Here is a 57671-nt window from a genome sequence, read left to right as displayed (position 1 = left end):
ACGCGGGAGCTCTATTGACGCTTCTGGATAAAGCGGTTCAGGAATGGCAGAGTGAAGAACGAGAGCATGAAGCTCGAAGTGCCCAAAGCAAAATGATTGAACGTCTAAGTCCGGTTATTCTTCGCGAACATGTAGCTAATTTGGCTAGAGATGTACAAGAAACTGGGGAAGTGCTGCAGTCTTATGCACGAGACAATGATCTGTATACCAGTTCCATCAATTATGGAACCGCAGCTGTACAAATCGTACCTTTTCTGTTGTTGACGGAGTCCTTTACCGATGTACAGAAAAATCGGTTTGTTCAGCAGGCCGCGGAAGTCATGCAAATGGCAATTGGCGACATTCAGAAGCGGACGGTAGGCTATGTGGGGGAGGGACGCTTTATTGTCCTGTTTTCTTCGGAAGATCGAAGTGAACATACGGTTACAACCCAAATCAATCAAGCCACGAGCTCCCTAGCTCATTCTCTCGAGAAATTCCTTAACTTAAAATGTGTCTATGCCATAGGACCGCTATGCGGAAATTTGCGGTTGGTTGGCTCCAGCTATACCAAAGCAAACCAGGATATAAACGTCATGTTCGATCAAGGATTGAACGCATCCATCCTGAAAGATTCTCTTTTAATGGAAGAACAGAAGCAATTGCTGCTTTTTCTGGAGCGGTTTGATGGGGAAAGAATAAATCAAATCATTTCAACCATTTTTGATGCACTGCGTAGTCAGCCAGTCTACGCAATGACAGTGCAAATCATTGTAAGCGAAATGCTTCATCTTGTTGAAAGGGCATGGAAGCGGCATTTTCCTCATTCATCCTTAGAAGATAACGGGCTCATCCCCTCGAGGAATGAGCTTGGGCGAATGGGAAGCGTTGCTGAGCTGGAGAGATGGTTGTTAAATTACTATGCACGAATTGTTGAGGCCATTAAGAAAGAGCATGCAGGAGGATCCTATTCGCGTCATATTTCGAAAGCCATACAGTTTATCGCCGATAACTATGCCTCCAACATTTCCTTGGACATTACGGCGAGTGCCCTTAATCTGAATCCTTCCTATTTAAGCAGATTGTTCAAAGAGGAAACGGGTATGACCTTCACAGAGTATTTGAACCGGGTTCGTATTAAAACGAGCTGCATGCTTATGGAATCCGGCACCTATGCGTTGAAACAGATTAGCAGTGAGGTTGGATTTTTGAGTTATACGTACTTTTTTAAAGTGTTTAAAAGCATAACAGGAATGACACCTCAGGCGTACATGGATCATCTGAAACCGTCAAAAAAGTAGAATGGAAAGTCATAAATGTTGAATCATCCCAAAGCATTAATTAACTATACTTAGATCAACCCTTAGAAAACGCTTTCTTTTAAGGGTGAAAACAACGTGATCGGAGGAACGAAAGAATGAAAAGAAATTGGGGGACGGTACTGCTTTCAACTTTAGTAGTATCCAGTATGGCACTTAGCGCCTGCAGCTCGGATACCCCGAGTAAAGAGAAAGAGGGCACAACCAAAGTAGATGATGTGAAAACTGTGTCTTCAGCGGGATTTCCCATTGTGAAAGAGCCGATTAAGCTGAAAATGTTCACAAGAATTGCGCCAACCAATGGACCATTTAAGGATATGCCGGTGTTCAAGGACTTTGAAAAAATGAGCAATGTTCAAGTGGAATTTATCGAGGCACCAACGGATGGCTTTCCTGAGAAAAAGAATCTGTTGTTTGCATCGAATGAGCTTCCTGATGCCATGTATCGCTCAGGTCTTACACAATTAGAGGCAATTAAATACGGTGCTGGCGGTCAATTAATTCCACTCGAGAAGCTGATTGATTCTTACGCTCCAAACCTTAAGAAGTTAATGGAAACGTATCCAGAGATTCGTTCCGCCATAACAACACCTGAAGGCCATATTTATGCCATCCCGGGGATTGTGACCGTCAACTCCGCCAGAACCGATAAAAGATGGATGAATCAAGCATGGCTGAAGAAACTGAATCTGAAGGAACCTGAGACTACGGATGAACTGTACGAGGTGCTGAAAGCTTTCCGGGAAAAAGATCCTAACGGCAACGGCAAACAAGACGAGCTTCCGATGACTGCACGCAACGACAAATTGTCTGTCGTAACGCAAATGGCCGGATCTTTTGGATTGGATCTTCAGTTTGGTTATAACATTAACTTGGACAATGACAAGGTTAATATTTGGATGGGTAGTGATCGGAATAAGGAATTGTTGATGTATTTAAACAAGCTGTATTCGGAGAAGCTGCTGGATCAAGAGCTGTTTACACAAAAGGAAGCTCAATATCTGGCCAAGCAAGGGTCCGGAAATACCGGTTTCTTCTTTGATCAGACGAACAATCCGATGCTGGATACGAAAGTTGCAAATCAATATATGGGTATAGCCCCGGTCAAGGGACCGCATGGCGACAGAATGCAGAGTAATGCAGCTCCGGTACCGAGAGATTTTGGAGCTTTTGCCATCACCCCGGTTAACAAGTATCCGGAAGCGACGATGCGTTGGATCGATTATTTCTACAGCGACGAAGGATCCACCTTGCTTCGATTTGGTCGTAAAGGCGAGAATTATGAATTGCGAGAGGGGATTCCTTATTATACAGATGCCTTCTTGGCGACCGGCAATCAATCCAAAATCACCCCATATGCCGGAGGCGGGGCGCCGCATCTGATCAGCGAGAAGGTAGCGTCTTATATCAATCCGCTACAGGTTCAAGAAGCTCAAAAGAAGCTGGACCCGTTCATGCCGAAAGTTAAGTTCGCACCACCTATGTTCGACGAACAAACGGCTCAAAAAATCAATATGCTGCGGAACGATATTGATAAATATTACGAGGAGCAGAGCACCAAGTTTATTGTAGGCGCGCTTAACTTCGATAAATGGGGCGAGTTCCAGGCCACTTTGAAGAAAATGAAAATTGATGAGCTGCAGCAGCTATACCAAGCCACTTATGATAACCTCAAAAAACAAAACTAAGCACCGCATACCGGCTGGAGGGCTACAGATGAAGAGTGTGGTAAATACTGTGGGCGTTGCGTCTCGATCCCGATCGAGGCGCTCCAGTCTTTATAAATCGATCGTAAGTCGATACGATCTCTACCTGATGCTGCTCATTCCTATCGTATGGTACCTTGTGTTCCATTATGGGCCATTGTATGGTTTGCAAATCGCATTTAAAAACTTCAGTCCGGCCAAGGGAATCAGCGGCAGCGCGTGGGTGGGGCTAGACCATTTCCAACGATTCATAGGATCCTATTATTTCTGGAGGCTGCTTTGGAACACCATTTCGATTAACTTGTTCTCTTTATTGTTTGCTTTTCCAATTCCTATCCTCCTGGCCTTACTCATTACGGAAATCCGTAACAAAACATTCAGCAAAATTGTGCAAAATATTACGTATACCCCTCATTTTATCTCCATCGTCGTCATGGTAGGGATGCTGATGCTGTTTTTATCTCCACGCGGAGGTCCTGTGAATTCGATTATTGAGGCATTTGGCGGAGCGCCGGTTCGATTTCTCGAATCAGCGGCCTGGTTTAAGTCGATCTTTATCGGTTCCAACATATGGCAAAATATGGGTTGGCAATCGATTATTTATATAGCAGCCCTGGCCGGAGTCAATCCGCAGCTGTATGAAGCGGCCAAAATGGACGGCGCGAGCCGGTTGCGGCGTATTTGGCACGTATCCATTCCAGGCATTCTGCCGGTCATCGTCATTTTGCTTATTCTCGATGTCGGACATTTCATGAATGTCGGTTTTGAGAAAATTTTGCTTATGCAAAATAATTTGAATTTGGAATCCAGCGATGTCATTTCTACATTTGTCTACTCGGAAGGTATTTTAAAAGGGGAATACAGCTATACAGCTGCCATTGGCTTGTTTAACTCCATCATTAACCTGGCGCTGCTATTACTCGTGAATCGCTTTGCCCGTAAAAAGGCGGAGACAAGTTTATGGTGAGGAGGGGATAAGCGATGCAGGAGCAAACGCTCATGAAAAGGAAGTCGGATGAAAAAATATTCGATGCCGTGGTTAACGCATTGGCTATCCTTATCGTCGTAGTGGTACTGTACCCGCTAATATTTATCGTTAGTGCCTCCTTCAGTGACCCTGCGCTGGTGCTGAATGGGGAAGTGATTTTGCTGCCTAAACAGATCACTTTAGAGGCCTATCGGAATGTCTTTCAAAACGATCAAATATGGACCGGATACGGCAATACCATTCTGTATACGGCAGTAGGTACGGTCATTAATTTGGTCATGACAACATTAGCGGCCTATCCGCTGTCGAGACCTGACCTGCCAGGGCGGGGAATCATAATGTTTTTTGTTACGCTTACGATGTTTTTCAGCGGGGGTCTCATTCCGTCTTATCTCCTCGTGAAAAATTTAGGCATGGTGGATACGATGTGGGCGCTAGTCATTCCCGGCGCTATCGCCACTTATAATCTGATTGTGATGAGAACCTATTTTCAATCAAACATTCCTTGGGAGATTCAGGAAGCGGCCCATATCGACGGGTGTTCGAACTGGAAGCTATTGACACATGTGATATTGCCGCTATCCAAGCCGATCTTGGCCGTTATGATCCTTTTTTATGCAGTCGGACACTGGAACTCATTCTTCAATGCCTTGATCTACATTCGCAGCAAGGAGATGTACCCGTTACAGCTTGTGCTGCGTGAAGTGCTGATGATCAGTCAGGCGGATGCGGTGGACAGCAACGCAGGGTTGGAATCTAAAATACTGCTGGCTGAGAGTATCAAATATGTAGTTATTATTATTTCAAGCTTGCCTGTACTGCTGATGTATCCTTTTGTACAGAAGCATTTTGTGAAGGGCGTTATGATTGGTTCATTAAAAGGATAATGAATGGAAGGAAGCGTTGTGTTCATGCAAGCAAGAGCTAAGATTCGGGTGAATACGAATCAAGTCAGTAAGGACAGAATTAATCCTTACATATTCGGACATTTTGTGGAAGATATCCGTGATCATATGGATGCGATGTTGGCCTATCCGCTTGCGGATATGGATTTTGAAAGTGCAGACGTGACATGCAGAGGGCTTTCTGGACGGTGGCGTCCTTATACGAATGGGAAGAGTACTCTTTATACGCTCGAACCCGCTGCTGCGCATCATTCCGGACATAGTCAGCAGGTACGAATCTATAGCGACGATGAGGCTTATGCAGGTCTAAGCCAAGCAATTGCTGTAAAACAGGACCCGGATGGCTATTATTTGGCTCTGTATGCACGGGCTTCTATCGAAATCAAGTATGTTGTAGCAGAGATTGTAGATAGGAAAAGTGAAGAAGTGCTTGGTTCAACGCGAATCGATGTGGTAAGCCATAATTGGAAGCACTATGAATCGCGACTGACGGTCAGTCGGTCTTGTGAGCATGCGGAGTTCCGATTATATGTACCTATGGAGCATGAACGCTGGCTGGATCATGTATCCACGGGGATGCTTTGGTTAGATCATATTTCGCTGCTTCCTTCTGACAGTGTAGGCAATGTTCGCAAGGAAGTTATGGATATGACCAGGGACTTAAACGCCGGCATGATGCGGCTTGCCGGGAATTATATTAGTGCCTATCATTGGCAGCAAGCGATTGGCCCTGTGTATGAGCGCCCCAGTGTTATCAATGAAGCATGGGGGGGCTGGACGAATAAGTATTTTGGAACGGATGAGTTTATTAGGTTTTGCCGTGAACTGAATGTGGAGCCCCTTATTTGTGTAAACGATGGTTCGGGAACACCGGAAGAAGCGGCTGAGTGGGTTGAATATTGTAATGGCGATGCCGATACACCAATGGGAAAACTGCGGGCTGCTAACGGGTACGCCGAGCCATATGGCGTGAAGTACTGGGAGATCGGCAACGAAGTTTGGGGAGCATGGCAGGTCGGGCATTGCAGCGCTGAGCAATTCGCAGAACGCTACACGCAATTTGCTCAATCTATGAAAGCAAAAGATCCAGGGATTAGGCTGCTCGCTTGCGGGAATGAGAAAATGGATTGGAACAAAACCTTGCTGGAACGAGCTGCTGAGCAGATCGATTACTTAACCTTGCATTTGTATCACGGATACAACCGTTTTGGGATGAATGCTCATACACCGAAAGAAGAGCGTTATAAGGCCATCCTCTCTTATCCGGAATGGACGAGGGAAGCTGTAAGGCAATTAAGGGAGATGTTCGGATCATCCGCCCGTTATGGTCACCTGAAATTGGCGATCACCGAATACAATACGATGTATTATCCGAATACCATCCGCAAGGGTCTTCCGAATGAACACACCTTAGAAGCAGCGGCTGCAAATGCAGCGAATTTGAATGAATATATTCGAAATAGCGATTTGATTGAAATAGGCAGCTTCTCCGACCTCGTCAACGGCTGGCTTGGCGGATGTATCCGAGTAGGGGATTTCTATGCCGATCAGTTTCGCGGTAAGTCCGCTGGCAGAAGTGAGAATTCCTTAACTGTGTATGGCACTCCAAGCTATTATGTCATGAAAATGTATGCTAACCGAGACTTAGGCTATGTGGTAGAGAGCCATACTGATTGCGGCAGCTTTCAAGTGAGTAGCCTTGCGCCCGCTGCGCTCCAACTTGATAACCTGCCGAATTTGGACGTCGTGGCTTGTACGAATGTTCGTGGCGATACACTGACGATCTTTATGGTGAATCGAAGTCTTGAAGATATGCTAATTGACGTGCAGCTGGACGGATTTGCCGAATCAGGCACAGCCCGTCTGTTGGAAGTAACAGCGGATGATTACGAATGTTTCAATAGTGTGAATCATCCGGATGCGGTGGTCTGCGGAGCTCATGAATTATCAGTAATGAAATCTCAAGTGACCTGTCAGCTGAGGGCGTCATCCGTCTATGTATTAGAAATCATTCGGTAACGGGAGTAAAGGTCTCACTGCTAACGGTAACAGGAATAGGAGCTGATGATAAATGAAAAAATGGTTGACGGGACTTCTTGCTTTTGTCTTGATCATGTCTTTTCCGGCATCAGGATTCGCTTACAGCAATCCGCAAATCGTATCGGACTCATGGCGTTGGGATAATGGGGATTTTTATGGGGAAGGCGATCCGTTCATCTTGAAATTTAACGGAGTCTACTATCTGTACACCAGTACGGTGGACGATAAGCCAGGTGTGAAGGTTTGGTCGTCGGAAGACCTGGTGCATTGGGAATATCGCGGTCTGTGCGCTACGGAACCGGTTACGAAAGGGGCATATGCCCCGGAGGTTGTTTACTGGAACGGCGATTTTTACATGTATACGGCTCTGCTTCGGGATGACGGTACCACGCAGCGAGGTCATCGCGTGCTGAAGAGCTCCAGCCCTACAGGTCCTTTCACGGCCCAAACGGGCAACAAGGTAAATGGCATTGACGGAGACGTATTCATTGACGATGACGGACAATGGTACTTCTACAGCACGGGCAACGGAAATATCGATGTTCGTCCGATGTCCGATCCGTATACATTCGGTGAGAAATTGAATACCGGAGCCGTGATGAATGGTTGGACCGAGGGTCCGACGGTCATCAAACGCAATGGTAAATACTATATGACATATACCGGAAACCATGTGTGGAGCGATGCTTACAGGGTGGATTACGCGAGCAGCTCGAGTCCGGTTGCGGGCTTTGTGCCGGCCGCATCCCAGAACCCGGTTCTTCTCGATGCGGAAGGAGATCATGTCGGGCTTGGGCATAACTCCATCGTTCGCGGTCCCGATCTGGATTCCGATTATATGGTCTACCACAGCCATGCCAACCCGGGGCGAAATCTGAACTTGGACCGGGTCGTGTGGAACGGGGACAAGATGCTCGTGCTGGGTCCTACGACATCCGAGCAGCCCGACCCGGCAATGCCTGAGTTCAGCGACCGATTCCAAAGAAATGGATTGGGCTATGATTGGAAGGTTGTAGGCGGAGGGAATTGGGGTATCCGGGACGGCAGCACGTTGTATCAAGATGCCATGGGTGAACCCGAACAATCTCGTATGCTTATATCCCAGAAAGCGACGGATGACAATTTCACGGCGGAATTCAACCTGAAGCAAGTAGAACAGGGGAACAGCACGAACCCGCAGATGGGTGCAGTTTTCTCCTACAAGAATGAGAAAAATTATGGTGTTGCCGTACTTAACAGTAAACAAAATCGTCTGGAAACGGTGTTCCGCGTAGATGGCAAGGATTCAGAGAGGGTAACTAGCTCCCTTCCGGATGGCTATGATTATACGAAATGGCACCAGATCCGAGTGGAGAAGGAGGGCTCCGACTATCGCATCTATGTAGACGGTATGTTGAAGCAAACCCGTTCCATCGAGCGGCTTGACAAGGGCAAGATTGGTTATACGACTACGGATGCGCATGCAGACTTCGGATATGTCGCGTTTAGCAATAAAGTAGGCGGTAACAGCGCCAACGCCGCTTATAAACCGATTCCCGGTGAGATCCAGGCAATCCATTTCAACCCGAAAGGTAATGGCAAGCCTAATGGTAATTCCGATCATATCAGTATCTCTGAAGCTACATATGGCGGTCATTATGTCGCATCGTTTAATAAGGGGAATTTACAATATAACGTAAATGTATCCGAAGCGGGAACTTATGATGTTGTGATCAGGTACGCCGCAGCAGCCGATGCGCGAGTGAAGCTTGAACTCGATGAATCGACCGTATTGACGGACACGGTACAGCTCCCCTCGACAGGTGGTGCGGATCAATGGAATAATCAGATCATACGGGATGTCAAGCTTCCGCAAGGGCTGCATAAACTCAAAGTGATAGCAGACGGTGGAACATTCGATTTTGCCTCACTGAAGTTGGGCCGTTCCACTGCAACGACAGCCGTAAACGATGATTTCAACGACGGCAACGATTTCGATTGGACGAAATTTGAACAAGGCTGGCGGGTAGATACCGGGGATGCACCTCCGTTTGATCTTCCCAAGCCGGTCCCGGGCATCATAGAAGCTCCTTTCTACAATACGGGCGGTGAAGGAATAGGATATCATGATAACACCCCTGAAAACATCGGCGGTGCCTATCGAGGTGATTCCGTCGATATCCGTACGAACAATAATTTCAACAGTCTTAACGTCGGTTGGAATCAGGCCGGCGAATGGCTTAAATACAACATCGATGTGAAACACGCGGGAATGTATAAGATCGAAGTAACGGCAGCAACCACGTTCAACGGTAATCAAGCGCGTATTTGGCTGGATGATCATACGGATTTGACCGGTGCGATTAATATACCGAATACCGGGGGCTGGAACAATTGGCAGACAACGGTGTCCGAAGGCGTCTATTTGCCGGAGGGCCGGCATGCGATTACCTTCGAAACGCTTAAAGGCGAGTATGACTTCGCAAGGCTGAAGTTCGTTTCCTTCGACGTACCCAAATCTCTTCCGGGCGTTGTAGAAGCCATTCATTATAACACAGGTGGCGAGGGTGTCGGTTACCATGACAATACGTCAACGAATATCGGCGGCCAATATCGCAAAGATGCGGTTGACATTCGTGTCAATCCGAAAGGTGGCTGGAACGTCGGTTGGAACCAGACCGGCGAGTGGTTGAAGTATAACGTGGGCGTTGCCAAGCCCGCTGCCTATGACGTCAGTGTCCGGATAGCAACGGGGCTTGACGGCGGGAAAATCCGGTTGTGGCTGGATGATACGACCGATTTAACTGGTGTCGTGGATATTCCCAATACCGGAGGATGGAATAACTGGAGAAACGTCAAGCTTGGAGACGTAAAGCTTCCGGAAGGCGACCATACCATCAAGGTTGAAATCGTTCAGGGCGAATATGATTTGGCTAGTCTCTCGTTTAATACGTTAAATGAATCCCAGAAGCTTCCCGGGACCGTTCATGCCGTGGATTACATGAATGGAGGGGAAGGGGTCGCGTACCATGACAACACGCCAGAAAACATTGGTCGTCTATACCGTACCGATGCTGTCGATATCCGTATGCTCCCGGAAGGGTTCACGACGGGTTGGAACCAGACCGGCGAATGGATGAAATACAATGTGGATGTCGCCGAATCAGGTCCGTACAAGCTGGATTTGCGAGTAGCTACGGCTATGGATGGCAGCCAAGTCAGATTTTGGCTTGATGACACAACCGACCTAACAGGAATCATTAATGTTCCGAATACCGGCAATTTTCAAGAGTGGATGACGGTAAAGAAAGAAGGAGTGACCCTTCCCGCAGGCAAACACACCATTAAGGTGGAAATTGTAACCGGCGAGTTCGACTTTTACAGCTTCCGTTTCCACAATGACCCGATCGTTCCTAAACAAGGCATATACAAATCTGTGCCGAAAGGGTATCCGAAATCGGTTATCGGCGATAGCAGCTGGTCGGACTATATCGTGAAGACGGATATCAAGTTGGGCGAAAATACGCAAGCGGGAGGTAACGCAGGCATCATTTTCCGTGTAAACAATCCCGCTGACGGAACGTTATTAGGGCAGAACAGAAACGATTTCCTTCAGGGTTACATCGCATACCTAGCCACAGACGGCGTGCATCTGGGTAAATTCAATTATAACTTCCAGTACTTGACTGGAACGGCGCTAGCAGGTACGGCTGGGAATTGGCAGCATATGAAGGTAGTGGCGAGCGGCACTAGGATCAAGGTGTATGTTGGGGACATGGAAAAACCCCTTATTGATTACACGGATCAAAGCGGGACGGCTTTCACGCATGGTAAAATAGGGGTTAGAAGCTTCAACAGTGAAAGCTTAATCGATAACTTCATAGTGACGCCGAATCCGGCCGAATAAACAGCAAAATCACCCTCTTCTGTGGCCTATCTGGCATAGGAGAAGGTGATTTGTTTAGTATAGAATGTTTATAATGAAAGATATGAATAGTTAAAGGAGCTGAAGTTTGTGAAAAGACCCAACATTTTGCTTATTACCAGCGACCAGCAGCATTGGAATACTATAGGAGCGTTTAACGAGGAAATCCATACCCCTAATCTGGATCGATTGGTTAGGGAAGGGACGACATTTACGAGAGCATACTGTCCGAATCCGACCTGTACTCCGACCCGGTCGTCGATCATTACCGGCATGTATCCGAGTCAGCACGGGGCGTGGACTCTCGGCACCAAGCTGCTGGAAGATCGGCATACCGTAGGGGAGGATTTCAACAAAAACGGTTATCAAACAGCTTTGATCGGTAAGGCTCACTTTCAACCCTTGCGCGGTACAGATGAGTATCCTTCGCTTGAAGCATACCCGCTACTTCAGGATTTGGATATCTGGAGAAAATTTACGGGGCCTTTCTATGGCTTTGACCATGTGGAGTTAGCCCGAAATCATACAAATGAAGCGCATGTAGGCCAGCATTATGCCATTTGGATGGAGGAGAAGGGCTGCAAGAATTGGCGTGATTATTTTCTCCCCCCAACCGGCACAATGGATAAAAGCATTATGCACAAATGGCCGATACCGGAAGAGTTTCACTACAATACTTGGATCGCAGAACGGTCAAATGCTCTGCTCGAGCAGTACAAGGAGAATAATGAGCCGTTTTTCCTATGGTCGAGCTTCTTCGATCCGCATCCGGATTATCTCGTGCCTGAGCCTTGGGATACGATGTATGATCCGGATCAGCTCACGATACCGGCGATCACTCTAGGAGAGCATGACCGGAATCCGCCGCACTTCCGGATGACACAGGAGGAGAATCCTGACTTCTCCGCATGGCGCGAAACCGGCCAAGGGATTCACGGCTACCAATCTCATTCTCTACAATCCCCGGACGAACGTAAAAAACTGGTTGCGACTTACTACGGAATGATCAGCTGTATGGACAAATATATCGGCAAAATTCTCAATAAGCTGGATGAGCTTGGTCTTGCAGACAACACGATTGTCGTGTTTACGACGGATCATGGGCACTTCTTTGGTCAGCATGGGCTGCAGTACAAAGGCGGCTTTCACTATGAAGATTTGATCAAGCTACCCTTTATTGTCCGTTATCCCGCCCACGTCCCGGAAGGCCGTGTTTCCCCGGCGATTCAATCGCTTGTCGACCTTGCGCCCACCTTCCTGTCTCTTTCCGGTATTCCGATTCCTCCAGTAATGACAGGGGTGGATCAAAGCGGTGTCTGGTTCGGTACACAACCGGAAGCCAGAAATCATACCATTTGCGAGTTCCGGCACGAGCCAACAACCATTCATCAGAAGACGTATGTCGATGAACGGTATAAAATCACTGTTTACTATAATCAAACATACGGTGAAATTTTCGACCTTCAAGAAGATCCTGGAGAGCTTAATAACCTTTGGGATGAGCCGCAGTACGCTGCACTTAAATCCGAATTGCTTTTGAAATACGCTTGGGCGGAGTTGGGAAAAGAATCGATGCCCATGCCACGTATTTGGCACGCATAAATAGAAAGTGAGGCACAGGGTATGTCAGAACATCCAGGAACAGCACCGGTGAATTCGTTTGAGCCGAACGGATACGGGCTGTATAATGTATCTGGCAACGTGTGGGAATGGAGCGCGGATTGGTTCAGCCCGACATATCATCTGAATAGCTCTAAAGTTAACCCGCTCGGTCCGCCATCTGGTGATAACCGAGTGCTTCGCGGGGGATCTTATCTTTGTCATAAGTCTTACTTTAATCGCTACCGGGTAGCGGCAAGAAGCAAAAATACGCCGGATAGTTCTACAGGAAACATCGGTTTCCGCTGCGTGAAATAAAAAAAGCCAGTCAGCACGTTATTCCAGTGTTCTGACTGGTTTTTGCTTATTTGGAACGAATAGTAAAAATAAATGTTTTATATATCTCGAATATGCTTACATGGACGTATACCACCATTTGTTATATGATATATGTATTCATACAAAAAATCGGGAGTGAATGAGATGCTAGAGTTAAATATAGAAAATCCAGATGAGCTTGTCCTTGTAGCCCATGCATTATCCACTGATTTAAGGGTCAAAATCATCCAACTGTTAAATACAAAGAAGTTGAATATAAATGAAATTGCTGACGCACTTCAGGTTCCTGTATCCACCGCAGCTTCCAATGTGAAGATATTAGAAAAGGCACGGCTCATTGAAACTGAGCTGCTGCCGGCGACACGCGGAGCTATGAAAGTATGTACGCGAACTTACCATGACATTCATATCATATTAAATTCACAATTCTATCATCTTCGGCCGGATAAAAACTGCTATGAGATCGAAATGCCTATCGGATACTTTACAAATTGCCAGGTATCGCCTACTTGTGGGATGGCCAATACGGAGAAAATGATTATTCAGGAAGATTCGCCTGCCGGATTCTTTCATCCCGATCGCTTTTCTGCACAAATCATCTGGTTTCGTAAAGGATTCGTTGACTACCGGTTTCCGTTGGAACTTCCGAAAGGTGCCAAAATTCAATCCGTCCAGTTCAGTCTTGAAATCTGCTCAGAAGCTCCAAATTATGATAACAACTGGCCATCTGATATTTCGTTTTGGGTGAATGGGGCCGATGTGGGAACTTGGACCTCGCCTGGCGATTTCGGAGGGCGAAAAGGGAAGTTAAATCCAGGATGGTGGCCAGAATCTGCTACCCAGTTTGGATTGCTAAAAACGTTGAGTGTGGATGGTACCATGACCGCAATTGATAACGTTCAAGTGTCTTCGGTCAATTTGCATCAATTAGTGCTTGGAAATAATAGCTTCATCGATTTAAGATTAGGCGTGAAAGATGATGCGACACATAAGGGCGGTATTAACTTATTCGGCAACAAATTTGGGGATTATGAACAAGGGATCGTCATGAAAGTGTTCTATACGTTTTAAAGGATGGGAAATGAGGTCATACAAACAATAATGTTGTGTTGACCTTTCTTTATGTACAAATAAATTGTAATAATGCAATTAAAACATCCTTTATATACAATAATATTAAAATAAACGTTGACACAATGCGATGTAAGCGGTATTATTTTCTTATAAGGTACATAAAAATGGTTATAATACAAAATTATTGTTTTGTATCTTTCAAATTAAAAAAAAGGGAGCGATTAAATTGAAAACAAAAAAAGTATTATCGTCAATGCTAGGCGCCACAATGTTAGTATCCCTAATGGCAGGTTGCTCAAGTAACAGCGGTGGTTCAAGCACAACTCCAGCCAGCACTGAAAAAGCAGCAGAGACGGCGAAAACGGATAATACCGGGGGCAAGAAAACAGAGCTTGTATTCTGGACGCTGTTTGCTGGCGGCGATGGCGAATACATGGATCAGATCATTAGTTCTTTTAATAAATCGCAGGATAATATTTCAATCAAGAACGTCAAGTTGGAGTGGGCAGAATATTACACGAAGCTCGTGACAGGTGTGTCTGGCGGTAAAGGTCCGGATATTGGGATTTCCCATACATCCAAATTACCTGAGCTAATTAAGGCGGGGGTTGTATCTGAGTTAGATACGACTGGTAAGGCCATTAATCTCAACTGGGATAACTACAACAGCAATATTTTGAGTTCCGCTACTGTAAATGGAAAGCATTATGCGGTTCCGATCGATACGCATCCATTCATCATGTACTACAATAAGAAGCATTTGCAAACAGCTGGATTGCTGGGCGCTGATGGCAAACCTACACTTGAGACAGGTGCTGATGGCTTCGTCAAATTCTTAACAACGCTGAAAGATAAGCTTCCTAAAGATGTAACGCCATTCGCTTTTTCTAATAATGCGGATGATCCATACCGATTGTGGTGGGCGCTCTATTCCCAACAAGGCGGAAATGACGTTATTTCGGATGACGGCAAAACACCTGCGATTGATACGGATAAGGCAATTAAAGCTGCAAACTATATTAAGGACTTATATTATACAAGTAAAGTAATTAAACCGCAGGATCCTGATTTTTACAAAACGTTCCAAAGCGGCAAGGGCGCCATTATGATGACAGGCGTGTGGGCTACAGGAACTTGGGAAACGACCAAAGATCTTGATTTCGGTGCTATGCCAATTCCTAATATCTTCGGAAATACGAAAACGTGGGGAGATTCCCACACCATCATCTTGCCAGTAACCGCGAAGGAAGATCCTAAGAAGCGCGAAGCAGCATTGACGTTTGCCAACTATGTTGCTGAAAAAGGCGGCCAAGTTTGGGCGAAAGCAGGTCACATTCCTGCTAACAAAACTGTTTTCGATACAGCAGAATACAAAGCTCTGAAATACCGCAGTGACTACGCAAGTGTAGCAGCTGATGTGGTATTCCCTAAGGTATCAGACAAAACATGGCCTAAGAATGATGTTTTGAAAAAATATCTGGATGAAATTTGGTTGAATAAAACCCCTACGGATGCTGTGTTTAAGAAGATTGATGGTGAGTTAAAGACATTGCTCTCTAAATAAATGCCATTAAACCGGATAACAAGCTTGGAGTATCATACTTCAAGCTTGTTACTTTCAAGAAAGAGAGGTGTGATACTGCATGAGTACAAATGGAGTTGATTTGAATAAAACATCGGTCACCGTCCGTTCACAAACGAAAGCAAGGCAGTGGCGGCTGGACATCCTGGCTTTTCTATTTCTTCTGCCTTTTCTGGCCGTATACGTCGTGTTTACGATATTCCCGATGATCAAAGGACTGCAGATGAGTCTGTACGACTGGACGCTAATTAAGAAGATGGATTTTGTTGGCCTTAATAATTATATCGCTATGGTAAAGGATGCAAATTTTTGGCGTGCGCTCTGGAACTCAACGTACTTTGTTATCTTATCTACGCCTAGCATGCTTATATTTGCTCTACTGCTCGCGGTCATTGCCAATCAAAAAACGAGACTTCAGAAATTTTTCCGCAGCGTCTTTTTCTTGCCGAGTGTTCTATCTGTCTCTGTCGTTTCGTATGTAGGTCTGTTTGTTATACAGCCTTACACAGGCTTTCTGAATAATTTACTTAAATTAGTCGGTATTCTTTCGGTAGATCAAGAGATATTTTGGTTGACGGAATCATCCCTGGCCTGGATTGCCATTACAGCGATTACACTTTGGTGGACGGTTGGGGTTAACATGATTCTGTATTTATCGGCTATGCAGGATATTCCAGATGATATTTATGAAGCTGGGAGACTCGATGGCGCTTCGGAGAGACAAATGTTTTTTCGAATTACGCTTCCACTGCTAGGTCCCATTACAAAAACGATATTACTGCTTCAAATTATTGCTTCCTATAAAGTGTTTTTGCAAATTTACATTATTACACGCGGTGGACCGGGTACAGATACACGGCCAATTATTCAGTATATTTACGAGGAAGGCATCAAAAACAACCATATGGGTTATGCAGCTACCATGTCGTATGCGCTATTTGCCATACTCCTTGTCTTGTCGTTGATCCAATTGAAAATGAGTGCGAAGAAGGAGGCGGTCTAAGATGCGGGCTCTTCGCCTATCCTTATCTGTGCTTCTTGCTCTACTTTTTCTTGTTCCCATCTCATGGATGCTGATTGTTTCTATTAAAGATGAAGGTATGAAGATTACAGGTGTGCTGGATTGGTATAAACCGCCTTACACCTTTGAGACATACGGGTATATTTTTCAAGAAACGTCTCTGGTAAGGTGGATGTTCAACTCTCTTGTGGTTGCTATTGCCGTTACAGCGCTAACGCTGTTAATTTCTTCACTGAGCGCATTCGCCTTGTCCAAAATCAAGTTCCGTTATCAAAAGTTCATGTTCGTCTTGATTTTGGCTGGTCTTTTGATCCCAGGCGAAGCGATTCTCATTCCGCTTTATCAGGTTGTGAAAGAACTGGGGATGTTAGATTCTTATCAAGGATTAATTTTACCGGCGGTGGCCTCTCCATTTGCAGTTGTTGTTCTGAAAAGCTTTTTTGATGCAGTTCCCAATGAGCTGCTTGAAAGCGCTGAGATGGATGGGGGAAGCAAGTTAAGGGTTTACGCCAGTATCGTGATGCCGCTTGCTAAACCAGCCTTGGCTTCCATTGTAATTCTTACGTTTATTGCCCAATGGAACAACTTCCTATGGCCGTTCATCGCGATTACTTCAGAAGAACTGTTTACTCTACCGATGGGGATTCCTACCCTGATGTCCCAGTACTCGGAAGATTATGTAAGACCTATGGCCATTAACTCGGTAGCATCTATTCCTGTCATGGTCGCATTCTTGTTCTTCGAGCGGCAAATTGTAAAAGGTCTGAGTTTCTCGGGTATAAAGGGGTAATCCATGAATAAAGAAAGAGATTACAGCATCGACATCTTTAAAGGGTTATTGGTCATCGGGATGGTGTACTGTCATATCATGCAATTTTTCAGCAATCCCATGGTCTTTACGGGAGCACAACGAGTGATCGATGTTGTTAATATTGTCACGTTTACAGGTTTCGTATTTAGTTTCGGATACGTTGGCCAACTAGCCTATTACAATAAACCGTTCAAAGCAGTATACGGAAGAATGCTGTCAACCGCGTTGAAAACGCTGATTGCTTTTTATATTTCAGGTACTTATTATCGCTTGTTTTTAGATCGAAAGCCCCTATCATGGAGCACAATCAAGCCTATTCTGATTCTTCAAGATATTCCTGGTTGGTCGGAGTTTCTGATTTCTTTTTCACTTATCATGTTGGTCGGGTTGGTATTATTTAAGCCATTAACTTGGTTGGTTGAGCGAAAGTTCAAGTTTTGGGTGGTCGTCGTTTTACTGCTAATCACTACGTATCTACCCTATGACAAAGTGACTGTGAATCAGTTAGGGCTATTGATTGGCACAAGAAAATTTGCTTCTTTTCCCGTAGTGCAATATTTTCCCTACTACTTGATTGGGATGTATGCCGCACGCTACAAGCTGGGGTGGAACTGGAAATTTTTCGTGTGTTCCTTAGCTGCTTCTGGAATATTCATCACATACGTAATAGCGAAACATGGGCTTCCGGAGCGTTTTCCACCGTCCATCTATTGGATTTTAAGCTCCGCTTTCTTAGTGTATGTGTACTACCTAGCTGCGAAAGTGTTGGTAAAAAGATTGAGATATACGGGTTTCTTGCTCGTTCTAGGGCAAAATGTGCTGCTATATTTACTTCTGAGCAATATTATGATTTTTACGTTAAAACATAATCAAGGGCAGCTTCTGTTAAGCACGATGGAATGCCTTTGGTTTGATGTCGGTATTCTTTTATTGATTAGCTTCTTCATCCGGATCACGATAAGTACTACATTCAATGCGAAGGTCGCTTTGAAATCGGAAGGTGTAAATCATTGAAGAGATTGGTGAGCGCAATGGTGACGATCTGTTTGGGTGTCTTTCTAACCTCATGTCAGGGAGAGGGACCTAAGAGAATGGAGCTCGAACGCTGGCGTCAAGTTCCCACTTATAGTAATCCCATGGAATTAGCTGAAGAGTGGGAGGATTATGGTATTGGCGATCCATTCGTTCTCCGTTACAACGGTATGTACTATTTGTACTGCAGTACCCAGGATGATCAAATTGGAGTAAAAGCGTGGAGTTCTGCGGATTTAGTGAATTGGAAGCCGGAAGGACTCGTTACCGAGGAGCTAATAACAAAAGGGGCGTATGCGCCGGAGGTCGTCTATTGGAACGGTTACTTCTACATGTACACTTCACCGGGAGGCGGCGGTCATTATGTGCTCCGCAGCCAGAGTCCCACAGGCCCTTTTACGGTCCAAACGGATAATCTGGGGATGTCGATCGATGGCTCTGTATTTATTGATGACGATGGGAAATGGTACTTTACACATGCTTCCGGTCGAGGTATTTTGGCTAACGAAATGTCAGATCCTTATACGTTTGGCCCCGATAAGCTGATCCCGGAAGCCTATTTGCAGCACTGGACAGAGGGCTCATCGATCTGGAAAAGAGAAGGGAAATACCTAATTACTTATACCGGTAATCATGTCTTCAGCACAGGTTATCGAATTCAATATTCGATTTCTGATCAAGGACCCTTAGGTCCGTATCGGACGCTGGAAAACAATCCATTCGTGATCAGCACGGACGATAAATTTAATGGACTAGGTCACAGTTCTACTGTTCTAGGGCCGGATCTGGATTCCTATTATTTGGTGTATCACAATCTGGAAGGCGCATCGACGTCAGGCCCGCCTGTACGCAAGCTTAATATCGACCGTTTGCAGTTTAATGGGGATCGTATGTCTCTACTCGGTCCTACCTTCGCGATGTCACGTCCTGTTGCCAAAATGCCTGACTTTTCGGCCAAAGAAGTGGTTCCCGGAAGTACGGTTGGTTGGAAACAAGAGCAATTGCGTGACAAAACGATTGTAGTGAGCGACTCTACAACGGAACAGGCATTTACAGCTGAGTATAATTTCCGCGCATTGTCGACTGACGAAAGCTCTTCCCATATTGGCGTTGTATTTGCATACGAGAATGAGCGGAATTTTATGTTTACGGACGTGGATTCGCAAAGTCATGAGCTCATCGTACAGCGGGTTAATGAGGGTAAGATGGACCTTGTCGGAAAAGCTCAAATCCCAAAGGAAACGGATTTAACAAAACTGCATACGATTCGGGTAACAAATGTAAATGGCAAGATTCAGGTTTATTGGGACAATATGCATAAGCTAGAGGTAGATAGGCAGATTGCCGGAGGTAAAATTGGTTACATCTATGCTTCTGCATCGAAGTCCGCTCCTGCTATGTTGTTCACGGCTTATAGCAATGATGCGGGTGGAAGCAGTGATTATGAAACCGTCAAGCCTGTCCCAGGGAGTGTCGAAGCGGTACATTATTTGAAAGATAAGAACCGTGGTTATTCAGATTCCTTAGCCAATGAGCATCGAGGAATTGCAGCGGATGATGGCAGTATGGCAGCTGTTTTGCCGAAGGCCGGAGATTGGCTGCAGTATCCTATACAGGTGAAGCAGGCAGGAACCTACGGCATTGATTTGGATATGCTGCCATCGGATGCGGAGACAACGATAGAAATAGCTGCTGGAGCAGAAAAGCAGCGGTTTATCGTACCAAAGCGGAACAAAGCTGATCAAACTTGGGAACGAACACGCATCGGGAGTATGGCATTGAAAGAAGGCTACGCAAACCTGAAAATCAAAGTTGTCCAAGGTTCGCTTTCGTTCAAGACGATGACGTTCTATCCGGGTGATGAAGCGTTCTCTCCAATAGACAATGTGCCTAAAAGGATGGTGGGCATGTGGATTCCTGTAGATGGCGGTTATGAAACTCGCTCTCACGAATATATAAAAACATTCGCGGGAAGTGAAGACTGGACGGATTACCGGATGGATGCGGAGTTCATTTTCCCCACGACACCGACAAGCGATGCAGGCTTGCTGATCAGATCTGTTCATGAATCTTACTATCCGCATCAAGTGCAAGATGCCTTCACAGGTTATTATGCGTCTGTGAACCAAGATGGACTTTCGTTGAAAAAAGTGAATTACGGAAAACAGGAGATTTTGAAAACCGTGCCTCTATCGATTCAAAAAGATACGAGCTATCGAATGAACGTTCAGGTTACCGGCAATCGAATACGTGTATATTGGAATGGATCAACGGATCCTGTTCTCGATTATCTTGATCCGAGAGCTTATACACATGGCAAAATCGGTCTGCTTTCCAACCATTCCGATATTATTTTTCATCAAGTTTCTGTTTCGAAGTGAAATGCGAAGTTATAAATACAGGGAAGATAGAGGAGTGTAGTTATGACAACTAAGATGTATATCAAAGATTATCCAAGACCTCAATTCGTTCGTGATTCCTGGCTCAATTTGAACGGGGAATGGGATTTCCGTTTTGACGATGATAATGTAGGGGAAATCGAAAAGTGGTATAAACAGCTTAACGGAGATCGCAAAATAACAGTTCCGTTCACTTATGAAACGAAGGCGAGTGGGATTGGAGAAGAGAAGTTTCACCCGAATGTATGGTATGAGCGTGCTTTGGTTATCCCGAAGGAGCAAGAAGGGAACCGTGTTATCCTTCATTTTCAAGCTGTAGACTATATAGCAAAGCTATGGGTTAACGGAACCATGGTTGGACAACATCAAGGGGGATACACTGCATTTTCTTTTGACGTTACACCGTATCTTCTATTTGGCGAATCCAATACTCTCGTGTTGAAAGCGGAAGACTCACAAAGCTGTACACAGCCAAGAGGCAAGCAGCGTTGGGTTGATGATAATTTTGAGTGCTTTTATGTGCAGACAACAGGCATTTGGCAAAGTGTGTGGATTGAGTATGTAGCGACCTCGTATTTAAAATCTGTTAAGATGACGCCTGATCTCGATAATTATTCAGTTCGCTTTGAATATCAGGCGCACATGGCTGCCAAATCGAAACAACTCCGTCTGGAAACTCGGATTAGCTTGAAGGATAAAGTTCTTAAGCAAACGAGTCTGGTTATCGATCGCCCGTGGCTCCAACTGGATATGAATTTATTACATGAAGCGAATGGGCCTTGGAAGGTATTAGCATGGTCACCGCATAACCCTAACTTATACGATGTTGAATTTATTCTTTATGAAGATGACATCATCATTGATCATGTATATTCTTACTTCGGTATGAGAAAAATTTCGATTGAAAAAGGAAAAGTACTCCTTAACAATACGCCGATATATCAACGTCTTATTCTTGATCAGGGTTACTGGCCAGATAGTCACTTGACTCCGCCATCGGAAGAGGCATTGATTGAAGACATTGATGCAATTTTGGCTATGGGTTACAACGGGGTAAGGAAGCATATGAAGATTGAAGATGCCCGGTTCCTTTACTGGTGTGATGTGAAAGGTGTGCTGGTCTGGTCCGAAATGGCGGCAACCTTTGAGTTTAACGATGAGGCGATTGATACGTTCACATCGGAATGGGTGGAGATCGTCCGCCAGCAGTACAACCACCCTAGTATTGTGACCTGGGTACCTTTTAATGAATCATGGGGGATTGCACAAATTTACACCAACTTGAGACAACAAAAGTTTACGGAAAGCATCTATCACTTGACCAAATCACTAGACCCGCATCGGCCTGTTATCGTAAATGATGGCTGGGAGCACACCGTTTCAGACATCTTGACATTACATGATTATGAGGAGAAAGGCTCTGCATTTTTAAAGCGTTATACAGACAAAGATGGACTCCTGAACAACGAATTCTCATTCAATAACGGGAAATATGCCATTGCCCAAGGATACGCCTATCGTGGCCAACCAATTATGATCACTGAATTCGGAGGTATCGCTTTTAACACAGGGAAAGGCTGGGGCTATGGAAATCAGGTTGAGAATGAGGAAGCCTTTATCGAGCGCTTTAGAAACATTACACAAGCGATTAAAGATACGGATTATATTAGTGGATATTGTTACACCCAAATAACCGATGTTCAACAGGAAGTCAACGGATTGCTTACAGAGGATCGGAAGCCTAAGATACCACTCGAACTGATAAAAGAAATTAATCTTGCTTAAGGTATAAAAAGAAGGACACGGCTTGTTTGTGAAGCCATGTTCTTTTTTACTAGATATCCTCCCCACCCACTCTAGTTTCGAAAATTCAGATTGCATAACCAATACGTCGCTGATATTTAATAATAAAAACAAACGTTCTTATATAGGGCTAATTATGTTGGCAAATGAAACCAGATCATATTATGAGAAATCTCATCATGTGACCTGGTTTTTTAACATGAACGACCAACGATGGGTTAACCCTTAACACCGGATCCTGCGATGCCTTCAACGAAATAGCGTTGTGCGAACATATAAACAAGAAACACAGGAAGCAAAACAAGCAACGTGGCTGCCATCAACAAATTATATTGCGTAGCATACATGTTCTGAAATTGAAGAAGACCTACCGTAAGGATCTGCTTAGATTTTGTACTGATAAGCAGTAATGGCCATAGAAATGAATTCCATGTCCCTATGAACGTGAACACACTTATCGTAGCAAGAGCAGGTTTAGACAACGGTAGAAAAATAGAGAAAAATGTGCGAATAGGATTACAACCGTCTATGGAAGCGGCGTCTTCCAGTTCTTTAGGCATGGACAAATAGAACTGACGCATCAGAAATATACCGAATGGAGAAACCAAACTCGGGACGATTAGGGAGAGATGAGAGTCCATCCAGCCTAAATCCTTGACCAGAAGAAAGATCGGAATCATGATGACTTGACCGGGGATCATCATGATCGATAATACAACCAGAAATAATTGATTTCGCAAAGGAAATTGCATGCGAGCAAAGGCATAGCCAGCCAGTGCTGAGGTTAAGAGAACGCCTGCAATCGTAAGAGCCGTAATGTAGAATGTATTCCAAAAGTATTGATAATATGGGAAAGACGATGCTGCTTCTTGATAGTTTCTCCATTTTATCGGATCCGGTATCCATTTAGGAGGAAATGAAAAAATGAGCGAGTTGTCTTTCAAAGATGTGGACAGCATCCAAACAAAAGGCACGACCATAAGGATGCCAAATGCAATAAGGACGACATAAACGAGAAGCATGTCTGCACGAACTGTAGCGGTTTTTGAAGTCATGCCTTAACCTCCCTTCAACTTTATTCGACTTCGGAATGAACCCAATACTTTCGTCCGATCCATTGTATGACGGTGATGGCTAGAATGACGAGGAACAAGACATAAGCCATTGCCGAAGAATAACCTATGCGGAAATTTTCAAAAGCTTGTCGGTAAATATAGTAGACCATGACAAGAGTGGCGTTCCCGGGACCTCCTTTGGTCAAAACCAACACCTGCTCAAATACTTGAAAAGAATTAATAATGGATATTACGGAAATGAAAAATAAGGTTGGAGAAGCCAAAGGGATCGTAATATACCTAAATTTTTGGAAATTTGTAGCGCCATCAATTTGGGCAGCCTCATATAGGGAGCTGGGGATCGATTGCAGGCCTGCAAGCATAATGACGATATTGCTACCGAGCGACTTCCATATACTCATGATAATGATAGCAAGCATCGCATATTTACTATTATTGAGCCAGTCTGGCATAGGGAGCCCCAATTGGTATAACACACTGTTTAAGAGCCCAGAATCGGATTTGTAAATCCATTTCCAAATGACAGCGATTGCTACACCCGAAGTAATGGTGGGCAGAAAATATACACCGCGAAAAAAAACAATGCCTTTGATTCTCATGTTCAGCAATACGGCGAAAATCAAAGATAAGATGACAATAAGTGGGACCGTGCCTGCTACAAAATATATGGTATTTATGAAAGAAGTTATAAAGTTTTTATCCCGCAGCAAATCGGCATAGTTTGCCAATCCAACGAACGTTTTTTCTTTCACTCCGTCCCATTCCATAAAGCTAAGCCATAACCCTGAACATATCGGGTATATATAGAAGACGATCATGAGCACGAAAGCGGGCAAAATAAACAAATATCCGTAGACATGCATCATGGTAAGTTTGTTTTTGGTTAGAATGTTTATCTCAATCACCCCGATCCTAATGTCAAAGGTGTTGGACCGGTATGAACATACTGGTCCAACGGATTTGTATGATTATTTTAATAATGGCTGAACTTCTGTTTTTATCGCTTTGGTGGCATCTTCCGGTTTCTTCTCCCCGGACCATACTAGAGAAAGTTCACGATCCATAATTTGTTTCACTTCGTTTTGCTTCTCTACGACGACCGGTGCGCGGCCATACGTCGTTTCTTTCATGACCAGATCCTTTTGCTCCTTGGTCAATTTAAGTACGGATTTATCACCAAATTCAGGCATTTGAACTACTGAACGGGTCGGAGGGAACCATGAGAACTGCTTGGCACGTATAAACTGCTGTTCATCTGATAAAAACCACTTCATAAACTTCCAAGCTTCATCTTTATTTTTGGACGTAGACATGATGGCGAACGTAGATCCATAAGCTGTCGTTGCTTTCTTGTCACCTTTAGGCAAAGGAGCGATTCCCCAGTTAAATTTCACATCTTTAAGTACGTAGTGAGCGTACCAGGGACCGCTGCCAAGCGTCATTGCTGCTTTGCCATTCTGGAACTTGTCTTCATCTGAACCCGGCTTAGGCGCAACTTTATGTTTATTGACAAGATCCGCAACGAACGTGATTGCTTTTACCGCCTCAGGGCTGTCGATTGTAGAGGTTTTGCCGTCCGTGCTAATCATATCCGCACCGTTTTGCCATAAGAATGTCGTATAGGAGGGAAACTCGGTACCGTATACTTTGGCTGGCCCGTCACCGGACGTTAGTTTTTTTGCAGCGCTCAGGTAGTCGTCCCACGTCCAGTTCTCATTTGGATAAGGGATGCCGGCTTTATCAAATATATCTTTGTTGTACCAGAGCAGACCCAAATCCAGATCACTAGGCAGAGCGTAGAGATCGCCTTTGTATTTATAGGCGTCGAGAAGTTTCTCGAAAAATCGGCTTAGATCATAAGTAGGGTCTTTTTCTTTAATTAACGCACTCAAGTTAACCAACATGCCTTTGGCCGCAAGAGCATTCTCATAGTCTGCGCTTAACATGGCAACATCTGTAGCCGTCCCTGCCGCATTGCGGGCAAGAAGAGTGGAAATCGTATCTCCATGTTTAATGAAGATGTGCTCGATGTCGATACCTGTTTCTTGCTTGAACTTAGGAAGTTGCTTTTCCTCCCAATCTTTGGCAACATCCCCGGACTGAAAGCTGGAGAATGTCAGCTTTGTTGCACCTTTTGATTCGTTTTCTTTTTTTGTTTCCGTTTGCGTTTTTCCGGGATCGGATGCGGGGCTGCTGCAGGCGGACAGACTAAGGGATAGCAGCGTAAGCGATAATACACCATACAAAGAAAATTTGCGCATAATTTGTTTCATTGGATAGACCCTCCTATTTGGTAAATGTTAGCGCTTTCAAAGAAGTGGCACGAATAACTAATTTAGTAGAGGATGATAAATTGTGAAATCCGTATTCTCATTTTTCAACCTCCTTATTGTGTCGAAGAAAGCGGCGTGCTACACTGATAATTGCTATTGCCATAAGAAGTTAGCGACTCTCAATACCTAAATCATAGCAATGAGCGATTGGGGAGGCAATGGAAGCGATGACTAAGATGATGGATTATATGATCAGTCCGATGCCTATTCGGATCGTTGAATTAGTGATGGATATATCCAAACTCAACTTGCAAAGTCTTGTTATTACTGCAATCGGACATCTTCCCGGGAGAATTTCCCGGCAAAAAGACGCTACTTTCAAAAGCTTTGCGTTAGCTTATATCGCCGATGGAGTAGGGACTTATCAAGTTAATGGCGAACCTGTACAGAAAGTGGATAAAGGGAGCTTGTTCTTTGTGTGGCCCGGAGCGAAGTTTGCTTACGGCCCCTTGGAAGGCGCTTCTTGGGAAGAGTATTATATAGATATAGCCGGGAGTCGACTATTGGAATTTGAGGAGAGAGGTCTCATCAAAAAGGGGGAAGTGATGCAGGTAGGATCCGACCCAGAATGGGTTAGAAGGCTGGAGACTTTGGCTTCACTTCTTGAGAGCGGTATACCGGCAAACTCGGATCGTGCATCAATGCAGTTGGAGTCGCTTCTGTATGAGTTTTCCTTAATGACAGATGGTTCTCATGCTTCCAACAAATCAAATAAAAATTTTCATGTAACGGACGATATCGCTCATCATATTTATGATCCGATCGATGCAGAGGCGATTGCTCGTAGACATAATCTTTCGGTTTCAACACTTCGCCGGCTAATCAGTTCGCATACAGGTTATCCCTTAAACGAGTACATTCACCGTTTGAAAATAAGCGAAGCAAAAAAAATATTGGTAAATACTTCGGCAAGCATAAAGGAAATTGCTTTGTCTCTTCAGTACACAGACGTATATTATTTTTCGCGTTTGTTTAAAAAATATGCTGGAGTGTCGGCGAAGAAATTTCGTGAAAGTATTTAGCGGTTTGTATGAAGAAGAGCAGGCTCCATTACACTGGACCCTGCTCTTACTATTTCATTTTCCTGACGAATTGCTTAGGGCTTCCATTTTTCGGTCCATTCGATCCAGAAAAATTTCGTAGCCATGAGTTCCGTTTTTATGGTGGTTTCCAATCCATGCTCCCCACTCGCTTGCTATTTTATTGCCTTCGTCAATCGTTCGCTCCTTGCTCCATTCCGGAAAAACGGCTTTGAGCCATGCGACTCCGTATGAAATGTGCCCGGATTCGTCAGCCCAATCATAGTCGCAATCTTGAGCGGCGGCAAGATCGTTCATTTCGATAAATTTTTTCTTCCATTTCGCTTTTCCCATCGGCCCGCCTTGTTCCAATCGATGGAGGAGAAGAAGCAGGTATTTCACACCTCTTTCCCGAAAAGCCCGCCAGTGATCAGGGACCATTGGATAGTCCACACCTACCTCAAGCCCCATAGCGGTAAGCCTCTCAACCCCCATTGCTGCATGACGCATCTCGTCATAACACCATCTTGCAGCCCAGAAGTAAAGTTCCCAGGACATGTTTTTATATTCCCATATCAGAGCGGCGGGCGTCTCAGATGCCCACACTTCATTGGCATGATCGATGGCAACTCTAATCTGTTCTTCAGTAAAATTTCTTGCGGCTCTTGGGGACACTTGTACGACTGCCTTTTCCCAAGATGTATCTCTACCGCCTTCCAGTGGCAGTTCGTAAGCTGGTCTTTCTACAAAAGAGGCTGCGAAAGGGTCGATTTGCCGGTCGGGACCGTCAATCCCTCCGCAGGAAAAAAGAGCGCTTCTTACAAGGTGGTTCCATTTGACAGCTTCGGGATTCGTGAAATCGCGAAAGTCTTTCATGATATTCTGGTATTCCTCCAGCTGCATGCCAATTTCATCAATGATTCTTCTAAAGTAGAAATGGGTAGGCGCATCGTCAAGAGGATCGGAGTTTTGCAAATATTGGGTTAGTGCCTTGACAATCTCAGGTTTGATTACATCATAAACGCTATTCAAAAATTGCTCGTCTGTGGGCGCCGTAGGTAGTTTTTCCAAAATGCTAAGCAAATGTACATCGTCATTGTCTTCTACATCCACTCTCGGATATCGTAAATCCAATGTACGGGATCTTAACATATCAGCGTGTAAGGAATCCATCCAAATATGCCGGGCTAGCAATTTTTTCCCAGGCCACCAGCACATTTTTGGCAGATAACCTGCCATGGCCCGCATCGTTTCTTTTACGGTCCGATAATATCTCCGCATCATTTTACTGGCCGTTTCTACGTCTCTCAGTTTCATGTTTGTCTTATTTGTTAAATTGTCGGACATGTCTTATCCCCTCTTAAGTTAGTTTTCGGTGCTGAGGTAATGCTTGATTACCCTATCCCTGACATAAATATACCTCTTGCCTCCATGCAGAGAAAATGGAGTGCATGATATTGTTGATGGATTATATATTCAAAATTTTGTATCGAAGCAATATGGAAACCAGTGGGGAATGCAGGGGAAGAGATTGGACATATAGTCCATTATTATGCGCATGGAATGCATTTCTTTCGTTAACGCTCTTCCTCTATTCTTATATATATTGGTGTGGTTTCAATCTTTTGAAGCACAAGGAAATGGAGGATAGGTCACGATGAAATTAAAACTTATGAAATCGACTTGGGGAATGACGGGCTCTTATGAGCAATTATTTAAGCGGATTTCTGATGCCGGATATGCGGGAGTTGAAACGAGTATTCCTTCGGCAGGAAGAGAGCAAGAGTTTCGTGAGCTACTCACAAAATATCAGTAAGAATTTATTGCTCAAATATACACATCGGGGGATCACGAGAGATCGTTTAGCGGACAGGTCATTCAGGCAGTTCAGTATGATCCGGTGCTTATCGTTTCGTATAGCGCAAGAGACTGCATGGAGTGGAAAGAACAAAAGAGCTTCTTTCAAACTGCGCTTGCTGTAGAAGAAGAAGTTGGGATCCAAGTCGCTCATGAGACTCACCGTCATCGAGCCATGTTTACGCCTTGGAATACAGCAGCGCTGCTTGATGAATTTCCTGCACTTAAAATCGCCGCCGATTTTAGCCACTGGTGCTGTGTTTGTGAATCGTTGCTGGAAGATCAATCGGAGGTCTTGCATCTTGCGATGGAACGTACCATTCATGTACATGCACGTGTCGGGCATAGTCAGGGGCCGCAAGTTCCTCACCCGGGAGCTCCCGAGTACGCGGCAGAGTTAGCAGCGCATGAAGCATGGTGGCGACAAATCGTGAAGAACCGTATAGCCGGCAAGGCTTCCTTTCTCTCGATTACCCTTGAATACGGTCCACCAAACTATATGCCTACGCTGCCGTTCTCGAATCAACCTGTTAGTGAGCTATGGGATATTTGTTTGTGGAATGCCAAAAGGTTAGAAGCGTTATTTCCAGACTGGTGCAGTGATTAACTATATGATCAGTTCTCTCACGATTCGAGTGATCTACAACGGAAACATGCGGGAATTAAAATAAACCCTCTCGTCAAGCACGCTAAAATTGCTGCTTGAGAGAGGGTTATCTGTTATTGAAATTAGATTACCTATTTGCGAGTTTGGAGACAAGGGATTTCATTCTGCTGCTGCCATCAGTTATGATTAGGTTGATAATTTCAGACAAAAATAATCCAAGAAAATTCATAAAAATAATCATTGTGGATATAATTATGCTTATCTCAACCATGTATGATCGTTATATAATTTGATAAGATAAATATGAAAGTAGGAGGAACTAATTCGATGAGATCATTCTTAAAAATTCCCCACTTTGAAATGAATAGATGTATGGCGGGAACCGTTATTTATCCTATTTCAGGTAAATACGGTCCACGTTTATACAATGAAATCCAACTAGTATTACTTCATTCTGGATCCATGGAGGTGGATATTGATGGGAATTTGTTCAAGGTAAGCATGGGCCACGTCTTATTGATTCTCCCTGGGCAAACTGTTTCTATCCAATTTAGTAAACTAAGTGAGTCATGGCACCGTTGGGTTACTATCACTCCAATGATAAATATTATGGAGATAGTACCTGAATTATATCAACTACCACTCGTTTGCACACTTTCTTCGTCTTTAAACCAACTGATTGATTTAATGCTTAATTACCAGAGTTTCGCAACAACGGATTATGATAGCTTTCATATTCTCGGCCTTGCAGCTATTCAAATTTATGCAGATGATTGTCAAAATCGTTCCTCTGCAATCAAAAATCCAGAAATACTGACCGTCAAGTCCTATATAGGTGATCATTTGAACCAAAAGATAAACTTGGAAAAGTTGGCCCAAATTGCAAACATTTCTCCAAGCCATCTTATTCGACTATTTCGCGAGAACGAAGGCAGTTCACCTATTCAATATCTATGGACCATTCGAATTGAACGTGGCCTTGAGTTACTGCGTACAACAGGATTATCTATAGGTGAAATAGCCAGTCAATGTGGTTTTAGCACCCTTTTTCATTTTTCTCGATTAGTAAAGCGAAAGACTGGAAAAACACCAACTGAAGTTCGAGCATTACAATGGAGTGGTCAATATTGAACTCAAGGAGGATTCATGATGAATAAACATTATGCAGAAGAATTTGCACAAAAAGGGTATACAATAATTAATAGTTTATTTTCCAATGAAGAAGTTATCCAACTTAAACAAGAAGCATTAGCTATAGTCAATAAAATCGATGATATTGATAATTCTGGTGTATTTCTAGGATTAACCTCAAGAAGTCAATTATTTAAACAGGCTGCTGCAAATCAGGAATTAGTGAATGCGCTGAAGGAAATTATCGGAAGCTATGTTGTTTTCATGAATGATAAATTAGTGTTCAAAAATTCAACAAAGAATTTTGGTTCTCCTTGGCATCAAGATTATCCCTATTGGCAAGGTAGCCACAAGTACTCTGTATGGATTGCTCTTGATGATGCAACTAAGGAAAATGGATGTTTGCAAGTAGTGCCTGGATCACATTTGTTTGGTGAAAAAAACCATGGTGCAGATTCTTCAGATGGACTTGGATTCGTTAATCGTCTTCACCAAGAAGATATAGACAAAGATTTGGTTATCGATTTACCTGCTAAGCAAGGGGACGCCATAATATTTCACGATCTGTTATATCATGCTTCATACCCTAATATTTCAGGTGCTGATCGTTGGGCATTAATATCCACTTATAAAGATGGCACTCAAGAAGATCCAGAATATAAATGGGCTTCAGCTGCTTTCACAGTATCAGAAGCTTAAGATGTATCTTTGTAAAGTTGTATATGAAACACCAATATCATGAATTGGCAATATTTATTTTTGATTTCAGCTACATATCCCGTACACTTCAAAATCCTATAAACATGTATTTACAGAGTCCCCAAGCATGTACCGACTAACAAGGTAGTAGATGGACCGATTGTCCGTAATGGCGATACCGGCGTCGTATTGGGAAATTTCCCACAAAGCCTTCGCTTTTGTATATCCAAAAACGATTTTTGGAGGCCGCTCGAGGGATAAGGAAGATTGAGCCCCGATCACATATTCGGCTTCCCTTGTCCGATCGGCATTCTCGATATGACAATGGAATCCGTTGACTTTGAACGTTTTCAGGTGGAGCAGCATCTGCAGTCCGCGGATATTGTCGGTCAGTTTTATACGCGGAAACAAAAGCAGATCGAGCTTCGGGCTTTGTGAGCGCGACTGAAAATATGCTCATCATCGAGCTTACGTCCGCTGCTAGACAGAAAGTAGAATTGAGCTTAACGCCTCAAATGGGCTGGATGTCATCTGCCGAAATGGGGTATGAAGGAGATGATATGCTTTGGATGAAGCGGAGTTTTACGGATGATAAGCTGGCGTGGCCTTCTGAAGCGGCCGTGTATTCGAAGCATATATGCGGTGGGACGTCGCTCGGGACTTTGTCATAAGCGGCAATTATTTGCGCGGTGCCATTGTCGGTCACGGAGACATCGATATGCGGGAAGTCCTTCGTGTGGTGAAAAACTCCGGCTACGACGGGTACATTTCGCTTGAATTCGAAGGGATGGAGGAATGCAAAGCCGGTACGAAGATTAGCCTCGATAACATCAGGAGATTGTGGGAAGAGATCTAGCATGACGCTAACTGTCGGAAGATCGACTTGGATAAAATTGGGAAAGGGTCCTTTACCCGGTGCAGCGGGCGCTTTGCAAAAGGCAAGCGGAGGATAGGTACTGGGAAGATGTTTGTTTACCACAGACACCGTGAATCGAACCGCTCCACATTGACATGCTCTTTCAAGCCGTTTGTTACTATGATTTCACTTTTGTTTGTCCAAAGGATAATTAGGAGACATCGCAATTGTAAGTTGCGGTGTCTTTTGTGTTTTACGGGGTTATTTTATTTTGACATATTGGCGTAACATACGGACTCTATAATCTGACAAAATTCCTTATTCCGATTGCTTGCATCATAACGACGAACCTCATTAAGTATATCGTGGCCGTTGGAACTCTAGGTGAATACTGTCTACGCAATTATTTTTCAGCTCATTATTCCATTGACGATTTGGCTTAGCTTGAAGTTGAAAAGGTTACGAACAGTCGTATTGGAATAAGTTCGAAATAACAAAAAGGCACGATAATGAAGCGGTCTCGCCCTCACGTACTCAGGGAGTAAAGAAGGTATTCCTTCTTGCTTCTTTTTTTATTGTCTATTTACATACGTAATGTCTTAGTGTACTATTGAATTAATACAGTAATTCAATTGTTTAGTTTCATTAAGAAGGAGAGATTTGGATGAGGGCATGGGTAGCTTTATTTAAAAAAGATTTTAAATTAACAAGAACCGTATTTTTCGTAGGGCTTGTAATTAATTTATTGGTTGTCATGTTGACGTTATATATGGGGATGAAAGCAGATCATACCTTACTTATTTTCTTACCCTTAGTAGTTGGCGTTATACTTCATGTTTTATATGTTCCGATTGTTGTATTTATCAGTTTGAAAACAGAGGCAAATCAGCTACATATATGGCTGCATAATCCTGGGCCGGCTTCTACATTGTTAATTAGTAAGATAGTGAACGGGTTGATGATGCTCGTTATTTCATTATTGATGTTATACGTGATGTCTGGATTGCTAATCATACCCAAGTTCAACTTAATTGAAGCGTACTGGACGGATATTTGGATATCGGGATTATTAATATTTCTTCATATTATTGTAATTTCTATCATCATTGGCGTTTGGGTGTTATTTCTTTGGGCGCTATACCAATTCCTTAAATTTGCAATCGGGCGTTGGAGCTGGTTAGTAGTTATTGGGGCAGTTATCATACCTAGTTGGATATCTGTCCTATTGGAATCCACTAAACTGTATAGTTTAGTAACGAAATGGGGGAGTATTACTTATAATTTCCCTACTTTTTCAATACAACCTATACAAACATATGCAGGAGAATATTTGTATACCTTCATTTTTATCATTGGATTATTCTTTCTGAGCGCATGGATCGTTGACAATAAAGTTGAGGTGTAAGAATGGAAGAATTTAATGCTTCAAAGCCAATTTATCTGCAATTAGCGGATCGAATCAATCGACAGATTGTAAGCAAAGAATTGAAAGCAGGTGAGAAGCTTCCTTCTGTCCGAGAAATGGGGATAAAGTACAGTGTTAATCCAAACACAATTCAGCGTACTTACAGTGAGTTGGAGCGTGAGGGTATTCTGGAAACAAAAAGAGGTCAAGGTACATTTGTCACGGAACAAGAGGATCGTTTGGTACAACAACGTGAAAATTTAAAAAATGAGCAAATCCTTTCTTTCGTCCAGGTCATGCAGGAAATGGGATTCAGCTCTTATGAAATCATATCAGGGCTCCAGGACCACTTAAGCAAATTTGATAAAGGAGATGAGTAATTTGATTCAATTGACGAATGTTTCTAAAAAATATGTTAAGCAGTCCGTACTCAATAACATTTCACTCACTTTGCCCGTAGGTAAAATTATTGGCATTGTGGGTGAGAACGGCAGTGGGAAGTCAACGCTATTGAAACTTATTTCCGGACTATCGCTTCCTACGAGTGGGAGGGTAACCGTAAATGGAGAGACTGCCAATCGAAGAATCAGCAAAGTAGTTTCTTATTTATCGGAGCTGGGTTCTTTTTATTCTATATTCACAGTACGTGAAGCGATGGATTTTCAGGCTTCCCAATATACGGACTTTAACATGGCTAAAGCGGAAGAAATCATGAAGTTTACGCAGCTGGAGCCTCATATGAAAATCAAAGACCTCTCGAAAGGAAATCGTGGTCGATTAAAAATCATGCTTACTTTGGCCAGAGAAGTACCCTACATTCTAATGGATGAACCATTGTCCGGACTTGACCCCATGGTGCGAGAATCTATCGTTAAGGGAATGATTTCTTATGTTGACTTGGAATCTCAGACACTCATCATGACAAGCCATGAGATTGCGGAAATTGAATCATTATTGGACTGCTTCATTGCGATCAAAGACGGATCATTACTAAGAATGGCTGATGTGGATGACTTACATGAATCAGAGGGTCTTGGTATCACGGATTGGATGAAGAAGAATTATTAATTAGGAGAGATAAATATGAGAGCAATTGTATACGCCAATTACGGATCGCCTGATGTTCTTCATCTGAAAGAGTTAGAAAAACCTACACCCAAGGACAATGAAATACTGGTGAAAAACTATGCGACAACGGTAACAGCAGGGGATTGGCGGATGCGAAAGGCTGACCCCTTCCTTGCAAGACTTTACAATGGTTTCCTAAGACCCAAAAAAGTAACGATATTAGGGTTTGAGTTAGCTGGGGAAGTCGAGGTGGTTGGCAAGAATGTTAAAAAATTTAAGAAGGGCGATCAAGTTTTTGCGTACTGTGGTATTGGCTTTGGTGCATATGCCGAGTACAAATGTCTGCCTGAAGATGGCGTATTAGCTATAAAACCGACCAATTTGACGTATGAGGAGGCCGCGGCTGTTCCTATTGGGGGCATAACCTCATTGAATGCTCTTAAAAGAGGAAATATTGCGAGTGGAATGAAGGTTCTTGTTTATGGCGCTTCTGGAAGTGTAGGTACTTATGCGTTACAGCTTGCCAAATATTTTGGGGCGGACGTAACAGGGGTATGCAGCACTGCGAATCTTGAATTGGTGCAATCTATAGGAGCAGATAAGGTAATTGATTATACGAAACAGGATTTTACATCGAGTGGAGAACGTTATGATTTAATCTTTGATGCCGTTGGGAAAAAAATATCGAAAATATCGAAAATCACAAAATCAACATGCAAGAAAATGCTTCGCCCGAACGGAACCTATGTGAATGTGAATATGTCACAAAAGGTCCGTGTTGAACATCTAGTCTTCCTGAAGGAGCTTATTGAGGGAGGAAAGATAAAACCGGTCATCGATAGATACTTTCCGTTAGAACAAATTCCCGAGGCGCATAGGTATGTCGAGAAAGGGCACAAAAAGGGAAATGTAGTCATCACTGTGAGGACATGAATTCAAAAAAGGAGATAAACAAATGAATACTAACACGAAAACAGCAATAATTGTGGAGGTCTCGTTGTTTCGTCTTTATTTGCTTAGGGCGCTGTACCTTCTTATCGTCGTGGGGCTCGGTATCGTGGTATGGCCTGGAGTCATCCACCACGAAAAGCCGTGGGAACTTATGGAAGGAGTGGTCCAATGCATGCTGGCCGCCTTTTCGGCTCTGTCAGTTCTGGGGCTGCGGTATCCGCTGCAGATGCTGCCTTTGCTTTTGTGGGAATTGGTGTGGAAGTCGATCTGGCTGATTCTCGTTGCGCTCCCACTGTGGTACTCCGGTCAAATGGACGAGTCAACCTGGGCGACGGCCTCAGCATGCTTGATAGCCGTGATTATTCCTTTCATCATCCCTTGGCGCTTTGTGTTTGCACACTACGTGAAGAAGCGCGGAGATCAGTGGCGCTGAGGGAAGATAGACATAATTCAAAAAAGGAGCTAAACAAATGAATGCTAATAAAAAGAGCGCATTGATTGTGGGCGTACTGTTTATACTTGCAGCGGTTACGGCGATAATAGGTCTTCTTTTATACGATCCTATACTAAATGGTCCGGATTACCTGAGGAAAGGTTCCGAGCATGCCAACCAGGTGATACTGGGAGCGCTTATGGAGTTAATGCTTGTCGTTTCAGCGGTTGGTACTGCAACTACAATGTTTCCAATTTTAAGAAAATATAATGAAACTATTGCTCTTTGGCATCTTTGCTTTAGGTTTCTTGAAGCCATTATTATTACTATTGGTATAATCAGCGTTCTGTCCCTGTTGACCTTAAGCCGGGAATTTGCAGCAGCAGCGGCTCCGGATACCGCCTCTTTTCAAGCTTCAGGTATAGTATTAAAAGCCGTACATGACTGGACCTTTCTGCTTGGGCCTCTTTTCATGCTGGGCATCAACACGATGATGTACAGTTATATATTTTATAAATCCAAGCTGGTACCCAGGTTTATCTCCATCTTGGGTATGACAGGGGCAATACTTGTTTTTATTTGTGCCTTGTTAGTCATGTTCGGTGTCATTCAACAAGTTTCTTTTTGGGGTGCTATTTTGGCGCTGCCAGTAGCAGCTAATGAAATGATTCTAGCTTTATGGCTCATAATTAAAGGATTCAATGAATCTGCACTCGCTTCCTTGTCTGCAAAAAAGGAACGAGCGAGCTAAGAGCAACACACTTCATAACCGTTCTCAAAATTTACGAGTTGAACTAAGTGAAGCAACTATTGTATATTTTAAGAATCAGTCGAAGGTCTTTTGGTGCCTTTCGGTGTTAAGGGAGGCTCATCATGAGGACGAATACATTCATAAACATACTGCAAAACGAACTCGTTGTCGCGCTGGGCTGCACGGAGCCGGTTGCGATTGCCTTAGCTGCGGCAAAGGCTAGGACTTATGTGGATGGCACTATCAATAAAATTACGGTATATGCAAGCGCAGGTATAATCAAGAATGCACTTGCAGTAGGTATACCCGGAACTTGCCTGACAGGGATCGATTTTGTCGCTGCGTTAGGTGCAATTGCCGGTAATGCGGAGAAGCAGCTAGAAGTGCTTGCCGATATTAAGCCCGAAGATATTTCTGTGGCGCAGGATATGGTAGAACGAGGGATTTCTGTTGTCCATCTCGCCGATACGCCAAAGAAATTATATATTGAGGTTATTATTGAAGCTGATAAAAGGTATGCGAAGGTTGTTATTACGGATAATCATACGAATATCACTTTGATCGAAGTTGATGGACAGATCGTTGATATGGGAGGCTGTGCCAACGCGAGTTTCAAGAGTTCTAAAGAAGATCGCAGCGAGCTAACGATTGATTCGATTGTGGAATTCGTGAACACGGTGGATCTTGCGGACCTCGGTTTGGTCAAGCAAAGTATCGAGCTTAACCGTAAAGCAGGATTAGACGGTTTGGAACATGCGTATGGTCTGGAAGTCGGTAAAACGATAAAAGAAAATGTGCAAAAAGGTATTTTGTCCGACGATTTAATTTCTCATGCGATGGCACTTGCAGCAGCTGGATCGGATGCTCGCATGGCAGGTTCCTCCATGCCGGTGATGGCGAATTCGGGAAGCGGAAATCAAGGCATTGCGGTGACAAACCCTGTTGTAGCGGCTGCAGAAAAGCTTGGTGCCTCTGAGGAGCAACTCATTCGCGCTGTTGCGCTAAGCCATTTGATCACCATTCATATCAAATCCAAGTTTGGGCGATTATCCGCATTATGCGGGGTCACCGTATCCGGTACGGGTGCAAGCTGCGGCATTACCTATCTGCTTGGCGGAGGGAAAACGGAGATTAAAGCGGCGATCCAAAACATGCTCGGTAATGTATCCGGGATGATGTGCGATGGAGCAAAAGGCGGCTGCGCTATGAAAGTAGCGACCTGTACGAGTGCAGCGGTACAATCAGCGCTTCTCGCATCAAAAGGAATGACGATTTCCTCAACGAATGGATTTATCGAAAATGAAGCAGAGAAGACGATCGACAACTTTTGCCGTATAGGTAATGAGGCAACATCTGAGATTGATAAACTTATTCTCGAAATGATGTTGAATAAAGACATATAAAACTGTTGTTGAAAAAATGCAGGAAGGCTGCCGGTGCATCGGTGGCCTTTTTGTAGTTTGGCGGCATGATGAAAAATGGGGTGTTGGTCAACATGCAGACCTGGCTTCGCCCTGTGGGATGTGTGTGTTTAGACATCCTTAAGATAAGTTATCTAACGCAGACTTCGTCAGGCCCCGACGCATTAAGCTTGCATGTATAACAGCTCCCCAAAGGAAAAGAGAAATTCTTGAAGAATATACATTATGACTATGTCAGTTCTTGGGGGTTTTTGTTAGTTCATCGAAAAACTTTGTCAAGGTGGGGAAAAGTCCCTTTTTTTGACCTTGAAATCCTTGCGTAGCATACTCTTAGATTAAGCGAACTTTATTGTGAGAGAGAGGCCGTATGAGAAAATTATTTTACAAACCATATGTACTGTTTCTTGTCTTGTTATTTTGCGTACTGCTTCCTGGCGGTTCTGCTTTAGGCAAAGGCTCTCAGCCGTCGGCAGTGAAAGGTATTCTCGATTTGTCGGAGTGGGATTGGGAACACAGCGGGCTTGCCAAGCTGGATGGAGAGTGGGAGCTGATCTGGAGCCGGCTCGGTTTGCTCCCTTCCATTTACTTGGTCTTATTCCGATTTTGGCATACTCCTTTTGGTTACTACGAGGACTTCATGAAGGCATGCTTGCAAACGGAAATACTGGATTATGGATCCCGGTGTTGGTTTATGTCGTCGTGATTTCTATCATGATTTGGAGCGCTGTTATTAGTAGGAGCTGGATTGCCATAGCAGGTGCAATTATATTCTTCATGTCTGATTCGCTGCTTGCTTGGAATATGTTTGTCACATCGGTTTCATGGGCGAGTTACGGGGTGATGATCTCCTACTACCTTGCTCAATTTCTACTTGCTAAAAGCATTGAAGTATCAAACAGGAGTGTGATCTCATATGCAAATCATCGTTCGCCCGTATGAACAATCCGATAAGGCGGATGTTTGTAAGCTGCTCAATCAAACGAGCAACGTGCCGCTTGGCGAAGACATGTTTGAGATGCAGGAGGCAAGAATACAAACGTATCCGTTTTATAAAAGGATCGTCTTTACTGTAAATAACGAAGTCGTTGGAATGGCTCAGCTCTTGCACGCCACAGGGATGACACCGCAAGGCTTCTTAAGCCAAACCATCATTGTCGACGCCGCGCATCGCGGACGGGGCTACGGGCAGATGCTGGACGAGGCTCTCGCACTCTGGATACAGGAAGAACAGCCCATCGGCTTGCAGACTGCCGTTAGGGACAACAATCCTGAAGCCAGGGCTTGGGCGGAGCGCCGTGGCTTTACGTTAAATTCGCACCAGTTCGAGTCTGTGCTGGATCTGACATCGTTTCCGTTAGAAACGATCGACATTGGTATTCGGGCATCTGAAGCACACGGTATTACATTCCGAACTTTCGAGCATTTTTCGCTTGAGGACGATATGGAGCGTTTGTATCAGGTAGTGAAGCAGCTCTCAGGCGACACGCCAGACTCTCAAGGCGCGCTTGATTTTCCGTTTGAAACGTTCGCCGCTATGGTTCGTCGGATGAACCCGCGCTATATTTTTATTGCGATGGCAGGGGAAGAAATTGCGGGTATTACTTGCCTTGTACCGCAAGGCAACGAAATGTACACGCTATTTACAGGAGTCGTTAAGGAATATCGAGGAAAAGGGATCGCTCATACGCTAAAACTTCTATCCATTCGATTTGCTCACGCAAACGGTGTGAAGCAGCTGCGAACCAATAATCACTCTACCAACGCGCCTATGCTAGCCGTAAACCGCAAGCTTGGTTACGAATCCCAGCCGGGGAACTGGATTCTTAAGCGATCATAATGTGAAAAATGTGAAATTTGAGGTTGGTATACCAACGTTTTGAACTTATAAATTCTCAATAATTATGACGTCACACGAGAGTGTGCAATTGCAGAGAGGACAGACGAATGATTGCATTCGGCCTGTCCTTTCCTTATTATGTGCAGGATTTCATGAAATGTTCACCCAATATCAAGTTTGGGCAGGATGAAGAAGGGAAAGGATGCATGAACTGAGGACGATGGCTTGAATAATCGTTATAATAAGTAATAATAGCCTCCCAAAAGGTGACTGAATTACTTTTGAAAGTAGGGGAATAATTACAGAAGATTGGAGATAAATGTATCTTATGGACTTCGAAACGATTTATCGTACGTATAAGCATCTACTATTCTCAGTAGGTTACCGGATGCTAGGCTCTGTGTCTGACGCGGAAGATATGGTGCAGGATCTGTTTACATCCCTAAAAACGTTAGATACGGATCACATCAGCAACCTGAAATCTTATTTAGTCAAAATGATGACCAACCGCTGCCTGAATTACTTGAAATCAGCTAGCAAGCAAAGAGAAATTTATGTTGGTGCTTGGCTGCCCGAACCCTTGATAATGGTAAACAACCATGATCCCATGGGACAGGTTGTTCAAGAGGAAACCATTTCCTATGCTTTCCTTGTACTGCTTCAGGAGTTATCGTCTGTGGAGAGAGCTGTATTCGTGCTGAGAGAAGTGCTTGGCTATGAGTACGGCGAGGTCGCAGAAATGCTAAATAAAACTGAAATCAATTGCCGTAAAATCTATAGCCGAGCAAAAGTGAAAGTTAACCAAGGAAAGGAGCGGAATTTGAGGGAACTGGGGGAATCAGAACCACTTGTGAAGAAATTTTTGCATGCTGTTCATACGGGAAACTTTAAAGATTTTGTCTCCTTGCTGACCGATGATGCCGTGCTTATTTCTGATGGCGGTGGAAAAAGACGAGCAGCTCTCAAAACCATATTCGGCAAGCAACGTATTCAGTCCCTCTTCGAAGGTATTGCAGCGAAAGGCTCGCTGCAGGGGCAATGGCTTCCAATTCTCATCAACGGTCAAACCGGTCTTGTACTCCTAAAGGATCAAAACGCTGATATGGTTATTTGTTTTGATATGGATGAGAATCAGCTGGAAGCAAATCAGGTTTTTCTGATTTTGAATCCAGATAAACTGCAACATATTTCTTCCGTGCTGGAATGTCACAAATCTCCGGACTTATTTGTCTTATAGAGGCAAACCAAAATTAATCGTTAATGGAGGAGATTCACATGGAAGTTAGATTAACGCATAGCAAAGCAAATCCAGAAGCATTGCAAACGATGCTGAAGCTGGAAGGTTTTATTAAATCAAGCGGTTTAGATGAAAAGTTATATGAGTTTATCAAAATAAGAGCGTCACAAATCAACGGTTGCGCTTATTGCATCGACATGCATACAAGGGATCTGCGGAATATGGGTGAAACCGAGCAAAGGATTAATTTACTCACTGCATGGCGTGAAGCCCCCTTTTATTCCGACAAAGAAAGAGCATTGCTAGAGTTGACAGAAACTGTGACCCGAATCTCGGAGAATGGTGTACCACAAGCCGTTTATGAGAAAGTAAGGGAGCATTTTGACGAAAAGGAATATGTGACTCTTATCATGGCGATCAACACGATTAATGCTTGGAACCGCATTGCCATTTCTACCGGAATGTTCCCTGTTGCCAGGTGACAAGAAAATAGTCCGATTCATAACCGCCTAAATGGCGGTTTTTCTTTTTTTTATCGGATCATATTTCCGCTTTTACCATTACTTTTTGCGAAAAAGATAAAATCGGATAGCGATGTATAAATATTCCCATATCATTGACACACGAATCGTCCTATATTAATTCTTGTAATCCGCAATAAGGATAAATTTTCAATATATCAAAATGAACTGCGAGTCCTCCATTAATAGAATAAAAGCTTGAGAGAACAAACTTCGCGATTTCTTTGCTCTAACGAGGATATTGGAATAACTCATGACTTATCTTATAATGACAGTACAATCATAAATAAAATTACATGAATTTATCACAGATGATAAAGGAAGTCGATTACCGGATGTATAAAATCGGAATAGTCGGTCTAAAAACTTCTATAGAGCAGATTTTAGATTTGGCAGAAGAATATAAACATGACTTGGAATTCATCTCTTTTCCTTATGTAAACACCGAAGAGGTAGAGAAAATTGTAATAGAGCATAATTCTCATGTACACGCATGGCTTTTTTCTGGTCCACTTCCCTATGAAATTGCAAAAAAAACGCTAGGTATTGATAAAATAATGGTCCATATTCCTGCTGCGGAATCGGGTTTTTATAAATCTTTTATCGAGATGATCTATGAACAAGGGAAAATTATTGAGCTGCTAAGTGTTGATACGATGTCATCTAACAATATTAGTGAAGAAGCATTGTTACAGTTAAATATAAAACTCCCAAAGATTTATACGAAAGTGTTTGAGTTAGATGTTGATACGAATGAAATATTGCATTTTCACTTAAATTTATGGAATGAGGGAAAAACAGAAGGCGCTATTTCTTGTTTTCCATCTGTGTGTGAAGCTTTAAGGGAAAAGGGTATTCCAGCCTACCGGATGTCGATGAGTAGGATGGAAATACTGCAAACGCTTCGGATTCTTTCAGAAAAAGTAAAGACTTCCTACTTCAAAGACACACAAATTGGCGTTGAAATCATTGAAGTTGAATATTTTAACAAAGTAGCAGAGGAAATGAAAACTCCTTATCATTTACAGTACTTGGAGCTTCGGCTAAAAGAAATGTTGATTCAACTTGGTGAAAAAATAAATGGTTCTTTTTCAGAAAAGGGAAACGGCAGATACATGATTTTTAGTTCCCGCGGGGCTATTGAACGAGAAATTAGTACACTCGAAGAGACCGTTCAAAAATTGGCTTTTGAAGCAGATTCAACCGTTGCCGTTGGAATTGGCTTTGGTGATACTGCTTATTCAGCGGAAATCAATGCTTTTCGTGCTATACAACATTCAAAGGTGATGAAGCAGCGCGAAATTGTGATTGTTCAAGATGATGGCAAGATTGTCGAGTCACCCGGCCAAAAAAAAGTGCTCCAATATGCCAGCCGCACCCAAAATGAAGTCCTTATTGAAAAGTTAAAAAATGCGAATATCAATGTAAAAACGTATAAAAAAATATTGGCTCTCATACAAAAAATGGGATGGCGCGATTTTACAACAAAGGATTTATCGACACATCTTGACATGACTGAGCGCAATGTACGGCGTATTGTTACAGATATGTGCGATGTTGATTTAGCACAATGCATTGGCCAAGAAGCGCATGCCACACGTGGAAGGCCAAGTAAAATTTATCGATTATTGTAAGCATCCAGGATGGGTGCTTTTTTTAATTTCAAAAATATATTGAAATTATACTTACGAAACACTATACTTTATTTAAGGAATTAATTCCTTAATACTACCTAAATTAAATAATATTAAGTAAGGTTAAAAAAAGGAGTTGAAAATGGGTGTCTCAAATGACAATGAATCATGATTTAACTGTTGCTATAGAAGAGGAAGTGATTGGATGGCGAAGATATTTGCATAAGTATCCTGAGCTGTCCTTTCATGAAGAAAAAACGGCCCAATTTGTTTATGAAACGCTGCAAAGTTTTGGTGATTTGGAAATCTCATGTCCGACAAAAACGAGTGTTATGGCTCGTTTGATAGGTCAGCAGCCTGGGAAGGTGCTTGCACTTCGAGCGGATATGGATGCGCTTCCAATTGAAGAAGAGAACGATTTTGACTTTGTGTCGCAAAATAAAGGTGTCATGCATGCTTGCGGTCATGATGGCCATACCGCGATACTGCTTGGCGTGGCAAAGATACTTGCACAGCAAAAGCATCAAATTAAGGGAGAAGTGCGCTTTTTATTTCAACATGCAGAGGAACTTCCGCCTGGTGGTGCCCAAGAGATGGTTAAAGCCGGTGTACTTGATGGGGTAGATATGATCATCGGTGCCCATCTGATGTCGACGCTACCTTTAGGGAAAATTGGTTTGAGTTACGGTCCGATGATGGCTGGAGCAGATACTTTTAAAATGACAATTGTGGGTAATGGGGGGCATGCCTCACAACCAGACCTAACCATTGATCCCATTGCGATAGGGACTCAGGTCGTAACCAATATCCAACATATTGTTTCGAGGTACCTTGATGCTCAGGAAACTCTTGTGATTTCAGTGACCCAATTCCATGCGGGAAGCACGATTAACGTTATTCCAAATACGGCAACTATAGGAGGGTCCGTTCGAAGCTTTAACCCGGAATTGCGGGAAAAGATTCCAACCTTTATAGAACGCATTGTAAAAGGGATTACAGAAGCACATGGAGCCACTTATGAATTGGATTATAGGTTCGGTTATGCTCCAACTATTAATGATGAAGTTGTAACACGATTTATGGACGAAATGGTCTGCGAACTATTTGGCGAAGAAAGTCGAGAGTTCGTAAAGCCGACCATGGCAAGTGAAGATTTCTCTGCTTACCAAAAAGTAGTCCCAGGATCTTATGTTGCAATAGGCGCCGGTAATAAAGAAAAAGGGATTATTTATCCTCACCATCACCCCAAGTTTACGTTCGACGAAGAGGCTTTACAATACGGGGTGAAGTTATTGGTGAACGGAACATTGAAAATATTACATCTAGGGGGATAAGGGCATGAAAGCCATATATTGGCTTGGAATGATTCCGTTTCTTGGCTTTGTTGTTGGAGCCTTGTTTACAAATAAAGTGACTCCCTATGTTCTTGGAATGCCGTTCTTTCATTTTTGGATTGTATTATGGTCTTTTTTAACCACAGGTATTCTGTGGATGATATATCAACTAGATCCTGCGAATCGGAAGTGAAATTGATAATGAATATCGCTGTGTTTTTCATCCTGTCTTTTTTCATCGTTTCTGTTGCAATTGGTATTTGGGCAAAAAAGGGGAAAGAAATGAACTTGGAACAGTGGTCGGTTGGGGGCCGAGGAATGGGAACCCTGTTCATTTTTCTTTTATCTGCAGGTGAAATGTATACGACCTTCACTTTTTTGGGTGCAAGCGGCTCAGCTTACAGGGATGGAGGTTCCATTTTTAGTATCGTAACCTATGGCTGTCTAGCCACGGTAATCTCCTACTGGGTTTTTCCTGCTATTTGGAGGTATGCAAAGAAACACCAATTAGTTTCCCAGTCGGATTTTTTTGTGAAAAAATATCAAAGTCCATATCTTGGCGTGCTTGTTGCCGCTATTGGTATTGTAGCCTGTACTTGCTACTTGGTACTGCAATTCAAAGGTTTAGGATATATCGTGACTGCGACATCCTATGGAGCCATCTCATCTACTGCCGCCATATGGGTGGGAGCGATGGGTGTAACCATTTTTGTAATCATTTCTGGTATTCACGGTTCTGCCCTGACATCTGTTTTGAAGGATATTCTGATACTTGGCATTGTCGTATTTTTAGGTATTTATTTTCCTATCCATTATTACGGTGGTTTTCAAAATATGTTTGAGGCTATTGACCAAGCAAAACCGAACTTTGCTGTACTTCCGGAACAAGGAATGAGCGTATCGTGGTATATATCGACCATTATCTTAAGCTCCATTGGATTTTATATGTGGCCGCACGGGTTTTCTCCCATCTTTGCTGCCTCCAGCGAAAAGGCTCTGCGTAAAAATGCCATTCTAATGCCGATGTATCAATTGATTTTGTTGTTTGCCTTTTTTGTCGGATTTGCAGCTGTCTTACAGACGCCGGAGTTAAAAGGAAAAGAAGCCGATCTTATTTTGCTGCAATTTGCTAAACAGGATTTTGATCCATGGTTTGTAGGCCTAATTGGCGGAACTGGTGTGTTGGCCGCTTTAGTACCAAGTTCTTTGCTATTGATGACAATATCAACATTGTTTGCTAAAAATGTATATCGCGTATTCACTCCATCGGCAACGGACTATCAGATTGCCAAACTGGTAAAGTACCTGGTTCCCCTTGTTTCTCTCGTAGCGATTTACTTGACCTTTAAAGGCGGAAGCAGCCTTTTTAGTATCGCTATCATTGCTTACAATTTTATCACGCAACTCGCTCCTGCCTTTTTTGCCAGTTTGATGAAAAAGAATTTTGTGACCAAACAGGGAGCATTTGCCGGAATAATAACGGGAGGAGCGTTAGTTTCTTTTATGGACTTAGGGAACATGAATATTGGCAGGCTATTTCCGTATCTTCCCCAAGCAATGAAAGACTTAAACGACGGAATTATCGCTTTATTTTTTAATCTCATAATCTTAGTGATTGTTAGTTTAATGACAAAAAAAATGACTCATATTCATTCGGACTCCGATGTTTTGGAGACAAAGGAGTAGAGCACAAGGTTCTCATGCAAGGTCAAAATGTAAGCGCTGTCTACTATTAAAAATTGTGGTGATATGATGGATAATTTACTGGAAGTATGCGGACTGCAAACTTCATTTCGTACGGAGCAAGGCGAAGTCGTTTCCGTTGACGAGGTTAGCTTTCAATTAAGGCCTGGAGAGACAATTGCTATCGTGGGCGAATCGGGCTGCGGTAAAAGCGTTACCTCTCTATCCGTCATGCGATTGTTAGGCAAAAACGGAAGCATTAAAAAAGGAAAGATTCTATTAAATGGGAAAAATCTTGTTCAATTATCGGAAAGCGATATGAGGAAGATAAGAGGACGCGAGATATCCATGATATTCCAAGAGCCCATGACCGCTTTAAACCCGGTATTTACAATTGGGAATCAGTTAATAGAAGGTCTTCAACATCATTTGCGCATGGAATCCTCAGATGCTAAAGCGTATGCGGTGGGAATGTTAAAAAGTGTCGGTATTCCTCGCGCTGAAGCGATTATGAAAGAATACCCCCATGCTTTATCAGGAGGAATGCGTCAAAGAGTGATGATTGCCATGGCGTTAAGCTGTAAACCTAAGTTGATTATCGCTGATGAACCGACAACCGCTTTAGATGTAACGATACAAGCACAAATTCTCGAATTAATGAAAAAGCTGCGTGATGAGTACCGGACGGCGATGATGCTTATTACACATGATTTAGGTGTTGTGGCGGAAATGGCAGATACAGTCATGGTCATGTACGCAGGGCAAGTTGTAGAAGAAGCTGATGTTTTTACGCTGTTTGAAAATCCTAAGCATCCCTACACCATAGGGTTGATGAAATCAATTCCTCATTTGGTATGCGAGTCGGATGAAAGACTTGTTTCAATTCCAGGGGCGGTACCGTCACTTCTTCATATGCCGCAAGGCTGTAGGTTTCAATCAAGGTGCCCCTATGCCACGGAAAAATGTTTGCAAAGTCCTCCTCTCTTTCAATTAGGGGAGGGTCACGCCGTTCGTTGTTGGTTGAGTGAAGCGGACATCGAAAAGGGGGAGGATGTGCCTAATGAATATGCAGGAAAAAACACAACAAGCACCGTTATTACAAGTTGAAGGACTCAAAACGTATTACCCCATAAAGAAAGGAATTATCTCGAGAACGGTCGGACACGTTAAAGCGGTAGATGGCGTCAGCTTTCATATTTTCGCAGGTGAGACATTGGGGCTGGTCGGAGAATCGGGGTGCGGTAAATCGACAATCGGAAGAACATTAATTCGGTTGGAAAACCCATCAGACGGCAACGTTTTTTTTCAGGGAGAGAATATATCAGCTTACTCTCAAACGCAAATGAAGAGTATTCGTCCCAAAATGCAAATGATTTTTCAGGATCCCTATTCTTCTTTAAATCCGCGAAAGCGAATCAAAGAAATACTGAGTGAACCGTTAAAAGTTCATCATATTGTTCATGGTGAAGACGTTCAAAAGCGAGTGGATCAGCTGATCGAAATGGTTGGGTTGCCCAAATCATATAAAAATCGATATCCGCATGAATTTTCCGGCGGTCAGCGTCAACGCATTGGTATTGCACGAGCATTATCGCTGAATCCTAAATTAATCGTTTGCGACGAACCGGTGTCTGCATTAGATGTGTCTATTCAATCGCAAATATTAAATTTGCTGAAAGATTTGCAAAAGGAACTGGATCTTACCTACTTGTTTATCGGTCACGGTTTAGGTGCTGTTAAATATATTAGCGATCGAATCGCTGTGATGTATTTAGGTAAGATTGTCGAGTTGGCGAGTAAAGAAGAGATATTCAAAAATCCAAAGCATCCATACACACAAGTACTATTACAAGCTTATCCGGTTCCGAACCCGAGGATGCGTTCAAAGGAAAGAATCCTCGTAGAAGGAGATGTTCCGAGTCCGGTTAATCCACCTAGTGGTTGCCGATTTCATACACGGTGTCCATTAGCTGGGCAGATTTGCCGAGAGCAAGAGCCGGAATTGCTAGGAATCGACCACAGTGTGGCCTGCTTTTTTTCAAAGGAATAGAGGGTGAAACATTTTGTTTACTTACATGATCAGAAGGATTCTTATTGCAGTCCCCGTTTTATTCGGAATTACGATTATTAATTTTATGATTGTTAAACTTGCTCCGGGAAATCCAGTTGATATGATGATAAATCCGAGTTCGTCACCGGAAAATTTAGAAGCCATGAAGTTAAAGATGGGCCTATTAGATCCTATATGGATGCAGTATGTCAAATGGCTGAATCAGCTATTTCAAGGCAATCTGGGGTACTCGATAAAGACCTTTGAGCCTGTTGGACAAATGATCGGTGACAGAATGGGACCAACCCTGCTTTTAATGGGGTCTGCTCTTCTGATTGGTTTAGTTATTGCCATCCCAATCGGAATTTGCAGTGCGTTGAAACAAAATACAGCCTTAGACCATCTATCCACTGGCGTTTCTTTTTTAGGAATTTCGATCCCCCCCTTTTTTCTTGGATTAGCTTTCATTTATATATTTGCGCTTGTACTAAAGATATTACCAACAGGGGGGATGTCTTCACTTGGCGGAGATGGTGGTGCTGGCGATCTCATAAAACATATGACTTTGCCCGCATTGGTATTGGCAGTTGCGATTGCAGGTAGAAAAGTGAGATACGTTCGATCAAGTGTGCTCGATATATTAGGGCAAGATTATTTGAGAACAGCGCGCGCCAAAGGATTAGGAGAATTTGTTGTTACGAGCAAGCACGCTTTTCGCAATGCTCTAATACCGATCATAACGGTTGTTGGATTGGAAGTTCCCAATTTGCTGGGCGGTGCTGCAATTACGGAGCAAATTTTTCAATGGCCGGGTATTGGGCAGTTAACGATTCAGTCCATCATGTCCAGAGATTACCCCGTTATTATGGGCATTAACTTCATGATTGCCATTGTTGTGCTCGCTTCGAATCTATTAACGGATTTACTTTACTCAGCCGCAGATCCCCGAATTAAATATGAATAGAAAGGAGGATGGACAGACATTGTCAAGTGCTGATTTGAGTATAAGCAGCGAGAAAGAAAAGAAGAACTGGTCCTTGGATAAATTAACCGAGAGAAATGAGACGGAACGCAGTTACTTTGGGCAAATCGTTAGTCGTTTTCTTAAGCATCGGCTTGCGGTGGCGGGACTCATTTTTTTCATCCTATTGATATTCATCGCCATTTTTGCTCCTATCCTGGCACCGTACGATCCTTATGTGGTATCAAGTACACTCCAATCGGCACCTTCCGCAGAACATTGGTTGGGAACAGATGCGGTTGGGAGAGACGTTCTCAGCAGACTCATTTATGCTTCCAGAGTTTCACTTCTTGTAGGTGTTGGTTCGGTAGCCATTTATGTATCAATTGGTACGATTGTTGGTGCCGTTTCCGGATATTTTGGTGGCTGGATGGATATGGTTTTTATGCGCATGACGGATATCTTTATGTCGTTCCCGTCATTAATGGTGATGCTGGTGCTTGTGAGTATTATCGGTCCAAGTATGTTTTCAATTATTTTGATTCTCGCCTTATTTGCTTGGACGGGGGTCGCTCGGCTCGTACGGGGAAGTGTATTGTCGTTGAAACAGATGGATTACATTCAGGCCAATGTAGCCCTCGGAATTAATTCTTGGCGAATTTTGTTTGGTCATATTATTCCAAATTGCCTATCACCCATTATTGTTAATGCTACATTTGGAATTGCTGGAGCCATTATTACCGAAGCTTCCTTAAGCTTCTTGGGTTTAGGCATTCAGCCGCCGACGGCAAGCTGGGGAAATATGCTCACGGAGGCGCAATCCATTACGGTTCTGACTGAACAGCCATGGCTGTGGCTTCCTTCTGGCTTCATGATCGTCCTTGCCGTTTTGGCTATTAATTTTGTGGGCGATGGCCTTCGGGATGCTTTGGATCCAAAAAGCATGAAATAAGATATCAGGGTCGAACTTAAATTTTATTGGAGGGGTCCTAACATGAAAAAAATAGGTATATTGTCATGTATTACTTTATTCATCGTTACATTGCTGGCTGCTTGTTCGAATAATACAACGACAAAAGTGGATACATCTCAATCATCAGATAAATCTGCCTCAAACTCTAAAAAGATCATTGTTGGAATTACGAATGCGCCTGGTAGTTTTAACCCTATTAATGCAGTTGACCATGCTTCAGTCGCAATTACGGATGTCTTGTTTCAGCCTTTGGTACAGGCCGACGATAAAATGAATTTCGTACCCATGCTTGCACAGACCATTGATACGAAAGACAATCAAACCTTTACCGTGAAGCTGCAGCCTAATGCGAAGTGGACAGACGGTCAGCCGGTTACGGCAGATGATGTTCTTTTTACCGTAAAGCTGATCGCTAACCCGGATGTTATTTCAGAGAATAGCTACGGTTTTTCGATTCTAGATGGCTTTGATAGCGGTGGGAAATTACCTAAAGGAACAACCGAGCTTAAAAGCGTTAAAAAAGTGGATGCTCAAACGCTCGAATTTAAAACGGCTAATCCGGTAGATGCAAACTTATTTAAAGAGAAAGTCGCTCAAAATATTAAGACTCTTCCACTGCATGTATTGAAAGACGCGGACCCGAAAAGCATTGAAACGAACCCGTTTATGCAAAAGCCTAACGTTGTGAATGGACCTTTTAAGCTAGTTAAGTATGCTAAGGATCAATATGTGGAGTTAGAAGCTAATGCAGACTACTTTAAGGGTGCTCCTAAAGTTAAGAGTCTTTTCTTTAAAATAATGCCTTCTGCGAATCTGGTTGCACAGCTTCAAAGCGGTGAAATTGATATGAACTTCCCTGGAATCGGCAACATAGACGCAGTAGATTACGATAAAGTGAAAACGTTGGAAAATATTACTGTCAAATCAGGCGTATCGTTAGATACACAAATTTTTATTATGAATACACTGACGATAAATGATGCTAAATTACGGCAAGCGATTGTTTATGCAATAAATCGCAAAACGATAGTAGATAGCTTATTGAAAGGTTTCGGGCAAGTCATTGACGGTCCTTATACACCAGCACACCCTTACTTTAATAAAAATTTGCAGATTACTCCTTACGATCCGGAGAAAGCTAAGCAGTTGTTGAAAGAAGCGAATTGGGATGCAAGTAAAACCTTAACGATGGTCGTTCCTACAGGAAATAAAGTCAGAGAACAAACGGCTGATATTTTCGCTGAAAACCTTAAAGCTGTGGGGATTAAGGCAAAAATCGAAAAATTTGATATCTCGACTGTCGTTGGGAAAGCAATCAAGCACGATTTTGATTTATTGATGCTCGGATCATTTACTACCGTAGATCCAGACGTTAGTGCTGAATTCAAAACGGGCGGCGTAAATAATTTTTCAGCTTACAGCAATAAAGAAATGGATGCTTTAATTGATCAAGGAATGAAGGAGACGGATCCTTCCAAACGAGAAGTGATTTACGATAAGATCCAAGAAGTACTCGAAAGAGACAGGCCTGGTACGTCCATTTATGCGCAAGTCCCATTCGCAGCTGTATCAAAAAAAGTAATTGTAGGTGAACCGAAGCAAATCGGAATGCTTATTAACGTACACGAGTGGGATGTTAATAAGTAATCAGAATAGGTTGAAATGGTTATTGACTATACTCTTTCAAAGGTGTAACATATTTACTAAGCTCTATATAGTTATTAGTGAATAGAATGCAGCTTTGAATGAGGGAAGAATTGATTCCTTATCTAAGTGCATTCTTTTTTGTTTTTTTTGGGAAAGAAACGAGTTTGTGGCAAGGATTTCAACGATAGAAGAATCGGCCTTTAGCGTATAGTCATTAGAAGCCGCTACCTATACTACTAGTAAAGCGGGTGCGGATATGTTAATAACAGAACAGATGAAAGATCAAAACGTGGTATTAGTTGGCGGAGGGGCATTAACGATCGAGCAGGTCGTTCAGGTTGCGCGCTTCAACGCCAAGGTTGAGTTGCAAGAAGAGAGCATTCGCAAAATGGCGAAGAGCAGAGCCTATGTGGAAAAATTGTTGAGCGAGAAAAAAGTGGTGTACGGCTTGACAACAGGCTTCGGAAAATTTAGCGACACCTATATTTCCGGAGATGACGTCAAAACCCTTCAATTGAATCTCATTCGAAGTCACGCCTGCGGGATCGGTACGCCGTTCTCGATCGAAATTGTAAGAGCGATTATGCTTCTGCGCGTCAATGCACTCGCGCTCGGCTACTCCGGTATTCGTCCGGAGGTCGTCCAATTGATGGTTGGTATGCTGAATCAAGGGGTGACGCCTGTCATTCCGGAAAAAGGTTCGCTCGGCGCAAGCGGGGATCTGGCTCCGCTTTCTCATTTGGCGCTCGTGCTCGTCGGAGAAGGAGAAGCTTATTATCGCGGCAATCGGTTGTCGGGCGGCCAGGCTATGAATCTTGCCGGGCTTGTTCCAGTAACCTTGGAGGCGAAAGAGGGATTAGCCCTTATTAACGGTACGCAAGTCATGACGGCTGTAGGCACATTGGCCTGCCGGGATGCCATGAATCTGGCGAACTGGGCCGATTGCACGGTTGCATTGACGTGTGAAGCGTTGTTCGGTGTCCGGGACGCATTTGATTCTTTAACGCATATCATTCGTCCGCATAAAGGGCAAAGCCAATCTGCTGAAAATATAAGACAGTTAACCTCCGGGAGCAAGTTAATGACGAACCAGGGGGAACGAAGGGTGCAGGATGCATATTCTTTGCGCTGCGCGCCGCAGGTTCACGGGGCAAGCCGCGATGCGCTGGCTTATATTGCCGAAAAGCTTGAAATTGAGATCAATTCAGCTACAGATAATCCTTTAATTTTTGTGGATGAGGAGCGAGTGATTTCGGGCGGGAATTTTCACGGGCAGCCCATTGCCCTGCCGATGGATCATCTGTCCATCAGCGCATCAGAACTGGCCAATATTTCTGAACGGCGGATAGAAAGACTAGTCAATCCTCACTTAAATGAGAACCTTCCGCCTTTCTTAACGAAAAATGGAGGTCTTGAGTCCGGTTTTATGATCGCACAATATGCAGCCGCGGCAGTCGTTTCCGAGAATAAGTCGATAGCTCATCCTGCAAGCGTGGATTCCATTCCGTCTTCGGGGAATCAGGAGGATCATGTGAGCATGGGAACCATTGCTGCAAGGAAAGCGAAACAAATCGTGGAGAATGCTTACAGCGTTCTCGCCATTGAGCTGTTGTGCGGGGCACAAGCGGCTGATTTCCGCGATCCACAGCTGCTGGGACATGGAACCAAATGGCTCTACGACCAATGCCGTAAGCTTGTCCCGGCCGTTGATGCGGACCGTGTGCTTTCACCTGATTTTCAAAAAATAGCGGATTGGATGAAGCAAACCGATGTAGCTTTGAGCATGTCGGAGGTAGTGAAAATTCAATAACTTGGTGTTTTCAAGCTTGCAAAGGACCGTTTTTTGCCTTTCCTTATGCTTTAAACGGTCCGTTTTAAATATAGAAAGTATTGATATTGACAGAAAGATGCACTCTGGTATAATCAAGACAAGTAATCTAGTGCTCTATTTAGCCTATAGTCTATAGAATGAGCTTGGCATGAAGGAAGTACCATCCTTCCATGCTAAGTTTTTTGTTTTTTTTGGAGGCTTCACAGTAGAAAGGATGATCTCAATGAGTAACCTGAATGAAAAAAAATTTTTCAACTGCAGTAATTATACGATGGGAAAGCTAACTTCGCTCTTGGTCATGCTGCACAATGAAGAAGCGGGTGCAGATATTGAGAATGAAATGAAGAGAAGAGGATACCGGTATACGATTGGAAAGGTTGGCGCAATGGATTTGGTAAAAGTCGTGACGGCGATTGAAACTAGCGCCAAATCGAACAAGGTTATCGATCCGAACTCTTATCGGGAAGTTCATTCGCTATATCATGCCATCCTTGAAGCAATTCAGGGGATTGGGAGAGGGACAGTCCAATTCGGGGATATTCTACGCACAGTCGGATTAACATTTTGCATTACAAGAGGAACGGTCGAAATATCAGGATATTCCGAAGAATGGTTAAGTGTCTGCATTTACGGAACAATTGGCGCTCCGAAAAAAGGCTTCGAACACGATGTGTTAGGGTTTGGGTACAATCATATTTAAAAATTATAGAATTTGACGGAATACTCTTTTTTCAAAGGAACTGTAAGCGCTTTCCATACTAAAATATTTGAAAACGGGGTGTACTTCATATGGCAAGCGTAATAAAGGAAAACAACGACCAGCTGAAACGTTCCATGAAAAGCAGGCATATGTATATGATTTCGTTAGGAGGTGCTATCGGAACCGGCTTATTTGTAAGTACGGGGTATTTGATCAATCAAGCAGGACCCGGCGGTGTGATTCTGTCATATTTGTCCGGCGGACTTTTAATGTATCTAGTCATGCTCTGTCTAGCTGAATTGGCTGTTATTATGCCGGTGACGGGCTCCTTTCAAGTATATGCAACGAAGTTTATAGGTCCAGCAACCGGATTTACAATAGGCTGGTTGTATTGGATCAACTGGATTGTAGCCGTCGCTTCGGAATGGGTCGGTGCCGGAATGTTAATGAACCGATGGTTCCCTGATGTCCCGCCTTGGGCCTGGATCGCACTAATCATTGCATTCATGTTCCTGTTGAATGCCATCTCGGCGAGCCTCTTTGCCGAATCCGAGTTCTGGTTTTCAAGCATTAAAGTCATCACGATTGCTTTGTTCGTTTTACTAGGAATTGCCGCGATCACGGGAATCATTCCTTTCGAAGGCCTCAGTTCGGCTCCGATTCGATCAGGCTTCACCCACGATGGAGGATTATTTCCACACGGCTTCATTCCGGTATTCATGACTATGGTAGCCGTTAATTTCAGTTATCAAGGAACGGAATTGATCGGCATTGCTGCAGGCGAAAGTGAAAATCCTGAAAAAGAGATTCCGAAGGCGACACGAAATACGATATGGAGGATCTTATTTTTATTCGTAGCGTCGGTATTTATCTTAAGCTCCTTAATCCCTTGGAACGAAGCCGGCCTTACGGATAGTCCATTTGTGCTTGTTTTTGATAAAATGGGAATTCCATTTGCGGCGGATATCATGAATTTTGTCATTTTGACAGCGCTTCTCTCGGCAAGCAACTCCGGTTTATATGCATCCTCCCGTATGCTGTGGTCACTGTCGAAGAGTAATATGGCCAGCCCTTACCTGAGTAAGTTGACTTCTAATGGCGTACCATTTAGGGCTCTGATCGTAAGCGCCATCGTTGCGTCTGTTGCCTTGATTTCAAGTATCGTAGCCCCGGACACCGTATTTTTGTGGCTGAGTGGGATTTCCGGATTCGCCGGAATTCTCGTTTGGATGGGGGTTGCCTTGTCTCAATATTTATTCCGTCGTCGCTATATGGCCGAAGGGAACCGCGTGGAAGATTTAAAATATAAAGTAAAGCTATTCCCGCTTGTGCCTATTCTTGCCATCATCATGTGTCTGGTTGCATTAGTCGGTTTGGCGTTCGATAAAGAACAAAAAATCGCTCTTTACTACGGAATCCCTTTTACCATAATATGTTATGGCGTTTACCATCTGTTTTATCGCTCGAAATATGAGCAAACGGTTGGCCAATCGGAACAAAAAAACGGAGAGGGAGTTTCTGAACCCGCGAGTGCCAGCGGAAATGCAGGGTGATTTCAACTATGAAATTGGATACGGCCCAAGTTGCTTTTTCTCAACTTCTTATTTCCGGAACGCTAACCCATGAAGCGGATTTCGATGACATGCGCGAGAGGTTGGGCATCGAATCACGCCCTCAATTGGTCATAGTTCTCTCAATCGACCGATACACCGATTTGGCTATGAATATGTCTTTGCCGTGGAGTATCGAGATCGGACAGCAGCTGGTTGAAGCGATCTATGAGAGCTTTGCTGCACCTTTTTTGTGGGTATGGGTGGGGGAAGGGGTATTAGCCGTACTCCTGGAAGTAAGCTCAGGCGGGCAGCCGGATTCCTCCAATAAACAAGTCATGATCCGGATGGTTAAAAAATTGCAGAATCAGGTGGATAGGAAGGGGTTTTCCGTCTCGGCAGGAATTGGCACTTATTATGACGATCCTTATAAGCTGCACCTCTCCTACGGCGAAGCCAAGGAATCACTAATCGACCGTTTTTTTCAAGGCAACCGGATGATTTTTCAATACGAACAGAAAAGAAACATTCAAGAGGAACGGACCGAGACGGTTTCTCAAGAGGAAAAAATCGAGCTGCTTTCACGTGTCCGGATCGGCGATGAAGACGGGTCGATAGCCTATTTGGCCGTATTGTTGGAACGGCTTGCCGGGGTGTATAAGCATAATGTGGACAGATTCAAATCGGATTCCTACGATCTGATCTTATCGCTATCGAGGATGGTTGTCGATTTAGTAGGGAACGCTTCGGAAATCCTATCGGACATTGCGAGAATGCTCCAAAACTTATACAACACCATTCGTTATGATAAATTTGTTGAAAAGTTGAGCTCTTATTGGAGGAAGCTTGCAAGGCAGTTAGTGGATGATCATGCATTGGAGGTATCTCCAGTCATCAGGTCGGCCATCGTCTATATTAATGAGCATCATCAGGAAAAAATGTTGTTAACGGAAATTGCGCAGCATTGTTACCTGAGCACCTATTATTTTGCTCATTTATTCAAAAAGGAAACGGGTTTAAGTTTCGTTGATTTCTTAAACAAAGTACGGATTGAAAAGTCGGCGTATTTCTTGGAGAAAACGGAGCTTTCCGTTCGAGAGATTGCGGCCCATGTCGGTATTCATGATGCGAATTACTTTGCAAGAAAATTCAGAATGGTGATGGGCTGCAGTCCAACGGACTACCGAACAGCAGCGCAAAGCTAGAAGCAAGGTTCGCAAGCAGCAAAGCCAACCCTTTCGTGGGTTGGCTTTGTTACGTTTTTACAAGGCTGTCCAATCTGAGCGGAACCTTAATTTTGTGCCGTAATGCAGCTACAGCAGCCAATTGATGAGCTCGAATTTGACGAAACATGGCGGTCTTCAATCTGGGTTTATGATTACCCAATATGCTGCCGCTTCGGTGGTGTTCGAAAATAAATCTTTAGCTCATCCAGCTAGTGTCTGCGCTGCAGGCCTTCAGTCTATCGCTTTTCCTCTCAGTGGTAACGTTCATATAATACAGAAAATCCAACCCGTTATTGGGCTGGATTCTTTGCTTTTCAAGCATTACATGTAGCTATATGGCATCTTCGGGACAAGGATACTGCCGATGAAGTAAAGCAAT

The 57671-nt window shown here is 43.5% G+C and carries 50 protein-coding genes and 3 pseudogenes (1 of these 53 running past the window's edge); 49 read left to right on the top strand and 4 right to left on the bottom strand.

The genetic code is table 11. The features are described from left to right. The 15 genes and pseudogenes from GC098_RS14110 to GC098_RS14040 form a co-directional block, all read left to right on the top strand. A protein-coding gene (locus tag GC098_RS14110; protein ID WP_171643781.1) for a response regulator crosses the window boundary here: on the top strand, positions 1-1280 show its 3' portion. 325 nt of this gene lie to the left of the window's left edge; 1280 of the gene's 1605 nt are visible here — the last part of the coding sequence; the start codon falls outside the window, past its left edge; its stop codon occupies positions 1278-1280. Between the two features lie 116 nt (positions 1281-1396). Beyond that, positions 1397-2986: an extracellular solute-binding protein gene (locus GC098_RS14105; protein WP_171643780.1), complete on the top strand. Its 1590-nt coding sequence runs from the start codon at positions 1397-1399 to the stop codon at positions 2984-2986. 28 nt (positions 2987-3014) lie between these two features. Further along, positions 3015-3971, top strand: coding sequence for an ABC transporter permease (locus tag GC098_RS14100; protein WP_171643779.1), 957 nt, complete (start codon positions 3015-3017; stop codon positions 3969-3971). Positions 3972-3985: 14 nt separating this feature from the next. Then, positions 3986-4879, top strand: a complete 894-nt coding sequence (locus GC098_RS14095) for a carbohydrate ABC transporter permease (protein ID WP_171643778.1) — start codon at positions 3986-3988, stop codon at positions 4877-4879. A 24-nt stretch (positions 4880-4903) separates the two neighbouring features. Next, a complete protein-coding gene (locus tag GC098_RS14090) occupies positions 4904-6916 on the top strand; it encodes an alpha-L-arabinofuranosidase family protein (protein ID WP_171643777.1) in 2013 nt (670 codons plus the stop codon). Between the two features lie 52 nt (positions 6917-6968). Next, positions 6969-10823, top strand: a complete 3855-nt coding sequence (locus GC098_RS14085; RefSeq protein WP_171643776.1) for a carbohydrate-binding protein — start codon at positions 6969-6971, stop codon at positions 10821-10823. A gap of 108 nt (positions 10824-10931) precedes the next feature. Then, positions 10932-12443 carry a sulfatase family protein gene (locus GC098_RS14080; protein WP_171643775.1) on the top strand — a complete coding sequence of 504 codons (1512 nt, stop codon included), beginning with the start codon at positions 10932-10934 and terminating at the stop codon, positions 12441-12443. Between the two features lie 36 nt (positions 12444-12479). Further along, a pseudogene (locus GC098_RS14075) lies at positions 12480-12758 on the top strand (formylglycine-generating enzyme family protein); the annotation flags it as partial. 165 nt (positions 12759-12923) lie between these two features. After that, the gene (locus GC098_RS14070) at positions 12924-13850 is read left to right on the top strand and encodes an ArsR/SmtB family transcription factor (RefSeq protein WP_171643773.1); all 927 of its coding nucleotides are present in this window, start codon (positions 12924-12926) and stop codon (positions 13848-13850) included. A 229-nt stretch (positions 13851-14079) separates the two neighbouring features. After that, the gene (locus GC098_RS14065) at positions 14080-15417 is read left to right on the top strand and encodes a type 2 periplasmic-binding domain-containing protein (RefSeq protein ID WP_246358604.1); all 1338 of its coding nucleotides are present in this window, start codon (positions 14080-14082) and stop codon (positions 15415-15417) included. A 79-nt stretch (positions 15418-15496) separates the two neighbouring features. Beyond that, the gene (locus GC098_RS14060) at positions 15497-16438 is read left to right on the top strand and encodes a carbohydrate ABC transporter permease (protein WP_171643772.1); all 942 of its coding nucleotides are present in this window, start codon (positions 15497-15499) and stop codon (positions 16436-16438) included. A gap of 1 nt (position 16439) precedes the next feature. Further along, positions 16440-17246 (top strand): carbohydrate ABC transporter permease, encoded by an 807-nt coding sequence (locus GC098_RS14055; RefSeq protein WP_171643771.1) that lies wholly within the window; start codon positions 16440-16442, stop codon positions 17244-17246. Between the two features lie 3 nt (positions 17247-17249). After that, positions 17250-18281 (top strand): hypothetical protein, encoded by a 1032-nt coding sequence (locus GC098_RS14050; protein WP_171643770.1) that lies wholly within the window; start codon positions 17250-17252, stop codon positions 18279-18281. Positions 18282-18403: 122 nt separating this feature from the next. Beyond that, on the top strand, positions 18404-20680 hold the full coding sequence (locus GC098_RS14045) for a family 43 glycosylhydrolase (RefSeq protein WP_171643769.1): 2277 nt from the start codon (positions 18404-18406) through the stop codon (positions 20678-20680). A 42-nt stretch (positions 20681-20722) separates the two neighbouring features. Further along, positions 20723-22483, top strand: coding sequence for a glycoside hydrolase family 2 protein (locus tag GC098_RS14040; RefSeq protein ID WP_171643768.1), 1761 nt, complete (start codon positions 20723-20725; stop codon positions 22481-22483). A 236-nt stretch (positions 22484-22719) separates the two neighbouring features. Here GC098_RS14040 and GC098_RS14035 read toward each other — a convergent pair whose 3' ends face one another. The 3 genes from GC098_RS14035 to GC098_RS14025 all read right to left on the bottom strand — a co-directional run bounded on the left by GC098_RS14035 (position 22720) and on the right by GC098_RS14025 (position 25850). Then, the gene (locus GC098_RS14035) at positions 22720-23556 is read right to left on the bottom strand and encodes a carbohydrate ABC transporter permease (protein ID WP_246358603.1); all 837 of its coding nucleotides are present in this window, start codon (positions 23554-23556) and stop codon (positions 22720-22722) included. Positions 23557-23576: 20 nt separating this feature from the next. Next, positions 23577-24443 (bottom strand): carbohydrate ABC transporter permease, encoded by an 867-nt coding sequence (locus tag GC098_RS14030; protein ID WP_171643767.1) that lies wholly within the window; start codon positions 24441-24443, stop codon positions 23577-23579. Between the two features lie 102 nt (positions 24444-24545). Then, positions 24546-25850, bottom strand: coding sequence for an ABC transporter substrate-binding protein (locus tag GC098_RS14025; RefSeq protein ID WP_171643766.1), 1305 nt, complete (start codon positions 25848-25850; stop codon positions 24546-24548). A gap of 227 nt (positions 25851-26077) precedes the next feature. Here GC098_RS14025 and GC098_RS14020 point away from each other — a divergent pair, with 227 nt between their 5' ends. Then, a complete protein-coding gene (locus GC098_RS14020; protein ID WP_171643765.1) occupies positions 26078-26932 on the top strand; it encodes an AraC family transcriptional regulator in 855 nt (284 codons plus the stop codon). A 54-nt stretch (positions 26933-26986) separates the two neighbouring features. Here GC098_RS14020 and GC098_RS14015 read toward each other — a convergent pair whose 3' ends face one another. Beyond that, complete coding sequence (locus GC098_RS14015; RefSeq protein WP_171643764.1) at positions 26987-28276, bottom strand: hypothetical protein; 1290 nt, start codon at positions 28274-28276, stop codon at positions 26987-26989. Positions 28277-28586: 310 nt separating this feature from the next. Here GC098_RS14015 and GC098_RS40015 point away from each other — a divergent pair, with 310 nt between their 5' ends. From GC098_RS40015 to GC098_RS41190, 33 genes and pseudogenes are all read left to right on the top strand, one after another. After that, a complete protein-coding gene (locus GC098_RS40015) occupies positions 28587-28745 on the top strand; it encodes a hypothetical protein (RefSeq protein WP_246358602.1) in 159 nt (52 codons plus the stop codon). An 84-nt stretch (positions 28746-28829) separates the two neighbouring features. Further along, the gene (locus tag GC098_RS14010) at positions 28830-29393 is read left to right on the top strand and encodes an IolE/MocC family protein (RefSeq protein WP_246358601.1); all 564 of its coding nucleotides are present in this window, start codon (positions 28830-28832) and stop codon (positions 29391-29393) included. Between the two features lie 327 nt (positions 29394-29720). After that, the gene (locus tag GC098_RS14005) at positions 29721-30524 is read left to right on the top strand and encodes a helix-turn-helix domain-containing protein (RefSeq protein WP_171643763.1); all 804 of its coding nucleotides are present in this window, start codon (positions 29721-29723) and stop codon (positions 30522-30524) included. Positions 30525-30542: 18 nt separating this feature from the next. After that, on the top strand, positions 30543-31223 hold the full coding sequence (locus GC098_RS14000) for a phytanoyl-CoA dioxygenase family protein (RefSeq protein ID WP_171643762.1): 681 nt from the start codon (positions 30543-30545) through the stop codon (positions 31221-31223). 267 nt (positions 31224-31490) lie between these two features. Continuing rightward, positions 31491-31661 carry a hypothetical protein gene (locus GC098_RS13995; protein WP_171643761.1) on the top strand — a complete coding sequence of 57 codons (171 nt, stop codon included), beginning with the start codon at positions 31491-31493 and terminating at the stop codon, positions 31659-31661. Beyond that, complete coding sequence (locus GC098_RS13990; RefSeq protein WP_171643760.1) at positions 31658-31894, top strand: hypothetical protein; 237 nt, start codon at positions 31658-31660, stop codon at positions 31892-31894. Before GC098_RS13995 ends, GC098_RS13990 begins: the two co-directional genes overlap by 4 nt. Beyond that, positions 31894-32079 (top strand): annotated as a pseudogene (locus tag GC098_RS13985) (sugar phosphate isomerase/epimerase family protein); the annotation flags it as partial. The gene GC098_RS13990 and the pseudogene GC098_RS13985, both read left to right, overlap by 1 nt. A gap of 664 nt (positions 32080-32743) precedes the next feature. Further along, positions 32744-33484 (top strand): hypothetical protein, encoded by a 741-nt coding sequence (locus GC098_RS13980; protein WP_171643759.1) that lies wholly within the window; start codon positions 32744-32746, stop codon positions 33482-33484. 2 nt (positions 33485-33486) lie between these two features. Next, positions 33487-33864 (top strand): GntR family transcriptional regulator, encoded by a 378-nt coding sequence (locus GC098_RS13975; protein ID WP_047682316.1) that lies wholly within the window; start codon positions 33487-33489, stop codon positions 33862-33864. Beyond that, on the top strand, positions 33857-34552 hold the full coding sequence (locus GC098_RS13970) for an ABC transporter ATP-binding protein (RefSeq protein ID WP_171643758.1): 696 nt from the start codon (positions 33857-33859) through the stop codon (positions 34550-34552). The genes GC098_RS13975 and GC098_RS13970 overlap by 8 nt, the downstream gene beginning before the upstream one ends. A gap of 15 nt (positions 34553-34567) precedes the next feature. After that, positions 34568-35485, top strand: a complete 918-nt coding sequence (locus GC098_RS13965) for an NAD(P)-dependent alcohol dehydrogenase (protein WP_171643757.1) — start codon at positions 34568-34570, stop codon at positions 35483-35485. 22 nt (positions 35486-35507) lie between these two features. Then, entirely contained in the window at positions 35508-35936 is a 429-nt protein-coding gene (locus GC098_RS13960) for a hypothetical protein (protein WP_216625269.1), read from the top strand. Positions 35937-35973: 37 nt separating this feature from the next. Beyond that, on the top strand, positions 35974-36687 hold the full coding sequence (locus GC098_RS13955) for a DUF4386 domain-containing protein (protein ID WP_171643756.1): 714 nt from the start codon (positions 35974-35976) through the stop codon (positions 36685-36687). Between the two features lie 122 nt (positions 36688-36809). Next, positions 36810-38090 carry an L-cysteine desulfidase family protein gene (locus tag GC098_RS13950; RefSeq protein WP_171643755.1) on the top strand — a complete coding sequence of 427 codons (1281 nt, stop codon included), beginning with the start codon at positions 36810-36812 and terminating at the stop codon, positions 38088-38090. Positions 38091-38475: 385 nt separating this feature from the next. Beyond that, the gene (locus GC098_RS40010) at positions 38476-38811 is read left to right on the top strand and encodes a hypothetical protein (RefSeq protein ID WP_246358600.1); all 336 of its coding nucleotides are present in this window, start codon (positions 38476-38478) and stop codon (positions 38809-38811) included. Beyond that, on the top strand, positions 38712-39047 hold the full coding sequence (locus GC098_RS41570) for a lysoplasmalogenase family protein (protein ID WP_376773878.1): 336 nt from the start codon (positions 38712-38714) through the stop codon (positions 39045-39047). Before GC098_RS40010 ends, GC098_RS41570 begins: the two co-directional genes overlap by 100 nt. After that, positions 39022-39945, top strand: a complete 924-nt coding sequence (locus GC098_RS13940) for a GNAT family N-acetyltransferase (RefSeq protein WP_171643753.1) — start codon at positions 39022-39024, stop codon at positions 39943-39945. The genes GC098_RS41570 and GC098_RS13940 overlap by 26 nt, the downstream gene beginning before the upstream one ends. 319 nt (positions 39946-40264) lie before the next feature. Further along, positions 40265-41182 (top strand): RNA polymerase sigma-70 factor, encoded by a 918-nt coding sequence (locus tag GC098_RS13935; RefSeq protein WP_246358599.1) that lies wholly within the window; start codon positions 40265-40267, stop codon positions 41180-41182. Positions 41183-41220: 38 nt separating this feature from the next. After that, positions 41221-41664, top strand: a complete 444-nt coding sequence (locus GC098_RS13930) for a carboxymuconolactone decarboxylase family protein (protein ID WP_171643751.1) — start codon at positions 41221-41223, stop codon at positions 41662-41664. 374 nt (positions 41665-42038) lie between these two features. Continuing rightward, positions 42039-43337, top strand: a complete 1299-nt coding sequence (locus GC098_RS13925; protein ID WP_171643750.1) for a helix-turn-helix domain-containing protein — start codon at positions 42039-42041, stop codon at positions 43335-43337. A gap of 161 nt (positions 43338-43498) precedes the next feature. Then, positions 43499-44671, top strand: a complete 1173-nt coding sequence (locus tag GC098_RS13920; RefSeq protein WP_171643749.1) for a M20 family metallopeptidase — start codon at positions 43499-43501, stop codon at positions 44669-44671. 4 nt (positions 44672-44675) lie between these two features. Then, entirely contained in the window at positions 44676-44864 is a 189-nt protein-coding gene (locus GC098_RS13915; protein ID WP_171643748.1) for a DUF3311 domain-containing protein, read from the top strand. 8 nt (positions 44865-44872) lie between these two features. Then, complete coding sequence (locus tag GC098_RS13910) at positions 44873-46357, top strand: sodium:solute symporter family protein (protein WP_171643747.1); 1485 nt, start codon at positions 44873-44875, stop codon at positions 46355-46357. A gap of 66 nt (positions 46358-46423) precedes the next feature. Continuing rightward, positions 46424-47461 carry an ABC transporter ATP-binding protein gene (locus tag GC098_RS13905; RefSeq protein WP_171643789.1) on the top strand — a complete coding sequence of 346 codons (1038 nt, stop codon included), beginning with the start codon at positions 46424-46426 and terminating at the stop codon, positions 47459-47461. Continuing rightward, positions 47415-48404: an ABC transporter ATP-binding protein gene (locus tag GC098_RS13900; protein WP_171643746.1), complete on the top strand. Its 990-nt coding sequence runs from the start codon at positions 47415-47417 to the stop codon at positions 48402-48404. The genes GC098_RS13905 and GC098_RS13900 overlap by 47 nt, the downstream gene beginning before the upstream one ends. A gap of 25 nt (positions 48405-48429) precedes the next feature. Then, on the top strand, positions 48430-49368 hold the full coding sequence (locus tag GC098_RS13895) for an ABC transporter permease (RefSeq protein WP_376773877.1): 939 nt from the start codon (positions 48430-48432) through the stop codon (positions 49366-49368). Between the two features lie 73 nt (positions 49369-49441). Further along, the gene (opp4C, locus tag GC098_RS13890; protein ID WP_246358606.1) at positions 49442-50317 is read left to right on the top strand and encodes an oligopeptide ABC transporter permease; all 876 of its coding nucleotides are present in this window, start codon (positions 49442-49444) and stop codon (positions 50315-50317) included. 42 nt (positions 50318-50359) lie between these two features. Then, entirely contained in the window at positions 50360-51985 is a 1626-nt protein-coding gene (locus tag GC098_RS13885) for an ABC transporter substrate-binding protein (protein ID WP_171643743.1), read from the top strand. Positions 51986-52241: 256 nt separating this feature from the next. After that, positions 52242-53795, top strand: coding sequence for a histidine ammonia-lyase (gene hutH / locus GC098_RS13880; protein WP_171643742.1), 1554 nt, complete (start codon positions 52242-52244; stop codon positions 53793-53795). Between the two features lie 244 nt (positions 53796-54039). Continuing rightward, positions 54040-54516, top strand: coding sequence for a histidine utilization transcription antiterminator HutP (gene hutP / locus GC098_RS13875; protein WP_171643741.1), 477 nt, complete (start codon positions 54040-54042; stop codon positions 54514-54516). A gap of 89 nt (positions 54517-54605) precedes the next feature. Next, the gene (locus GC098_RS13870) at positions 54606-56069 is read left to right on the top strand and encodes an amino acid permease (protein ID WP_171643740.1); all 1464 of its coding nucleotides are present in this window, start codon (positions 54606-54608) and stop codon (positions 56067-56069) included. A gap of 8 nt (positions 56070-56077) precedes the next feature. Continuing rightward, complete coding sequence (locus GC098_RS13865; RefSeq protein ID WP_171643739.1) at positions 56078-57271, top strand: AraC family transcriptional regulator; 1194 nt, start codon at positions 56078-56080, stop codon at positions 57269-57271. A 136-nt stretch (positions 57272-57407) separates the two neighbouring features. Then, a pseudogene (locus GC098_RS41190) lies at positions 57408-57509 on the top strand (aromatic amino acid lyase); the annotation flags it as partial. Positions 57510-57671: the final 162 nt, after the last annotated feature.

Source organism: Paenibacillus phytorum (assembly GCF_013141715.1).
Classification (GTDB): domain Bacteria; phylum Bacillota; class Bacilli; order Paenibacillales; family NBRC-103111; genus Paenibacillus_E; species Paenibacillus_E phytorum.
This window is presented reverse-complemented; position numbering and strand designations above follow the sequence as displayed.

Bases quoted from the DNA above. Each gene is read 5' to 3' on its own strand.
- GC098_RS14030 (WP_171643767.1), bottom strand. From the start codon at position 24,443: ATGATGCATGTCTACGGATATTTGTTTATTTTGCCCGCTTTCGTGCTC.
- GC098_RS13975 (WP_047682316.1), top strand. From the start codon at position 33,487: ATGGAAGAATTTAATGCTTCAAAGCCAATTTATCTGCAATTAGCGGAT.
- hutP (WP_171643741.1), top strand. From the start codon at position 54,040: ATGAGTAACCTGAATGAAAAAAAATTTTTCAACTGCAGTAATTATACG.
- GC098_RS13885 (WP_171643743.1), top strand. From the start codon at position 50,360: ATGAAAAAAATAGGTATATTGTCATGTATTACTTTATTCATCGTTACA.
- GC098_RS13905 (WP_171643789.1), top strand. From the start codon at position 46,424: ATGGATAATTTACTGGAAGTATGCGGACTGCAAACTTCATTTCGTACG.
- GC098_RS13980 (WP_171643759.1), top strand. From the start codon at position 32,744: ATGAGGGCATGGGTAGCTTTATTTAAAAAAGATTTTAAATTAACAAGA.
- GC098_RS14000 (WP_171643762.1), top strand. From the start codon at position 30,543: ATGAATAAACATTATGCAGAAGAATTTGCACAAAAAGGGTATACAATA.
- GC098_RS13865 (WP_171643739.1), top strand. From the start codon at position 56,078: ATGAAATTGGATACGGCCCAAGTTGCTTTTTCTCAACTTCTTATTTCC.
- hutH (WP_171643742.1), top strand. From the start codon at position 52,242: ATGTTAATAACAGAACAGATGAAAGATCAAAACGTGGTATTAGTTGGC.
- GC098_RS13965 (WP_171643757.1), top strand. From the start codon at position 34,568: ATGAGAGCAATTGTATACGCCAATTACGGATCGCCTGATGTTCTTCAT.
- GC098_RS13970 (WP_171643758.1), top strand. From the start codon at position 33,857: ATGAGTAATTTGATTCAATTGACGAATGTTTCTAAAAAATATGTTAAG.
- GC098_RS14085 (WP_171643776.1), top strand. From the start codon at position 6,969: ATGAAAAAATGGTTGACGGGACTTCTTGCTTTTGTCTTGATCATGTCT.
- GC098_RS13950 (WP_171643755.1), top strand. From the start codon at position 36,810: ATGAGGACGAATACATTCATAAACATACTGCAAAACGAACTCGTTGTC.
- GC098_RS14105 (WP_171643780.1), top strand. From the start codon at position 1,397: ATGAAAAGAAATTGGGGGACGGTACTGCTTTCAACTTTAGTAGTATCC.
- GC098_RS13900 (WP_171643746.1), top strand. From the start codon at position 47,415: ATGAATATGCAGGAAAAAACACAACAAGCACCGTTATTACAAGTTGAA.
- GC098_RS13925 (WP_171643750.1), top strand. From the start codon at position 42,039: ATGTATAAAATCGGAATAGTCGGTCTAAAAACTTCTATAGAGCAGATT.
- GC098_RS14050 (WP_171643770.1), top strand. From the start codon at position 17,250: ATGAATAAAGAAAGAGATTACAGCATCGACATCTTTAAAGGGTTATTG.
- GC098_RS13870 (WP_171643740.1), top strand. From the start codon at position 54,606: ATGGCAAGCGTAATAAAGGAAAACAACGACCAGCTGAAACGTTCCATG.
- GC098_RS13955 (WP_171643756.1), top strand. From the start codon at position 35,974: ATGAATGCTAATAAAAAGAGCGCATTGATTGTGGGCGTACTGTTTATA.
- GC098_RS14055 (WP_171643771.1), top strand. From the start codon at position 16,440: ATGCGGGCTCTTCGCCTATCCTTATCTGTGCTTCTTGCTCTACTTTTT.
- GC098_RS14035 (WP_246358603.1), bottom strand. From the start codon at position 23,556: ATGACTTCAAAAACCGCTACAGTTCGTGCAGACATGCTTCTCGTTTAT.
- GC098_RS14070 (WP_171643773.1), top strand. From the start codon at position 12,924: ATGCTAGAGTTAAATATAGAAAATCCAGATGAGCTTGTCCTTGTAGCC.
- GC098_RS14045 (WP_171643769.1), top strand. From the start codon at position 18,404: ATGGAATTAGCTGAAGAGTGGGAGGATTATGGTATTGGCGATCCATTC.
- GC098_RS14090 (WP_171643777.1), top strand. From the start codon at position 4,904: ATGCAAGCAAGAGCTAAGATTCGGGTGAATACGAATCAAGTCAGTAAG.
- GC098_RS13940 (WP_171643753.1), top strand. From the start codon at position 39,022: ATGCAAATCATCGTTCGCCCGTATGAACAATCCGATAAGGCGGATGTT.
- GC098_RS14100 (WP_171643779.1), top strand. From the start codon at position 3,015: ATGAAGAGTGTGGTAAATACTGTGGGCGTTGCGTCTCGATCCCGATCG.
- GC098_RS14020 (WP_171643765.1), top strand. From the start codon at position 26,078: ATGACTAAGATGATGGATTATATGATCAGTCCGATGCCTATTCGGATC.
- GC098_RS14005 (WP_171643763.1), top strand. From the start codon at position 29,721: ATGAGATCATTCTTAAAAATTCCCCACTTTGAAATGAATAGATGTATG.
- GC098_RS13935 (WP_246358599.1), top strand. From the start codon at position 40,265: ATGTATCTTATGGACTTCGAAACGATTTATCGTACGTATAAGCATCTA.
- GC098_RS13920 (WP_171643749.1), top strand. From the start codon at position 43,499: ATGAATCATGATTTAACTGTTGCTATAGAAGAGGAAGTGATTGGATGG.
- GC098_RS14040 (WP_171643768.1), top strand. From the start codon at position 20,723: ATGACAACTAAGATGTATATCAAAGATTATCCAAGACCTCAATTCGTT.
- GC098_RS13915 (WP_171643748.1), top strand. From the start codon at position 44,676: ATGAAAGCCATATATTGGCTTGGAATGATTCCGTTTCTTGGCTTTGTT.
- GC098_RS40010 (WP_246358600.1), top strand. From the start codon at position 38,476: ATGAGAAAATTATTTTACAAACCATATGTACTGTTTCTTGTCTTGTTA.
- GC098_RS14095 (WP_171643778.1), top strand. From the start codon at position 3,986: ATGCAGGAGCAAACGCTCATGAAAAGGAAGTCGGATGAAAAAATATTC.
- GC098_RS13910 (WP_171643747.1), top strand. From the start codon at position 44,873: ATGAATATCGCTGTGTTTTTCATCCTGTCTTTTTTCATCGTTTCTGTT.
- GC098_RS14015 (WP_171643764.1), bottom strand. From the start codon at position 28,276: ATGTCCGACAATTTAACAAATAAGACAAACATGAAACTGAGAGACGTA.
- GC098_RS13960 (WP_216625269.1), top strand. From the start codon at position 35,508: ATGAATACTAACACGAAAACAGCAATAATTGTGGAGGTCTCGTTGTTT.
- GC098_RS14025 (WP_171643766.1), bottom strand. From the start codon at position 25,850: ATGAAACAAATTATGCGCAAATTTTCTTTGTATGGTGTATTATCGCTT.
- GC098_RS14060 (WP_171643772.1), top strand. From the start codon at position 15,497: ATGAGTACAAATGGAGTTGATTTGAATAAAACATCGGTCACCGTCCGT.
- GC098_RS13930 (WP_171643751.1), top strand. From the start codon at position 41,221: ATGGAAGTTAGATTAACGCATAGCAAAGCAAATCCAGAAGCATTGCAA.
- GC098_RS13895 (WP_376773877.1), top strand. From the start codon at position 48,430: ATGATCAGAAGGATTCTTATTGCAGTCCCCGTTTTATTCGGAATTACG.
- GC098_RS40015 (WP_246358602.1), top strand. From the start codon at position 28,587: ATGAAATTAAAACTTATGAAATCGACTTGGGGAATGACGGGCTCTTAT.